The sequence below is a fragment of the Sphingobacterium deserti genome (assembly GCF_000757725.1).
GTDB lineage: Bacteria > Bacteroidota > Bacteroidia > Sphingobacteriales > Sphingobacteriaceae > Sphingobacterium > Sphingobacterium deserti.
Map to the genome: position 1 here is coordinate 1 of NZ_JJMU01000047.1, position 57,671 is coordinate 57,671.

Here is a 57,671-nt window from a genome sequence, read left to right on the forward strand (position 1 = left end):
AATCTATTTTTCATTACTCACTACGCAATACCCACTTCTAAATACTATCTACTACAATCTAAAACCACTGTTCAATAACCAATATACTGGTTTACAGGTATTGCAATTGGAACGATTCCTATATATTTTTATTAAACAATAAACATATATAAATGAACACCTACACCAACATATATCTATTTTTATTCCTTTCATTCTTTTCCTGTGGAAAAGGTAACGACGCTCAAGACAAAGAGAGGAAAGACGAATTTATAACGTTTATGTCTGATAAGCCTTACTTGGGAAGCGCCAAGAGTAGACTGTATCTTCATGGATATGAAGGATTACCATCCGTAGAAGGAACAGGCAGCTTAAGTATAGCCAATGTATCGGGGGACAGCGTTACACTTGCCTTGATCTGTGAGCTGTCTAGTGGTGATGGATTTCGTTTTGGCCTGCCGGGCAAGCAGTTGGGTAAGCAATGGACGGCCGTATCGAGTACGGGTACATTTGCTATCCGTGAAAATTGAAAAATAGTTGGCGACATTCGAACGGCTGATCAGGAAATTTCTTGGGACGGCCAATTATTTTCCGATCGGGTTATGTTAGATATCAAACTGAAATACCTAACCACGCAGGAGAATATCACAGCCGGTTCAATCGTATCGACACATTTTGATTTGTCACGTGTTAGTGATGCATCACAAACAGGAAACACGAACGGCTGTCGAACTATAGTTTGGGAAAACCGGAATGTGTTCAACTTGTACAGTGGGGGTGTGGATTTGATCCGTGTGCCTGTTTGCCATAACTGATAATTATCAGATGAAGCTTAAGCAGACTGCAACGCTTCTTCCTTTTTCTCAAAAATTGATCTTATCATCCGTGTACTAGCCAAACCGTTATCAGGATAGCCGTCCATGATGGTAGGAGGTAAACGGAATAGGGTCGCTGTCGTAAAATTTTTGTGAGGAGTTGTTATGCATCTAAAAAAGTCCGTTATTAGGTCTACTTAACTATTTCCTAAATCATCACGTCAATGAAACAAGCCATCCTCCTTACAATTTTTCTTTCTTTCGGATTTACGTTCGCGTATGCTCAGCGGATTCCGCCAGCGGACAGTGCTATTACGACGAAGCACCAAGTTACGGTAAACGGACAACGGTTTGCCTATACGGCGAAAGTTGGAACACAGCCCGTTTGGGATGCAGCCGGTAAAGTATTAGCCACGGTACAGTACAGCTACTATACACGCGATGATATACGTGACGTTGCTCGTCGACCGCTTGTGATCTCGTTTAATGGAGGTCCCGGATCTGCATCTGTATGGATGGAGCTTGCGTATACGGGACCGAGATTGCTAAATATTGATGACGAAGGCTATCCTGTGCAGCCATACGGCATTAAAGAAAATCCGTATTCTATTTTAGATGTTGCAGATATCGTTTATGTAAACCCTATCAATACAGGATACTCACGTATTTTAGACGAAAAGGCAGATCGCAACTTGTTTTTTGGCACCAATGCCGACATCAAATATCTGGCAGAATGGCTCAATACTTTTGTGACGCGGCATAATCGTTGGACCTCACCCAAATATTTGATTGGAGAAAGCTATGGTACAACACGTGTTTCTGGCTTGGCGCTGGAATTGCAAAATTCGCAATGGATGTATCTGAATGGAGTGATGCTTGTCTCGCCTACGGATTTAGGCATAAAACGCGAAGGCGCATTGGATGCCGCATTGCGTTTACCATACTTTACAGCTACCGCTTGGTATCATAAAAAGCTGGAGGCAGATTTGCAACAGCGTGATTTGGAAGACCTACTAGCTGAGGTAGAGCGGTATACATTGGATATTTTCTTGCCAGCCATTGCTCGAGGATACTCGTTGTCAAAAGCGGAACAAGAGAAAGTGGTGCAACAGGTAGCAAAATATACGTCGCTGCGGAAAGAAACAATTAGTCAAAATAATCTCGACATATCCACAGCTTTGTTTTGGAAGGAACTATTGCGCGAGGATGGGTATACCATAGGGCGGCTCGACTCACGATATTTAGGAATAGATCTACGCGATGCGGGAGACCGACCCGATTACAATGCAGAATTGACCTCTTGGCTCCATACATTCACGCCCGCCGTCAATTATTATTATTGGAATGATCTGAATTACAAAACAGACGTGAAATATAACGTATTCGGTCCAGTACATCCTTGGGATAGAAGTAACGATAATACCGGCCTAAACCTGCGACAAGCCATGGCCGCCAATCCATTTTTGCATCTGATGGTACAATCTGGATACTTTGATGGTGCAACGGATTACTTTAACGCGAAATATAATATGTGGCAAATGGATCCCTCAGGAAAGCTATCTTCTAGAATGAGTTTTAAAGGATATAAAAGCGGGCATATGATGTACCTACGGAAGGATGATCTCATTCAAGCCACAGACGATGTCCGACAATTTATCAAAAAGACAGCCGTCCAAGTTAACCAATCAGCGAAATACGAGAAATGACCCGAGTTCAATAAAACCCCAGCCATATCCGAGCTGGAGTTTTTTATGATCATGTAAAAAGGATTAATTTAGTACGCCAAAGCTGATGCTGCTAGGGCTTTCCTTTGAAAAATATAGACGGTGTTCGTTCTTTATAAAGTCTTTTTCTTCCGCTTTGTAGATATCCATAAACTGGTTTGGATTTCGGTCTACGAGAGGAAACCAAGAATGTTGAATTTGTATCATCAGCTTATGTCCTTTTTTGAAAGTGTGTGCCACATCCGGAAGCTGCACATTTACCGGTGTTTTCTGATTTGGAACAAAAGCTTTCGGCTCACTGAAGCTCTCTCGGAATTTTCCGCGAAGCACCTCGCCGCGTACAAGCATTTGATAATTTTGCATCACCGTTTTGTCATCGCGAGGTGATGTAGCGCTGCTGCTATCTGGATATACATCAATCAATTTAACGACGAAATCTGCATCTGTACCCGTCATGGAGACGGTTAGATTTGCACGGACAGGTCCAACCACCGTGAGATCTTCCGTCAAGGCGTCAGTCTCAAAAACTAACACGTCTGGTCGGTTTGCAACAAAACGCTGATCAGCCAACATGTATTCGCGTGTTCTGTCGGTTATAATTCCTTCCTGAAAAGGAACAGGTTTGTTTGGGTCACTGCTATACTGCACATGGTTATCAGTCGACGCATTGGCTTCCGTAGTGAGCTTACCGTCTGATGTCAAGAAAAACGTTTTTTCTTTATTGTCCGCAGGGGGCCATTGTTGAAACTTCTTCCACGTATTAGCGCCTGTCAAGTATACCGTAGCTTCGGCGGGCTTGAAATTTCCTTTACCTTTCAAGTGATATTCAAAAAATGGGAGTTCGATTTCCTTTCGGTAATAAAGACTTGTCTTCTCGCCAAAGCGAATATCACCAAAAGAGTCACCTTCCGCCCGCACCCAGCCGCCGTGATACCAAGGGCCGGCAACGAGCACACTATTGTTTTTAGGACTGCGTTTTTCAATTTGTTTGTAAGTCTCAAAGGCGCCGTAGGTATCTTCTGCATCAAACAATCCGCCAACGACTAGCACTGCAGGTTTAACCGTCCCCAAATGTTCCGTCACCGTTCTGCTGGTCCAGAATGTATCTCTAGCGCTATGTTTCGCCAGATCATCCCAAAATTTCACGGTATGATTCAGGTATTTTGCCTTTAGCCCAGAAAGTGTAGGATTAGCTAAAAAAAACTGATAGTAGTCTTTTGAGCTCAATTGGAAGCCTTTGGGACCGTCGGCGTTGGTGATAGGTTTTGGACGCGGCGCGTCAAAACTATACATAAAGCGAAAGGCATCCATCAGAAATAAAGCACCGCCGTGATGAAAATCATCACCAATAAACCAATCGGTGACAGGTGCCTGAGGTGACACTGCTTTCAAAGCAGGATGACTGCCGATAAGAGCTGCTGTAGAATAAAAGCCGGGGTATGATATGCCATACATGCCTACTTTTCCGTTGTTGTTCTTTACATTTTTGACAAGCCAGTCTATAGTATCATAGGTGTCTGTGCTTTCATCAATCTTATGGCCATTCTCTTTGTTGCGCGTTGGTCTTATATTTTCATAAGTTCCTTCACTCATCCAACGCCCACGTACATCCTGGTATACGAAAATATAGCCAGCTTTTGTCATTTCTGGGAAATTGCCATGATAGGCTTTGACCTCGTCGGCTCCATAAGGGGCTACGGTATAAGGCGTACGGTTGAGCATAATAGGGTACTTCTGACCCTGATCTTTTGGAATGTAAATGGAGGTGAACAGCCGAACCCCGTCCCGCATAGTAATATATTCTTCAATCTTTGTGTAATTGTCTTTTACATACCTTTGATCAACTTCCTGACCATAGGTTACAAGTAGAAAAATAGAAAAAAGTGTAGTGATAATTAGTCTTTTCATATCGGTAAATTTGCCCTGTTCTAAACAACTATGAAAATAAGTAATTTGTTTGGAAGCGCCGTGGCGATTTTTTGTAAAAAAAAGAGAAATTGGATGTAATATTTGCGCAGCCACAGTTGTCTACCTATTAAATGAGCCAAATGAATCAAGAAACTTTTAAAGAAACGGTGTTTGTCCTGAAGGACAAGATGTATCGCTTTGCAAAAAGTATTCTCACAGATGAAGATGAAGCTCATGACTTGGTACAAGAACTCCTGATGAAGTTTTGGCAAAAGCGCGATGAACTTATTTCTGTCGGCAATTTGGAAGCATTTGCAATGCGTTGTGTTCGCAATGATGCTATGAATAAACTGAAACATACGAAAGTCGTTCAGCTGTACCACAATAATTTATCGGAAGCTGTTGTGGACGAACGCTACCCATCGCTTACTAAAGAATTGATTCAGCGGCTGATTGCAGCTTTGCCTGAAAAACAAAAGCTAGTGATGCATCTACGCGATATAGAGGATTATGATATCGCAGAAATTGGTGAAACAATAGGAATGGAAGAAAGTGCGGTACGTGTTAACTTAATGCGTGCCAGACAGAAGGTAAAGGGACAATTACAAAAGATTTTTGATTATGAAAAAAGACAAATCAACAAAAATAGAGGATAGATACTGGGAAGGGGTTTCGTCTTTGGAAGAAGAAAAAATACTCAAGAGCCAGAAGGACGAGCCTTATTTTGATGGATTGAACGAGCTATCTAAAGAGAAGATGGATTTGGAGTTTGACAGCTTTATGGATATGCTGGAAGAACCAGCTAAAATTGTTGCAAAAAAGCCAAAGTATCGCAACTTGCTGTTTTTTGCTTATGGTGCGGCGGCCATCGCGCTATTCGTTACAGGATTTTTCTTCCTGCATGACAAAGAGGAGAAAGGAGACAGCTATCAACAGCCGCAGTTTTCATCCGTAAAGATAGCTCCGAAACTGGTAGAACCGCAAGAAAGTGAAAAGCGCGAAGCCCCTTATTATGTGGCGGTCGACACAAAGCACACAAAAGAAAAAAAGCATACAAAACATATTGCTACGCCCGAAACGGTTACCATTCAAGCGGAAGAACCCGCCGATGATTCCTTTGTAATTGTTAACGGCAAGCCAGTGTACGATGAGGAAGAAGCAGAACAAATTGTACTGGCATCCTTGAAAATTATGGCGAGTAATTTTCAAGAAGGAAAACACGCTCTAGAGAAAGTTAAATACATAAATGTTGAATTGTAAAATTAAAGAAGATGAAAACGATAATAACCATGTTTTTGTTGCTGTGTGCAACATGGACCCATGCACAGGTGTCCAAGCTCGATAAGATATTTGATAAGTATCAAGAAGCAAAAGGTGTTACTTCTATAAAAATCGGCAAACCCATGTTCAATATGATCAATAAGCTAAATATTGGCGAAGAGGAGATGGGGCAGATCAAGCCTTTATTAACAAAGATAAATTCGATCAAAATGCTGGTGGTGGAAGATAATGATAGCCTACATATTCAGGATGAGGTGAAACAAGCTTTTTCGAATATTCAATATGAAGAATTAATGGCTATACATAGTGATGGCAGCCGGATAAAGTTTCTTGCAGAAAGCACGAGCGGTGATATCTTAAGTAACTTGTTGCTGGATATAGCTGCGGATGGCAGCACCATTTTCATGATTTTAGACGGCAAAATCAGCTATGAGGATATTAATAAACTAGTTAACGAAAAATAGCCATGGTAAAAATATACCAACTTACATTCTGTGTAGTAGTCGTGTTGATGATTCAATCCTGCTACGTAAAACAAAGCTCGAATATGAGTTTTGTAAATCGCTCGCTAGTCGGGCGGGATGCCGAAATTGTGTCTGTAAAGATGCCGATGTTCTTGGTGAAGCCCTTTCTCCGAAAGGAATTGCAGGAAGAAGACGATGAAATGTTGAGACTCGCTATGAAGAAGATCAAAAGTGTAAAACTTACGACGCTATCAAACGCGCAAAATAGCGATCGGATTCAGGAAAATTTCAAAAGCTTCCTTAGGGATGAAAATATGGAAGAGTACGCCAGTATTGTGAGCGATGGTGATCGGATTTCGATTAACGCCCAGACGAAGCATGATAGGATTAAGAAGCTCATGCTCGGCGTTTCTTCGGACGATGGAGAACACGTGTTTATAGAGGTTAAAGGCAATTTCTCCATGGATGATATCGCGCAAGCGATTAATTCCTATGAAAAGAAAAACAAGGAGTAGGAGGTTGAACCGTCATACCAGCGTATCGGGTAGCGCGCCCAGTTACCTTAATTGTTGAAAAGCAAACTCCTTTTCCCCTGAGATAGACGGATATGAAATAAAAAAGCTCGAAATATAATTCCGAGCTTTTTTTATGATTATAAGAAAGACCTTATTTTGCTAGTTCCTCAGCGATCGCAGCACCGATTTCAGCAGGAGATTCTACTACACGGATTCCACACTCGCGCATGATTTTCATCTTCGCAGCAGCTGTATCATCAGCGCCACCTACGATTGCACCGGCATGCCCCATACGGCGGCCCGGAGGCGCTGTTTGGCCAGCGATAAAACCTACAACAGGTTTTGTGCCAAATTCTTTGATCCAGTTAGCAGCTTCAGCTTCCATACCACCACCGATCTCACCGATCATAATGATACCTTCTGTTTCCGGGTCATTCATAAGTAACTCAACTGCTTCTTTCGTTGTTGTTCCGATGATAGGGTCACCACCGATACCGATAGCTGTAGTAATACCTAAACCAGCTTTAACAGTTTGATCAACGGCTTCGTATGTTAAAGTTCCTGATTTCGATACGATACCTACTTTACCTTTTTTGAAGATGAAACCAGGCATGATACCGATTTTTGCTTCTTCAGCAGTGATGATACCAGGACAGTTAGGGCCGATTAAACGAGAGTTCTTGTCACTCAAGTAAGATTTTACTTGAATCATATCTTTAGTAGGGATACCTTCTGTGATACAAACAATAACCTCAATACCAGCCTGCGCAGCTTCCATGATTGCATCAGCAGCAAATGCCGGTGGAACGAAAATTATTGAAACGTTAGCAGCAGTTGCATCTACGGCATCTTGTACTGAATTGAATACCGGGCGATCCAAGTGTGATTGGCCACCTTTTCCTGGTGTAACACCACCTACAACGTTTGTTCCGTACTCAATCATTTGAGAAGCGTGATAAGTACCTTCATTTCCGGTAAAACCTTGTACGATTACCTTTGAATCTTTATTTACTAATACACTCATTTTTTCTGTTTTTTTGCAAAGCAAATCTACTATTTTGCAACGACTTCTAAAAATTAAGCTTACGCTAAATATGGCATTTTTTAGAAAAGCTTCAACTTTTGAACAAAATGCCAAACGACAATGCCTACCGTTACCGACACATTGAAAGAATGCTTCGTACCAAACTGCGGAATCTCTATACACTTATCTACCTGTTGCATTGCCTCATCGGATACTCCATGTACCTCATTGCCAAACACAAAGGCATATTTCCGGTCTTTCTCAACCTGAGCGTGCTGAAGCGCGATGCTGCCCGTGGCCTGCTCTATAGCAAAGATTTCGTATCCCTCGGCTTTTAAGGCTTGTAGAGCGTCCTGTGTTTCCTTGATATGTTCCCAAACGACAGACTGTGTTGCCCCAAGTGCTGTCTTTTCGATCTCCCGATGAGGGGGAGTAGCGGTAATGCCGCACAATATTATTTTTTCAATAGCAAAGCCATCGGCTGTACGAAAGGTAGAACCTACGTTATGCATGCTGCGGACGTTATCAAGAACAAGCACTATAGGCGTTTTAGTTTGTGTTTTAAATGATTCGACATCAGGCCGATTCAAATCTTCCATTGATAATTTTTGCATCCAATTCTCTGTTAAAACGTCAAAAATAGCGATTTAAATTGCAAGCAGCATAATCTGGAAATGGATAGCTGCATTTTTTTAAAAATAGATTTTGAATATTGATATTATCATGCTATTTTTGCATTCCGAAATTAGTATACAGAAAATAAAAAATTAGCTAAGAGAAATGGCAAATCATAAATCTTCGATTAAAAGAATTAGAGCAAACGCAGCAAAACGCTTAAGAAACCGTTACCAAGCAAAAACGACACGTAACGCAATCAAGAAATTACGTAACTCAACAAGTGCTGAAGAAGCAAAAGCTTTATTGCCAAGAGTTGTTTCTATGTTGGATCGTTTGGCTAAGAAAAATGTTATTCACAAGAAGAAAGCTTCTAACAACAAGTCTAAATTAACAAAGTTTGTTAACAAACTAGCGTAAGCAGTTCTTGTTTTAATGATATATTGGGTGGTATTAATTTACTGCCCTTTTCTCGTTTTAAAAAAAACGCGCTTATCTCACAAGCGCGTTTTGTCGTTTAGAATAGTGGCGATGACCTTTTCCATCTTCGCCTTATCATTTTTGTAAGGTAATAGATCATATAGCTCTACCTTGCGGAAATCGATAGGATGGCTTTCACTTTGTAAATAGATAAAACCGCTATTCAAGATTTTTCCATCAGGTTTTTGTTTGGGATCATAATGCTCTACACTACCGCCTCCAATCTGCGGTTTATTGTATTCCAATACAACTTCCCCTTCCAGTATATGCTGTATGATGGAATCGCCTAACACTAAAAAATCAGCCGTAACCCATTGATCACCGTGGTATGTTTTTGACGTAGAACTTAGGCAATGCGGTGTGAACAGCTTCTCCTTGATGACGACATTAGTACCTGGTGTACATAAATTGGAGGTGGTACGTGCATCCGTTCCGTTGCCACCCAATAGCTGTCCCTCGATGGAGATTGGAAAATCCTGATCTTTCAACATACTTTTAGGATCTTGACCATGCAGCATTGCACCACTATTACGCCAAGCCCAACCTTCGCCACCTTTTGTCTGTTCATCTACAAAACGATATTCGAGACGTAGTAGGTAATAACTAAATGGGCTGTTGTAGGCTAAATGCCCATACTGTTGATTGAACTCGTCGTAACCATCGTAACGCACTTTTAACAGCCCGTCCTCTACACGAAATGTATTCGCATAATTTTCTCCAGCTTCGTGCAGTCTGATTTTTGGCGTCCAATTTTTAATGTCCTTTCCATTGAAAAGTTGAATCGCTTTTGGCTTTTCTTCTGTGGATGTAGCACTGCTTTTTGTCGCGCAAGCAAAGAAGATGGTACTTGCTGCGATCACGGATAGAAATGTGATTTTCATGCGTTGGGTTTAGATGTTAAAATAATAAATTTCTATTCTTTACGTACTCGCTGGGCCTTACACCGATGATTTTATTGAATGTATTGCTAAACGTAGGAAGGCTACTGTATCCTACCCGCATAGCAACCTCATTGACACTTAACTTGTCATCCAGTAATAGTTTTAAAGCAGTGAGCATGCGAAGGATGGTATAGTATTGTATAAAAGACATATTCAGTTCGCGTTGAAAAAGACGAGCCAATGTGCGTTCACTGAGGTCAAACTCCTGCGCTAATTTTTTGAAACTGACGTTTTCATCAATCCGTTGCTCAAGAAAACTAACAATATCTTTTAATTTTTCGTGCTTAGGATAGGGTAGCGCCAGCGGAAGCTCCGTGTTTGATATTTCGGGTAGAATAAGCTTGAATGATTTCGCAATAGAAAATTTGGGCTCTTCCGAGGGGAATATGTTCCCTGTCCAGCGGTTTGTGAACATAATAAATTCAATCAGAAAATCGTTTACCGGGTAAATGTTTACACGGTCAAAAAAAGCGGTGTCGGTATCGAATCTTGGAAAGTACAGGTTGCGCATAACAACTTCCGGACTACTTGGATGTATGCTGTGTCGTACACCTCCCGGTATCCAGATATAATGGCGCGCAGGAAGAAAGTAAGATTTTTCATCAGTTCTCAAAAAAACGATGCCGCCTTCTGTATACAAAAACTGACCTTTCTTGTGGCTGTGTTCGGAAATGTAATTTTCACCCATCATGGCATGATGACAATATATGCTGTCCTCAAATGAATCCACTTCGGTGATATAGTATTTATCCACAAAAAGGTTATCGCTCATAAAGCCTGTGTATTTGATCTGAGTTATAAATCTCTTATTTTTTCACGAGATAACCAAGTCACTACGTGTATGCATACATTTATAATAGAGGGATAATATATGGTGTAAGCGCTTTGATATGTGCTGTTATACATAAGCTATTGACGGTTAGCTTGTTTGAGATATTAGGTTTAAACCTCAGGATATTTTCCATCACTTGGATTATTACATTGTTTTTATGCTTTTTGATAATAACTGGCGAAAATCAATAAAATGGACAGCGGAAATATGCTTATATTGTGTATGTGACTGCAAAAGCATATACAAAGAAATTTACATATTATGGCGTACGAAAGAATAAAATTAGAACGGTTAAAAGATAAAGTAATGTCTGCCGAGGAAGCAGCTCGTTTTTTTGAAAATGATATGGTAGTTGGGGCCAGTGGTTTCACGAAAGCCGGTGATAGTAAAGTGGTATTGCCAGCGTTGGCCGAGCGGGCAAAGTCAGAGCCTATTAAAATTACGCTAATGACTGGAGCTTCATTAGGGCATGATACCGATGGTAAATTAGCCGAAGCGGGAGTTCTAAAGAAGCGTATGCCTTTTCAAGTTGACCGAGTCCTACGTAATAAAATAAATGCAGGCGAAGTACTTTTTATAGATCAACATTTAAGCGAAAGTGTGGAGCTTCTGCATAACAATATTGTTCCGCCCGTCGATATTGCTGTGCTTGAAGTCGCTTACATCGATAGAGATGGCAGCCTAGTTCCGACGACGTCTGTCGGCAACACTGCGACTTTTGCAGAATTGGCAGACAAGGTTATTCTGGAAATCAATACAGCGATTCCCATGGAAGTGTATGGTCTGCATGATATCTATAAAGCAGAGAATTATCCACACCGAAATGTTATTCCAATTGTTGCGCCCTGGAATAAGATAGGCCGAAAAACAATATCGGTAAATCCGGATAAGATTGTAGCTATCGTGTTCACCGATAAAAAAGACAGCCCAGCAGATATCGCAGAGCCCGATGAGAAAACGACCGCAATAGCCAGTCATATTTTGAAGTTTTTTGAAAACGAGGTGCAGCTTGGGCATTTAACCGATAGGTTGCTGCCGCTGCAAGCAGGAATAGGGAAAGTCGCAAACGCTGTATTAACTGGGTTTAAGCATAGCAATTTTTACGATCTCACCATGTTTTCTGAAGTGTTGCAGGATAGCACTTTTGACCTGATCGATTCCGGTGTACTCTCTTTTGCGTCCGCATCATCAATTACCGTTTCTGCGGCTTGTTACGAACGTGTTTTCGGGAATTTACAGAAATACCGTGACAAGATCGTGCTACGTCCCCAAAATATTTCGAATACGCCCGGTTTAATACGAAGGCTAGGTATCATTGCTATTAACACCGCTATTGAATTTGACATTTATGGGAATGTAAATTCGACGCACATCGCTGGCACAAAGATCATGAACGGCATAGGCGGTTCAGGAGACTTTGCGCGCAATGCGTACCTCAGCATCTTCGTCACGCAAGCGGCCTCGAAAAACAACAGCATTTCGCACGTTTTGCCGATGGTCTCGCATGTTGATCATACGGAGCACGATGTGGATATCTTGGTTACGGATATCGGCTTAGCTGACCTCCGCGGATTGGCTCCTCGCGAACGTGCACAAAAGATTATTGATAATTGTGTACATCCCGATTTCAGAGCAGAGTTACAATCGTACTTTGATAGAGCATGTGCCCGCGGTGGCCATACGCCCCATCTACTGGAAGAAGCATTTAGTTGGCACCTTCGTTTGGCAGAAACGGGATCTATGAAGCGCTAATGCGCGTTCATTAAGCTGATAGTTGATGTCTCTACAATTCGGCTAGATTGGATAGAGGTTTGGAATCAACATAAATCTCAGATGATGCCAGTGGCGGTATAAAGAAAAACGCACGTTCCATTACGAAACGTGCGTTTTTCTTTAATTAGTTTTTTACCTATCTCTGTCCTGGAAGGTAGATTTGGAAACCAAGTGAGATACCAAGTCCACTTTGTCCGTTACCAGAGTTAATATTCGCTTTGGAGTAATTGTAACCGCCCATTACTTCCAATGCAACAGTCTGTGTGATAAAGTGTGCGTAACCTGCATTTAGACCAAATGCAAAGGCAACATCACTGCCTCGGCTACTGCCGGCAATACCGATATCACCTTGGCCGAAGAAACGACCCGTTGCACTAGCGCCACCTGGGAAGTAATAACGCGCGAAAGGAGAAATTCCATAAGTGTAGACATTAGGAACATCCTTAATAGCTTCAAACCCTAAATTTGCTTGTGCACCAATAGCCAAACCATCTGTTACAAAGTAACCTGCACGAGGACTCAAATTGATCCCGAACTTATCGCCTTCAAAGCTATAGCCAATATTTCCGATAGATCCACCCAGCATCCAGTTTCCTTGTTTAATAGGTTCTAGCCCTACGTTAGCAGAAGTTTGAGGCATCGTTTCAACTTTCTGAGCTTCGGCGCTTAGCGCGAAACCACCTAACAAAGCCATTAGAAATGTAAACTTTTTCATATTTAATCAAGTGTTAATGTATACCTACTAACAGGCGAGCGAAGAAATTGTTTTGTTTATTTTGTTCAGTGTACAAAAATTTCTTGGGGCGAATGCTTGGGGTGGCTGTAATAGATTGCTTAAGTCGAAAAATAGTTCTTTATATCAGCTGATGAGGTTCTATAAATCGTCTTGCAATACGCCTAAGTCACGCATCTGGCATATAAGAATCTTTCGCATATTTCATTTTCGCAGCTGGTTTGTTAGCCGACGATTTGCATAGCATGATCAGGATAAAGCGGTTTCTACGCTTACCCCACGAATCTATATTGAATGACGAGTAGTACAACTGGCACATCCTAAACCGGCAGGAGCATTAATCTAAGACGGCATTTGGTTATGCTGCAAGCTGTGTAGGAGGTATGCGTTTGTCAATTGACGTATGGGGAAGAAAGTCCTCTTTTATTTATATAGTATTTTAGTGCTGCAGCAGCATCCAGTGGTCTATCAGTACTGAGTATATCCGCACCGTTTTCAATAAATTCTGCATATACCTGCTTGCCACGCTCTTCCGCCCGTTTATCCAAATTGCCCATCGTACCGAGAATGCATAAAATACCATGTTGGTGCAATAAATCAATTAAAGGCTTATCTGCTTCCGCAGTTCCTATAAAGGCAACGATACGCGTGTCGGGCACGTCTGCGTCGCTAAGTCGCAAAAGGTCGTCAGCGGTCTTTATACTCGCTGAAATCATGAGGTCGGGTGCTAAGTTATTAACGGTAGCCGCTTGATCAGCACTATAGGTGATAACGACACAGTAAGCTTCGGCTTTAGCTTTACGAATCGCATCAACCACCATCCGGTAGGGGACATCACGTTTCACATCAAGCGTGAAGATTACTTTGCCAACGCCCCACATCAGCGTTTCTTCGAGTGTAGGTATCTGGTAGTTTGTAATCCTTCCATTCGGATCTTTCAATCGCAGGTCTTTCAGCTCGCTAAGTGTTTTATGATTTACCTTACCCGTTCCTGTGGTCGTTCTTTCCAGAAATTGATCATGCATCAGGACAGGCACAGAATCTTTTGATAGTGCGATGTCACACTCGATGATGACAGGTGTTTTATAGGCGAGCCGTTGAAATGTTTCAATGGCATTTTCAGGATAGTCGGCATCTGGCCCACCTCGGTGTGCACTAACCATGGGTAATCTTTTTTCCGAGTAGGTGAGTAATTGATAGAGATCTTCTACGCCCGAAAAGTTGAAAACCTGGTTGTGGTTGCTTACATTGGCCAGATTTGAAGCCCTTTCCTGCCGGAAACATCCTGTCGAAGCAACCAGGATTATCCATACCGCCAAGAGTTTAATCGGCTGTCGCATATTTCTGTAAGGCTTTAGAGAGTGTCTCCACCGAAGTATTTAATTGATCGATATGCAGGTGCGCACGTGTATAGAAAGGTTCTCGCTCGGCGAGTTTTTCTTCAATAAACTGCAGCAGTTCTTCGCCTGATAGCCCTTTTAGCGCAGGGCGGTTACTAATTTTCGACTGTTGCAAACGGGCATGTAGCGCTTTTGCTGTGAGATGCAAGTAAACAGCAGTACCATGTCTTAAAATCCATTCCATATTGTCGAAATAGCATGGGCTACCACCACCTGTCGATATGACGACATTAGCCGCTGTTTGCTCTTTCAGAATTTGGCTTTCCAGAATTCGAAATTGATGTTCGCCATTTCTTTCGAAGTATTCAGGGATTGACATGCCCACGCGCTGTACGATGAGCTGGTCAAGGTCAATAAATTCTTTTTGTAGATGGTTTGCCAGTTTGCGGCCTAATGTTGTTTTGCCGCTTCCCATAAATCCAATAAGGAAGATTGGTCGATTCATTTTATTTTGCGAGATATTGCTTTTCAAGTTCTTCCTTGGATGGGAAGGTTATTTTTGACCATTTCTTAATGACGACACCATTTTGCAACAGCAAGACACCCGGATTTGAGCGCACCATGCTTTTTAAAGGAACTGCATCAGCGTAAAACATTTCCAGCATCAGATCCATTTCTTCATTCAAACTATTGGCTACCTGTGCTGAGCTAGCGGTCAAAAGTACAGCCCGTATATTAAAATCGGTCGATAAGTCGCGGATTGTGGTATTAATTCGGTCCAGGGCTATAATATCTGCCGTCGAAAGTTTATCAGCATATGTGCTGACTACGATGAAATTATAGTATGGATTGGTGATAATCTCTTGCGTTACGTCGTTACCATCGGCATCAGAAATTAGCAAATCAGGGATTGGAATTTGATACCCCTTTTGTACAAGCCGAGAAGATGGTTCCCCTACAACTTCCCAGTTTTCGTCTTCCCAAATTCCGGCCATGTATTCTTTATCGGTCACTTTTTTTGCCTCGCCGGTACGCTTGTTTTTGATTTCATAAATGTATTCATAAACATCGCCCTGTTTGCCCTCAGGTAATACCATAAGCGCTGGGATGTTGTTTCCTTCTTTGTACGGTAGAAAGTCTATGAAAGGTAGGAAGTAATAGGTGTAAACACCGATGCCAAAGGCAAATAACACGATAATGGTAGCCACGATGCTGCGTAGAGCTCCTTTCCGTAATAGGGGTGTGATTCGGTTTCTATTGCTAAATATGATCAGGATAAATACAAAGAGTATAAGATCTTTGATAAACGACTGCCAGGGGGTAAGCGGGATCGCGTCGCCAAAACAGCCACAAGAGGTTACAACCTCAAAAAATGCAGAGTAAAAGGTTAAAAACGTAAAGAAGATAATCAGCAAAAGAAGACTCCAAGCAACTGTTTTTTTGTAAAGACCGAGTAGTAAAAATGCACCCGCCATTATTTCAAACCCACAGATTAGGATGGCTATCCAAGTGCTGTAATCGTTCAAAGAATCCAGATGAAAAACATGGAAATACTCCTGCAACTTATAGCCGAATCCTGTAGGATCATTTGCTTTTATAAATCCCGAGAAAATAAACAAAACACCGACGAATAGGCGGCTGAAGGTCAGCAAAACATTTGCTACGTTAGTCTTTCTCTTTCGAGTGGGATTAAAGTTCGTTTCCATATGTATTTTTTATGCGGCTAGTCCTAATTTGATCAAAGCGAAAACCGCGTAGTTGAGCATATCTTGGTAGTTTGCTTTTAAGCCTTCAGACACCAAAGTTTGACCGTTGTTATCTTCAATTTGCTTTACACGATGCAACTTCATCAGGATTAAATCTGTTAATGAAGAAATGCGCATATCGCGCCAGGCTTCACCATAGTCATGGTTCTTAGCAAACATTAAATCACGCGTTTCGTTTACTTTTTCTGTATATTTTTCTTCCACGAAAAGGTAATCCAGATCGTCTGAAGCCGCTGCTGGCAGCTCGAGCTGAATCATGGCAATAACACAATAGTTCACAATGCCTACATACTCATCTGCAATTCCTTCGCCCACTTTGGAAACCTTTTTTATTTCTAAGGTGCGAATACGTTGTGCCTTAATAAATAGCTGATCAGTTATCGAAGAGGGCCGCATAATTCGCCACGCCGTGCCGTAATCCTTTGTTTTTTTTAGAAATAGATCTTTACAATATGTGATTATCGTATTGTATTCGGTGGTCGTGTCCATCGTGGATGTTGTTTTTTCCATATCTCGTGTTGTACAAATATAGGGAGAATATGTTATTTGCATAAGGTGTATAGGCTTTGAATTTAATGATTAAGAAAAATAAGTGCTATTTTTGACTATGCAGGAATCAGATCGGGATAGATTCGATAATATCCATTATTTGCGAAGGGGTACCGCTTTACAACGCAGGATATATGGCCTGTTAGAACGTGAAGCACTGTTGGCTAAGCTGCAGGCATTTCAGCCCTTTCTTGCCGGCACGATACCGCTGGACATTAGTATCCCATCAAGTGATATCGATATTTTGTGCTGCGCAAATGATTTAGAAAGGTTTCAAAAATTTGTAGGAGATACTTTCGGGGATCAACATCTTTTCGCTTGCTCCAGCCTTTTGGTCAATGGTGAACCAACAGTCTTGGCTACGTTTAAATTAGACGGCTTTGCTGTTGAAATATTTGCGCAGCGTAAACCTGTCAAACAGCAAAATGGATACCTGCATCTTGTTAAAGAATGGGAAATTCTGACAGCGCAGGGACAGGAGTTTAAACAAAAAATAATAGCTTTAAAGCGTGCAGGAATGAAGACCGAACCGGCCTTTGCCCATTTACTTAATATAGAAGGAGATCCTTATGAAGGATTGCTAAACTATACCGTTGTATGAAGATATTTAAACCAGAAATACGGGATGTGCAGATCACGAGATACATCCAGCCCTTTCGCGAGGGAGGCTCATTACCGGCCTTAGTCGATGCTGATGACGGATTTAGTTATGTAATTAAATTTAGAGGTGCCGGGCAAGGTAGAAAAGCCTTGGTGGCCGAATTAATAGGTGGCGAACTTGCGCGCTTTCTTGGGTTAAAGATGCCGGAAATGGTGTTTGCTGAACTTGATGAGTCTTTTGCACGTACCGAACCTGACGAAGAAATTCAGGATCTGCTTCGTTTTTCCGTAGGAAAAAATCTTGGTGTACATTTCCTGAATGGCGCAATTACCTTTGATGCCAATGCGGACAAGGTCGATGCTTTGGAAGCATCAAAGATTGTGTGGCTGGATGCGCTTTTGATGAATGTCGACCGCACTGTACGGAATACGAATATGCTCGTGTGGCATAATGAGCTTTGGCTAATAGATCATGGGGCTTCTTTATATTTTCATCATGCATGGGACAATTGGGAAGAGCAGTTAGCGAAGCCTTTTGTACAGATAAAAGATCATGTATTGTTGCAGTATGCATCAAAAGTGCCGGAGGTGAACGCTGAATATCGTGCTGTTTTCAACGAGGAAAATATTCGGAATGTGTTGGATTTGATTCCAGACGAGTGGCTGGCTGATGATTCCCAAGAGCTGACCGCGCAGGAGGCGCGTAACGTATACCTCTCTTTTCTATTGGGCAGACTAGCGCATGCAGATAACTTTATTAAACAGATAGCTGATGAGCGAAAGAACCGTATATGAGTATGCCGTGGTGCGCGTCGTTCCGCGCGTCGAGCGAGAAGAGTTTATCAACGTAGGTGTGGCACTGTACTGCAAAAAGCAACGTTACGCTGCTGTAAAGATGTTTGTTGACGCATCGAAGTGTAAATCTCTTTTCGCAGACGTAGATTTGGCTTTAATTGGCAAACATTTAGATTCTTTTGAGCGCATTTGCGCAGGCGATAAGACTGCTGGTAAATTGGCTGAGCTCGATCAAGCTGAACGTTTCCGTTGGTTGACCGCTAAACGAAGCACACTTATACAGTGTTCCGCATTGCATCCGGGCCTGTGCATCTCTGCAGAAGAAACCCATCAAGCTTTATTTGAAAAATTAATCCTATAGAAATAGTAGGATTTTTTAAAATGAATCTTACATTTGACCTGCTATCATGGAAAAGATCAACGACTTTTATCAGCATATATTTCAAAAGCAACTGGAGGTGCAGGATATGCCCAGCAATACGCGCATTGCGGATTGGGCTAAGCATGTTTTACATCTGCTGTTTCCAGAGAAGCATGCCGCTACCTTTCTAAATGTAGAAGATGTTCGGAAAGCCTTTGGGGAAGCCGAGGAAGAGCTGCTCGCCTTATTACAGAAAACAAAAGCCTGTTCGCATTGCGATAATAGATTGATTGCCCGGGAATTCTTCGAATCACTTCCAGATATTTATCAAATTATGCTTACGGATGCACAGGCTATTATGGAAGGTGATCCTGCAGCAAAAAGCATACGTGAAGTGATTCGTGTCTATCCGGGATTTACGGCTATTTGTATGTATCGTATTGCCCATCAGCTATGGTTAGCGGATGTTCCCCTCATTCCACGGATATTAACGGAACACGCACATTCGAAAACGGGTATCGATATTCATCCGGGAGCACGTATCGGAACGTATCTGTATATTGACCATGGTACAGGTTTGGTGATCGGTGAAACATCTATTATCGGTGACCACGTTAAACTTTATCAGGGCGTGACCTTAGGCGCATTAAGCGTGGAAAAAAGTATGGCAAATACGCAGCGGCATCCTATTATTGAGGATTATGTTATTATTTATGCTGGTGCAACAATATTAGGCGGACAAACGGTTATAGGCCACCATTCCGTCATCGGGGGAAACGTTTGGCTAACGTCCAGCATAGATCCATATACGACGGTATATCATCAGCCTAACTCTAAATTTATTGATTCAAAACCTCTTGCGTAATGGCACAGTTAATAGATACGATTGGTAACACACCTCTTGTCGAGGTGAAGTCTTTTCACAATAATCCTAAGGTAAAAGTCTTTGCCAAGATGGAAGGGAATAATCCTGCTGGATCCGTCAAAGACCGCGCTGCGCTGAATATGATTCGTTCGGCTCTAGAGCGTGGTGAAATAAAGAAGGATACTAAACTTATTGAGGCGACTTCAGGCAATACGGGTATCGCGTTAGCCATGATCGCTTGTTTATATGATCTAGAATTGGAACTGGTGATGCCTTCCACATCAACTCGGGAACGCACGCTAACCATGGAAGCCTACGGTGCAAAAGTCACGCTGCTAGAATCTATGGAGGTGTGCCGAGATTATGCAGAAGAAAAAGCCGCCAATGCTGGTTATTTTATTTTAAATCAGTTTGCAAATCCTGATAATTATCTGGCGCACATTAAAACTACAGGACCAGAAATATGGCGTGATACGGCAGGTGGCATTACCCACTTTGTAAGTGCTATGGGCACAACGGGCACCATCATGGGTTGCTCAAGGTATTTTAAAGAACAGAATCCAGCTATACAGATCGTAGGCTGCCAGCCGACGGAAGAATCGTCCATTCCCGGCATACGCCGCTGGCCAGCCGCCTACCTCCCGAAGATTTTTGATGCCTCCCGCGTGGATCGCGTAATCGACATTGCCCAGTCTGATGCTACCAGGCGAACCCGGGAGTTAGTAAAAAAGGAAGGTATATTCGCCGGGATGAGTAGTGGCGGAGCGTTGCATGCCGCACTGACTGTAGCCAACGAGATTGAAGAAGGCGTTATCGTATTTATAGCCTGTGATCGTGGTGATAGATACCTCAGCTCTGATCTATTTGTCTGAAAAAAGCGTGCCTTACTTTTCGTTATCCCGGCTCCATATTTCATGGATAGGATCACCTTTGGAACTTAATCCGCTATGGTGCCATTTCCCCTCTTTGAGCGAGCCGTCAAACGATAATTCCGCGCCTACCCGTCCATTGTCTCTTGAGAAAAATAGAATATGTTCTTTGTATTTTCCGTCCTGAAAAGTATAATGACCGCCGCCAGTTCCATAAAAGCCTTTGTTAGCAGGATTGATAGCTATCCACTGAAAGTAACCATCAACCAATAGTTTTATGGTTTTTCTATCCCCTCGTTGGATACTGCTCATTTTATTGTCTTGCATCCGTCCGGTGATCCGCCACAGCCCATCCAGTTCTTGCTTCTTGGCAGCTTGTTTTTTCCATACAATTCCATCTTGTTCTTGAAATCCATGCGCACTCATTGTCAATTGCGAAGTCTTGCTGCTTCCTACCATATCTGGATGTGCATCGCTGTATTCAATTTTTACCTCCAGCTTAGTTCCATTAATCGTGTATGGCCCGCCCCATGTAGACAGGTACTCATTATTTTTGTAGTGGGTTTGCGAGCAGTAATCGTCCACGAATAGCCAAATAATTTTTTCGTCGCCTTTCGTTGCGGTAAAAACGCCGCGAAGTGCTCCTTGTTGAGCAAAAGAAAGCATAAGTATGCTTGCAAAGATGCAGGATAAAAGGAATCTTTTCATGTCTATAATCTGTTGGTACGATTTAAAATTAGGAAATTATATGCGATGTTCCTGCTTTAATTTTTATCTTGTCTTTCGTCATACAAATTGAAAGGAAGTACCATGATTCGTACGATTGTTATTGCTGCGTTGTTTTTGTGCCATTTTTTCGGGATAGCGCAGGAACAGAAATTATATCTTTTCATAAGTGCAGATAGCTTGAAGCAGGGCGTCAAAGACCAAAATGGGCGTGTCATCATCCCAGATGATCATCCTGCGGCGGGCTATTGGTCGGACGGTGAGCTCATTGCTGATACTATCATCGATTTCTATGGCATGCCTGTCAATCAACACTTCGCATTCGACTCCCTACAGGCCGCTTACACGGGCAATACGACATTCGATCGAAAGGGTAATGTGTTGTATCACCCTTTTCTATTCGATAATGGTGCTGATTATATTCGGGAGGGAGCCCGCCGATTTGTAGATATCAAAAGCAGAAAGATGGGATTGGTTCATCCCTATGGAAAGATACTGATTCCTGCCCAGTACGATTTTATTAGCCCTGTAGAAAGTGGGTATGTGCGCGTTTATAACGGCGTCAAGCGGAAGATAGAAGCCGGGGGAGAGCATTGGTCTATCATACCTGATCCATTGAAGAAATACGAAACCTTTGTGCTAAATAAAGATGGTAAACGAGTTGATGGAAGGGAGACGAGTACGCCGGATGCTCCTGTTAGCTTGTGGCAAGATTCGCTTTACTACCCATCGTATTATGCTGCGGCAGATGAAAAAGAGCAAAAGTTGCTGTTGAGGATTGCGCAAGACCCAGATGTACAGGAATTGTTTGCTGAAGATAATGCTGCGTATAGTATTATCGAGCGTCCAAGCCGCGAATTTCCGTACTATGTTATTGGCTGTGCGAAGCAATTTGCACCAAGCTACATTTTGATTGATAGGGAAGGGGCACTCTATCATTTCGATTATTACAAACCCAAAATGCCGTTGAAAGCATACTTGGCATCAAATAAAGGAATTTAAGCCCTTTATGAAAGGGTCGTCGGTTGTATTGCCGATGTTGAAGTATTGCGCGAAATTTAAGGCAAGAAAACGAAATTAGATGTGATATTGTAAATGGAACATCTCTTTTCCAAAAATGCTTTTTTGACCATGTTCCCGGAATCCTAATTGCAAATACAATTTCTTTGCATTCGGGTTATCTCGATCTACAAGAAGACCTAGTATCCTATTTTGACGCTTACAATACAGATCGATTGCATAGAGCAGCAACATCTTGCCGATCCCCCGCCCGCGAGCCAAAGGCGACACCGCTAAGCTATCTATGTATACTTCCCCCGCTTGTGTCTCCAATTCTAAATCAATCTTGCGCCCATAATTTTGGGCGAGTTCAGCAAGTATCGGTGTGCGTAGTTGGGAAACCTGTTCGCCCGGATAACAACATATCTGGCCGATAAGGATACCATCATGCTCCGCTACAACAATATTTTCAAAAGAATATTGGTTTCCTTTTTTACTGATCAACGTCTGCAAAAATCTGATGGCTCTCTGTTCGTCTTCTTCGCCGATAAAGTGATATACGATGTCTCGCATGGCAAGCAACATCAGTTTTGCAATCTCTGTAGCTTCGGTTGATTGTGCTTTTCGGATCTGTATCATCGCTTTTTTAAAACTAAAAAGGCTACCAAAAAGGTAGCCCTACTATTTTATAATTACTAAAACCTACTTTTCTAACTTCTCGAAATCTGCGTATGGAATATCTTCTGTATTCAAGGTAACGTTTTCTTTCAAGTATTCGAAAACTTTAAGCGCTTTTGCTTCTTCGAAAAGACGATTGGCCTGCTCTCTATCTTGCAACAGTTGCATAGCGAATTGATTCAACTGCTCATCGCTAGGCTCCTCGTTGATGTTATACATCTTGATTTGCGCATAAATACGCTCTTTTGCCAAGTTGATCACCTCATCATATTTTACTTCCAGATTATTGGCCGTAACGATGCGGTTCTCGATGATCGTCCATTTCAAGTTTCTCAAGAAATCTTCAAATCCTTCTTCCAATTCAGCATCGGTGATATTAGGATTTGTGGCTTTCAACCATTTTTTAAGGAATGGCTCAGGAAATTTAACGTCAACTTTATCCATACCGTAAGTATAGATGTCATTGCGTAATTTTTGATCGGAGTTTTGTTTAAATAAGTTCTCTACTTCTTCTTTAACCTTCGCTTGAAACTCCTCTTCCTTGGTTACTTCACCTGCTGGGAATAGCTTGTCAAAGAATGCCTGATCTAAATCTGATTCTTCAAGGCGGTTGATGTTTTGTACGCTTAGCTCAAATTTAGTAACATCTAAATTTTCAACTTCTTCTTCAGATATTCCTAAAATACGTGCTGCATCAACGGTTTTAAATGCTTTTTTGAAATCGATTTTCACGCTGTCGTCTTTTTTCAAGCCTACCAGCGATTTTTTTATTTTCGCATCTTCGATTACATCCGTACGCACAGAGCTGGTTTTCTCAATGCCTTCCTCTTTATCCTGTTTTAGGGTCGCATACAATACGTCGCCTTCCTCAGAAACTTCAGGGTTCGTCATTTTTCCGTAGCTGCGGCGTAAGTTTTTGACACGTTCAGCAAGTGTTGCTTCATCTGCTTTGATATCGTATGCAGTAAATGCAGTTTCTTTAGCAAACGGCGTTTCAAATTCCGGAGCGAGACCAATCTCATAGTTGAACGAAAATGTATCTTTAAAATCCCAGTTGTAGTTCGCATCAGCATCGCTTTCTGAAGGAAGGGGTTGGCCTAACACTTCAAGCTTATTTTCACCGATATATTCTGCGATTTTATCGTTTACCAATTTGTTGATTTCATCAAAAAGGATTGATTTTCCGTATGTGCGTCTGATATGACCTGTAGGAACCATGCCCGGACGGAAGCCGGGTAGTTTTGCTTTTTTTGCTTGCTCTTTGATCGCTTTATCTACTGATGGATTGTAATCCTCAGGTGCTAATTCAACAATGATGTTTGCGTTGACGTCGTCAACTTTTTGGTGTGAAATATTCATACTCTCGTTTAGCTTTTACGCATTTTTCAAAAAAAAATCCTCCCGAGTTTATTAAGTTCGGGAGGACATCCAAGTGCGGAAGAAGGGACTCGAACCCCCACGCCTTGCGGCGCCAGATCCTAAGTCTGGTGCGGCTACCAATTACGCCACTTCCGCAGTTATTAGGACTCTTATTGTGGCACAAAGATAGGAACGGAAACTATATCCTGCAAGTCTTTTTTAAATTTTTTTTAAAAAAAATGTGAAAGGCAAAATTGTATTTGCATAAGTGTTTTAAATTCATTTACTTTGAATAACAAAGTTCTTTGTATGGATCAGAAAGATTTGATTAAAGAAATAGGCCACATTCGGTCGATGATGGAGAAATCGTCAAAATTCCTCTCCATTTCAGGTTTATCAGGTGTGCTTATTGGCATGTTTGCATTGATTGGAGCAGGGCTAGCTTATTTAAAAGTTTACGGCATGGGTAAGTTGGCTTACCGAAATCATTATGTCAACGATGAAGGTGTGCTGTACTATCTTGTTATAGTTGCAGTTGTCGTTCTGCTAGCTTCGTTGGCGACGGGGATTTTAATGGCAAGGCGGAAAGCAAATCGCGCGAAGCAGGCTATCTGGAACCCGGCAAGTAAATCTATGCTTTTTGCTATGGCCGTTCCGCTGGTCACAGGTGGTGTAGTGGCTATTATACTAATCGCTAAAGGATACTTAGCGTTGATTGCATCGACATTGCTTGTATTCTATGGTCTTGCGTTAGTGAGCGGCAGCATATACACGTTTAAAGAAGTACGTTGGTTGGGGATAATGGAAATTAGCTTAGGTTTGTTAGCTTTGCTTTTTCCTGGCTACGGTTTATGGTTATGGGTTGTGGGATTTGGATGCCTGCATATCATTTATGGTTTTATAGTCTATAAAAAATACGAATAATAGTGGGGTTGGATCTCTCTCTTTACAATAAGATTTTCGAAAATCGCTTACGTTTGCAAATCATGAGCGTACTTTTAGCGAATGAGTTTTATGATTTTACTTCGCTGAAAGAGCTATTAGACGCCACGGATGGTAACCTGGCGTCTAATTTGAAGACCCTAGAAAAGGAGGGATACCTAACGGTAGAAAAAAGCTTCGTCGATCGGAAGCCGAATACACGCTACATCAAGACTGAGAAGGGAAGAAAGGCGTTCGAGGATCATCTAGTAGCGTTGGAAAATTTAATCAAACAACAATACAAATAATTTTTTTGCTTATCAACTTTGAAACACAAAGTACTTTATTTTAATTACCAATGAAAGATATTCGATTACAAATTATGCTGTGGCTTTATGAGGGATCATCTAGCCTATACGCCACGATTTTCAAGTTTCGTAAGAAAGCTTGGGGAATCACCAAAGAAGAATTTATGACCTATGGTTCGGGGACGCTTGGCGAAGCTCTCGGCCACTTTTACTTCAAAAACGGGTTTGATGTGATGCCCAAATTAGAAAATCACGATGTGTTTCATGTGCTGACACACACGGGCACAACTATTCAGGAAGAGATTGCCATGCAATACTTGCTATTGGGAAACGGGAAAATCAGTCTTTATTTACTGGGAATGATTACGATAGGCACCTTTTTCTACCCTGAATGTTACCGCCTTTTCAAAGACGCTTTTGTAAAAGGGAAGAATAGCCAAAGCTTCCACCGTTTTGAATTTCAGAATCTATTAGAACAACCACTAGACCTGTTGCAATCCGTGCTCATTAACAACAAAATTTCAATCATTTATAAATAAAAGTAACCATGGGAAATGAACAACAACAAACCACACCGCCTCTTCCTAGTCAGAGACTTTCGGTTTTCGAAAAGCTTGCTCGTTCTGCGGCTGCAAAGCTAATGACAATATTTTTTCTTGTGATCTTACTGCTGATACCTATGGAATGGCTGCACAGTTTGATTGGGGAAAGACGAGATCGCGAGCGCCAGGTCAGTCAAGAAATCGCGAGTAAATGGGGACAGTCGCAAGTTATTTCAGGGCCGATATTGGGTGTTCCCTACACGCGCAAGCAAGTTGAAAAAAAGGTAGACGATGCAGGGAAAGCAAAAACAGCAGAATTTATCGAAAAAGACTATGTTTTTCTAACCGCTAATAAGACTGCATTTTCCGCGGAGGTAAGTCCCCAATATCTTAAGCGGGGAATTTATCAAACCGTAACTTACAACGCGCAGCTTAAGTTGAAAGGTAATTTTGATGAAATCGATTTCTCAAAATTAGATGTTCATCCGGAAGATCTCGATTGGGACCACGCCAAGCTCTTTATTGGAGTGAGCGACTTAAAAGGTTTGACAAGTAGTCCACATCTGGAATGGGGAAGCGAAAAAAAGCAATTTGAAATGGGGAATGGAGAAGTTGCTTTGTTTGAACGAACGATGGTGAGCGAAATAGCTTTACCCGATAAATCTACAATGGGTGAATTTGCTATAGACTTGGCTGTGCGCGGCTCGCGATCGCTTACTTTTTTCCCGACAGCGCGGGAGTCAGTGATCGACGTATCCGGAGCATGGAGTTCGCCGAGCTTTAATGGAGGATTCCTCCCCGAGAAAAGAACGGTAAATGCAGATAGTTTTGCGGCAAATTGGAGCATCCCAAGTTTCGGACGTAAGATCCCGCAGCAATGGATGGCTGCTAGAGAGATCCTGTATCAAGCGCCGGTTGGTACAGCATCGGATTATACCGATGCCGTTTCTGCTGATTATATAGCCTACTCTGATGGAACGACCGAAATGGTTTCCGCACCCGCAGTAACGGGATCTTCGCTTCAGAAGTCCAGTATGCAGGATATGGTGCAGATCAATTTCTTGGAATCTGTCAACAATTATCAAAAGACCACACGGGTTGCGAAATATGGAATCTTGGTGATTCTGCTGACATTTACTGCCTTGTTTTTTACGGAGATTATTAAAAAGCAGCGCGTACACATTGTGCAGTACATTCTTATTGGTGCGGCAATGGTTTTATTTTACTCGCTTTTGTTAGCCATTGGCGAGCATCTAGGCTTCAACTGGAGCTATCTTATCTCTTCCGTCGCTACTATTGCGTTGATCGCTTCATTTATTTATGCGATTACTAAAGCGCGCACCATCAGTGTTGTTTTTTCGATGATCCTTGCTCTTTTCTACGCGTTTATATACTTGCTTATGCAATTGCAGGATTTCTCGCTGATTGTAGGCACGATAGGCGTGTTCATTATACTGGCCATTCTGATGCGCCTATCTACGCGAGTCAATTGGAATAATTTCGGGAATTCATAACGTACATATGTCTGTAATTTTAAAATCTGTTTTAAAGTATGTTGAGGTAATAGACAGCGCTAGCTTTTGGCGATTCCGTGCGTACTTCACTTTTGTCAACATGATTAAGAAAAGGAAGAACGTTTAAGATTTTAATTTAAAAACGATGAAACAACTTACAAATGGATCACCGCTGATTTCGGGAAAGGCGTATCATTTAGTAAATTGCACGGCACTAATAAAATATTATGGATAAAATTTCTGCTTTAGCCTGTGCCTTATTGTTCAGTTCGAGCTTGCTGGCTCAACATACGCCGGCAAAAAGGGTGAATAGGACATTGGTAACAAATAAAATTTATAACGTGAGAAATGATGTGATGACGCCGGAAAAACTATGGGAACTGGGACGGGTGAATGCCGAAGGCCTATCCTTTGATGGGAAGCACTTAATATACGGCGTATCAAACTATAGCTTCGGGGAAAATAAATCCGAGAAAAATTTATTTATCGTACCGGTAGAGGGTGGTGAAGCTGTGCCGTTTACAACGGAAGCGGGTGCAGAATCTGTCGTGCAAGTGACGAAGGATGGCAATGTGATCTATCTATATAAAGGACAGCTCTGGCTAAAGTCGCTAAGTGGCGGCGACGCCCAGCAGCTTACATCAGTTGAGGAAGGCCTAGAAAATGTAAAGATTTCGCCGGATGGCAAACATATATTGTTTAGTCGTGCTGTATTGGTGAAAAAATACCACAGCCCAGATAAATATCCAGACCTTGCAAAGTCAAACGTCTATATATATGATAATCTCGATTACCGGCATTGGGACAGCTTCAACGATGGACGCTTCAACCACCCATTTGTAGCCAGCTATGACAACGGTAAGATCGGCGAGCCGATCGATTTGCTTGCAGACCAACCGTTTTATAGTCCACAGGCGCCATTTGGTGGGGCAGAGGATTTGGCTTGGACGCCAGATAGTAAGGCCGTTCTTTATGTGAGTAAGAAAAAGTTCGGAAAAGAGTATGCGGTCAGCACGAATACAGATATTTTCCGGTATGAGCTGGCGAGTAAGACGACTACCAATCTTACAGAGGGTATGGTGGGCTATGATACCCATCCGCTTTACAGCCCCGATGGGCAAAAGCTGGCTTGGCTAAGCATGAAAACGGATGGCTACGAAGCTGATAAAACGGACCTTATCGTCTTTGATCGGAAATCCACACAACGGGTGAATCTCACTGCCGCATGGGACGGAACGGTCAACTCATTCATTTGGAGCAAAGACGGTAGAAAACTGTATTTCACGGCACCCACAAGAGGCACTGTGCAATTGTTTGAGCTGGAAGTAGGGCAACCAAAAAAAGCTGCTGGACAAGTGAAACAGATTAGCGAGGGTCAATTCGATATCGGTGATATCGTAGGAGAGGTAGATGGAGCACTGGTCGTCTCGTCGACAACATTGACGAGGGCTGTGGAAATTTACCTGTACGACCTGAAAAAGAAGTCGTTGCGAGCTATTACGAAAGTAAACGACGCTGCGTTTTCAAAGATTGCTGAAACAAAGGTCGAAGGACGTTTCACAAAAGCCAGCGACGGGGCGGACTTGTTTTCATGGGTTATCTATCCTCCGAACTTCGATCCGAATAAAAAATATCCTACATTGTTATTCTGTCAGGGTGGACCGCAATCGGCTACTACATTGGGTTACTCCTTTCGCTGGAACTTCCAGTTGATGGCTTCTCAGGGTTATATTGTGATTTTGCCAAATAGGCGCGGAATGCCGGGCTGGGGTGTTAAATGGAACCAAGATATCAGCAAAGATTGGGGTGGGCAGCCTATCCGCGATTACCTTTCCGCAGTAGATGATTTAGCAAAAGAACCGTATGTGGATAAGGCGCGTATTGGTGCAGTTGGAGCCAGCTATGGTGGTTATTCGGTATTTATGTTGGCTGCTGTGCATGACGGCCGCTTTAAATCGCTTATCTCGCATTGCGGATTGTTTGACATGACCTCTTGGTATGGTACCACCGAGGAGCTGTTTTTCGCAAATTACGACCTTGGTGGCCCATATTGGGATAAGGCTAACGAAAAAACATATACGGATTTCAATCCGATCAAACATGTTGACAAATGGAATACGCCGATCTTAATCTTCCAAGGCGGAAAAGACTTTCGCGTGCCTATTGGTCAGGGCTTGGAAGCCTTCCAAGCGGCCCAGCTTAAAAATATTAAAAGCCGTTTGGTATACTTGCCGGAAGAAAACCACTGGGTACTTTCTGGACACAACGCCCAAGTGTGGCAGCGTGAATTCTTCGGCTGGCTGAAGGAAACTTTGTAAGCGAAATCGCTAATTGTACTTATGCGATTGAGATAAGATTCTCTGTTCGCTGGTTATTCCAAATAATCGATTTGAACTTTATCATATTTAAAGTGTATGGACAGCCATAACTATGGAACAATACATACTTATGACTGAATATAAAAATTAAGAAAAGGTGAAACTGTAACGTCAGTGTTATGGCTAAACAAGCTCGTCATGACAAACAATATTTGCCTAAATGCGAAGTTGAATAAGGTTATCTATAATCTTTACCAGATAGTATAAGGTTGATCTATGTTTAAGCTGGATCAAAGTTTTCTCCCTACAAAAAATAAGCCCTGCCAAGGCAGGGTAGTGGCGTATTAAAAAAGTTGCCCAAATGATGTGCATGTCATTTGGGCAATTTGTTATGGATAAATAAACGCGTTGCGGTTAAGTAGCGCGTCGCGTGTAAGTTATTTGCTGCTAGTCCGTGTCTTTCTTTCCAAAGATGCTAAGTCGGATATATTTCCCAGGACGTTCTTTAACGTCTTTGATAAGGCCATCAAGCTCCGCCGTAGCGCTGTTTAAGTTATTGTAGAGCTTATCATCATTCAATAATAATCCTATCGAACCCTCACCATTATTTATTTTTGTCGTGATTGCCTGCACGTCTTTCATTGCTTGATTGGCATTATCTATTGTGGCTTTAATCTCGGTTTTGGAAAGATCATCAGACAGGTGATCTAAATTTGCAAGGATCTTATTGATCTTGTCGTTATTGTTTTTAAAATTACTAGTAATAGATTCCAGATTTTGCATGATACGCGCCAATCGCGCTTTTTCGGTGCCCATTAAGCCCTCTACATCACTCGTTATACGTTCCATATTATTGAGTGATACAGAAATGCTTCGCAAACTACCCTTAAAGTCCCGTTGAAATTCGTCGTCCAATGCCGTGTTGACGGCGGACAATACAGAATCCAGTTTAACCACTAAATTTTCAACCTTTTTTTGCAACGGTTCCACTTTCTCGAGCAAGTTGGCTTGCACATCTGACAATAAAGGGTCCCCATCTTTGGCCATAGTTGTGCTATTGCCTAGTTCAAAAACGATCGCTTTACTACCAAGTAGATCCGCACTCACAATACGAGCAACGGAATTGGAAGGGATCTGGTAATTATTTTTAATCTTGAAATGCGTCCGTATCTTCCCATTTTCCAACAGCTCCATTTTAGAGACCCGACCGATTTGATAGCCATTGACTACGACAGGTTTGGAAGCTGTTAATCCGTCTACATTATCGTAATCCGTGTAAAATTCATTTTCGGAGCTAAACACGTCATTTCCTTTTAAGAAGTTGTAGCCTATAAATAATAGAGCAAGTGCAGCTATGGTGATGATACCAACTTTCGTTTCGTTCGATACTTTCAAAATACGGTCTAAATATTAATTCACTTTGCAATAACAACAAACTAATGTACTAATTGTTTAGCGTTCTGTAGCTGTTTTGTATGTTTTTATTGCGTTAAATAAATTTGCTACGATTTCGCTTTGTCCATTTGATGAAAGCATGTAAGCTTCTTCATCTGGTGAGCTAATAAAGCCTATTTCCGTTAGAACGGATGGCATACCTGCAGTAGCTAAAACAGCCAGCGACAGTTCTTGTACACCACGGTTGACACGCGATGACCGTACAAATTCATCTTGCATATTTGATGCTAACTTTATACTTTCTCTACGGTATTGGTTTTTCATTAGCTGAAACACAATCATACTGGATGGATCTTTCGGATCGAATCCACCATAATTTTCCTTGTAGTTTTCCTCCAAAAGTATGGATGCATTTTCGCGGATGGCGACATCTTGGCTACCCAAACGGTTGAAGCCGCATACAAAAGTCTCCGTGCCTCGCACTGACGGTTTGCGGACAGTTGTCGTGACATAGCGCCCCCGGCTGTTTTTTACACGTCTATCGCTGTCTGCAGAGTTGCAATGTATAGATATAAATAAGTCTGCTTTATTTTTATTTGCCACAGCAGGCCGCTCGTACAAAGGAATGAATACGTCCGTCTTTCGGGTGAACACCACCTGTACACCAGGCAACTCATCCTCTATCTTTTTGCCTAACTTAAGTGCTACACTTAGCGCAATATCTTTCTCGTTAGATTGTCTGCCTCTTGCGCCAGCATCGTGCCCGCCGTGTCCAGCGTCAAGTACTATTGTACGTAATTTTTGTCCGGGTGCTTGTGGTTGTTGGTTGTCTTGAGGAGGAGGGGTAGCCGAGGTGGCTAGCGTTAACGTAAAAATCGTTGCAACAAATAAACTCAATCTTTTTACATTTAAATTTTTCGTCATATGTATAATATCCTAGTATATCTCCGTTTTAATAGTGTGCAAAAATAGCGTAAAATTTTATTTTCCTTATTCGTGTTCACGGGTCACGCTTTCTAAATCTTTTTTGACTATTTTTGCCCGAAGTAAGTTTAAATTCAAACAAAAATAACATTCGTAATTTACATTGAAGGCGTTAACTTGTTTTTTCTGCACCACCTTGTTCCTGTTTGCGTTTACCTTGGGCACCTTTGCTCAGGTGCCGGATACGTCCAAAACTAACAGTTCTAACGTGCAGGATACCACAATAATTGCCTCCGATACGACAAAAAATCAATTCAAAGAGACCAGCGGTACAGACACTGTTGTTATGAAGAGCGAAGGTGGTCTCGAAACGATGGTAACCATTGTTGCAAACGACTCAGCATGGAACGAAGTAAGCAAAAACATTCTTCACCTCTATAATGGTGCCAAAGTTAAGTATGAAGAGTTTGAGCTGTCTGCGGATTACATCCGTCTCGACAGAAATACTAATCAGCTTTTCGCTAGCGGCATCACCGATCATAACGGTAAATACGTTGGACGCCCAGTCGTCATTTTTCCTGGTGACACACCCAAATCTGTCGATTCTTTGGTTTATGACTATAAATCTAAAGAAGGAAATACCTATGGTATTATGACTGAGCAGGATGGGGCGTATATTCAAGCGAAGATAGTTCGTAAAAATCTCTATGACGAACTTTCATTGCGTACAGGGATGTATAGCACCTGTAATTTGCCGTTCCCCCATACACATTTTGGTATACAGTTTACAAAAGGCTTACTAGCCGGAAACCACATCATCGTAGGCCCGGCCTATTTGGTGGTGGAAAACATACCGATAAAGTTTGCCGCCATTCCCTTCGGGTTTTTTCCGCGGCAAAACAAGCGAGCTTCCGGCTTTCTATTTCCCTCATTTGGCGAAGACGCCACGCGCGGATTAGCGATGCGGGACCTCGGATGGTACCTCGCCTTTAATGATTATTGGGATTCGGAAATTCGCGGTAGCGTTTATTCAAATGGCGCCTGGGAAAGTAGCGTGCGAACCAACTATCTGGTTAACTACAAGTACAGCGGTGGATTTAATATTCGATATGCTTCTACCCCTACGGGCGTGGAGGGTACACCCACGTTCCGGAACAACAGAGATTTTAACGTTACCTGGAACCACACACAACGGCAGGAGGCCAATCCCGGGACATCTTTTTCGGCCTCTGTAAATTTCGGTACCGGTACCTATTTCCAAAATACGGGTTTCAATCAAATGAATAGTATTGAGGATATCACGAGAAACAATATGTCTTCATCGATTTCTTATGGGCGTGTATTTGCGGATGGGAAGGTCAACTTTACGTCCAGCATGAGCCATAGGCAAGAGATGTCGTCCGGGCGAGTGGATTTGGAGTTGCCAACTTTTAGTTTGAACGTTTCTACTTTCAATCCTTTCGATTCCAAAAATAGAGTAGGTGAACAAAAATGGTATCAGCGGATAACCGTGGGATATAGCCTTCAGGGACGAAATTCTATATCTACGGGAGATTCTGTGCTCTTCAAAAAAGAGGCGCTGAGCAATTTTACGAATGGCTTTCAGCACAATATTCCTGTCTCGCTAAATCTGAATGTGCTCAAGTACTTCCAGTTTAACACCTCTGTTAATTATACGGAGCGCTGGTACCTACAAACTATTCGCAAAAGTTTGGTCAATGAAGTGAATGGTTTCTCTGAATTACGGGATACAGTGCAGGGATTCCAACGGGCTTACGATTATTCGATGACCTCCGGATTGTCAACCAAGATATACGGTATGTATCCGAAGATGGGCAAGATTGAAGCCATTCGACATGTGATAACGCCTTCCGTAAACTTAAACTACCGCCCAGATTTTTCCGATCCACGCTATGGTTTTTATCGAGACTTTATTAATCAAAATGGATTAGAAGAACGCTATTCTATTTTTGAAAACGGGATATATGGTGGACCGCAAGCGGGTAGATCTATGGGTATTGGCTTCTCTGTCGATAATAATATCGAGGCTAAAATTCGTACGGAGAATGATACAACAGGCAAGGGTTTTAGAAAAATCAAGATTCTGCAAGGTTTGACATTTAGCGGGAATTATAACTTCATGGCAGATTCGTTAAAACTGTCAATAATCAACTTCTCTGGCCGTACTTCGTTGTTTAAAGAAAAAATCAATGTAAACTTCAACGGTTCCTTAGATCCTTACGCATTGGATGGAAATGGTGTTCGTGTGAATCGCTTTGCAATTCAAGAAGGGTCGCTCGCCCGGCTGACAAACTTCGGTCTTTCATTTGACTATAGCCTTAATCCGAAAGCTAATAAAAGCCGGAACAACAATATTGACTCTCTTCGAAGCCAAATGCCTAACCTGACCCAAGATCAAGCAAACGCATTAGCACGTGTCAGTACCGACCCAAATGCATTTGTGGATTTTAATATTCCTTGGAACTTGAATGGGTCATTCAGTATGAACTATTCAAAATCTTTTGATCAGACAGTGCGCCGTGTGCGTAACAACGTGACAGCAACTGTAAATCTTAACGGTGATTTTAATGTCACGCCAAACTGGAAGGTGCAATTCAATACGGGGTATGACTTTCGCCAGCAAGCATTATCGTTGACACGTTTCAGTATTTACCGAGATCTACACTGTTGGGACATGTCTGTGGGGTGGACACCATTTGGACAGTATAAAAGTTATAATATAACCATCCGAGCTAAAGCTTCCGTATTGCAGGATTTGAAACTGACAAAAAGGGAAAGCCATTATGTATATTAGCACTTCATCTTTCAACAGTTTATGAAAGCAGAAATTATTACCATAGGCGATGAGATCCTAAATGGTCAAATTGTCGATACGAATTCTGCGTGGATAGCACAGCAGTTTGCACCCATGCATATTTCTGTCAAGCAGATCAGCTCCATAGCCGATACCGGCCCCGCCATTGCAGATGCGCTGAAACAAGCAGAGGAGCGCGCTGATATAATAGTTGTCACAGGTGGCTTAGGGCCAACAAAAGATGATGTCACAAAACTTACCGCTGCAGCCTATTTCAACACCAGTTTAGTACGCGATCCGCAAGTCTTGTTGCATGTGCAAGAGATCTTCTCAAGATTACGGACGGGGGATATGCCTGAGATCAATAAACAGCAAGCGGACGTATTGGCTAACGCCCAGGTGTTATTCAATGATGTAGGAACTGCGCCAGGTATGTTTGTTCAGCAGAACAGCAAGTTTTACTTCTTTCTACCCGGGGTGCCCTATGAGATGAAGTACCTTATTGAGCATCGTGTTTTGCCTGTTCTACGAGATTTATCACCGAATACTTTCGTTTATAATGCACATTTACTGACTGTTGGTATTGGTGAATCCCATTTGGCTAGGCAGATTGAAGATATCGAAGCCGCTATGCCGCCTTACATAAAGCTTGCCTATTTGCCTAAATTAGGCCTGGTACGATTACGGTTTACCGCAGTAGGTAGTGATTATCATATGTTAAGGGAGGAAACTGATCGACACGCTTCCTTGGTAGCGGCACGATTGGGATCGTTTGTCGTAGCAAATGAGGATATCTCTTTCCCAGCGCTTATTGTGCGACGTTTTACTGAAAAGAGCTTGCGTTTGGCCACCGCAGAAAGCTGTACAGGTGGTACTGTCGCCGCGGAACTTACGGCAGTTGCTGGAGCGAGCCAGATGTTTCAAGGTGGGGTAGTGGCCTACGCAAACCAAGTAAAGGTAGATTTCTTGCGCGTAGATTTTGATACACTCCAAGCATTCGGCGCCGTGAGCGAGCAGGTGGTCAAGCAGATGGCTGAGGGCGCTAAACAGGCGTTTGGCACCGATTATGCTATTGCTACAAGTGGTGTCGCCGGCCCGGGTGGAGGTTCTCCTGAAAAGCCTGTTGGCATGGTATGTATCGCGGTATGCGGAAAATCGGAAACAATGGTTAAAACCTATCATTTTAAGAATGATCGAACGATCAATATTCAGCGGGCCACGATGGCGGCACTCACGATGCTATGGAATTTGTTCCAAAAAGAAGGTTTAGATTCAATAGAATAATATTTCGTGTTTGAGGTGTTATAAATTATTATATTTTGTTTATATAAAATCAATAGATTAAATCTTAATTTAGTAATTCGTTCAACGAACTTAGATCTTATGGCTATATATAAATTATTGCTTCCAAAAATGGGAGAAAGTGTTTCTGAGGCGACCATCACCAAATGGGTGAAATCTGTGGGAGACACGATAGAGGAAGATGAAGCCGTTGTTGAAATAGCAACAGATAAAGTAGACTCCGATGTACCTTCGCCCGTTTCCGGAACATTAACGAAAGTACTATTCGAAGAAAACCAGGTAGTACAGGTGGGGGATGCGATAGCGCTGATCGAAACAGATGGGGATGATATTTTGCGCGACGATGATCAGCACACACCTGCGTTTACCAATCCATCAACTGTCGCTGATGAAGAGATAATTGACCAACAAGCTGAAACTACTGGACATCATGATCAGTCCAAGGAAGAAGTGATTCCGGGTGTTGATTTGTTGCCTAGAGAGGAGCAAACGCAAAATGTAGTTAGTTCTGGCAACCGCTTCTATTCTCCGCTCGTTAAAAACATAGCACAGGAAGAGGGCATGAGTCAGGAAGAATTGGATGAAATTCCTGGAAGTGGCTCAGATGGTCGTGTTACGAAGCAAGACGTTTTAGATCATTTACAAAATCGGAACAAAGTAGATCATACTAAAGCGGCTGCACAAGTTGCCGTGCAAAAGCAATCGCCAGATTCGACAAAGGAGCCTACCCAAACTGCTCCGAAAAGCGTCACATCGGGAAATGATGAGATCATTGAAATGGATAGGATGCGGAAGCTGATTGCCGATCACATGGTGCATAGTGTTAAAACATCGCCACATGTTGCATCATTTGTGGAAGCGGACGTCACGCATTTAGTAAATTGGCGAAACAAAGTAAAAGACAGCTACAAGCAGCGAGAAGGTGAAAATATTACGTTCACACCGATTTTTATCGAAGCTATAAGTAAGGCGATCAAGGACTTTCCTATGATCAATGTTTCTGTGGATGGCCATAATATCATCAAACGAAAGAACATCAATATTGGTATGGCCGCTGCACTGCCTTCCGGCAATCTTATCGTGCCCGTGATAAAGAATGCAGATCAATTGAGTTTGGTGGGGCTCAGCAAGGCGGTTAATGATTTAGCTAATCGCTCGCGCAGTAACAAGCTAAAGCCCGACGACACACAAGGTGGAACATTTACATTCTCTAATATCGGTGCATTTGGGAATATTATGGGCTTTCCTATTATCAACCAGCCGCAGGCAGCTATACTGGCCGTCGGAACCATAAAAAAACGCCCTGCCGTGCTCGAGACAGCAGATGGCGACGTGATTGCCATTCGGCACATGATGTACCTATCCATGTCTTATGACCATCGGGTGATTGATGGTGCACTTGGCGGCACATTCCTGAAGCGTGTAGCCGATTATTTGGAAAATTGGGACACGAACCGTGAAATATAATACGCTGCCTGTTAGGTTTATTGAAACAGAGCCTAACAGGCAGATCCTGTAAAGTAGTATCGTCAGTAACACCCCTATACCGCGGACGGATTTACGGGAATTTCATTCAGGTTGTTGCTTACGCTAAGCTGTCGCAATTTCATAATCTTGCGGTAACGCCAGAATAGCATTGCCGAGGACGACAAAAGTCCCAAAGTCAAGCCATACCATACGCCTTGGATTCCAATATTTAAATAGATCCCGAATAAGTACGCACTTGGAATGCCCACAATCCAGTATGCAATAAAAGTTATTAACGTAGGAATATTTACATCACCCATTCCACGAAGTATGCCCAGACCTACCACTTGTGTGCCATCAAACAGTTGAAATAGTCCAGCAATGATGATAAGCTGCGCAGAGATACGGATTACCGCCTGGTCATCACTAATTAGCCATGGTAAATACTGATTGAATACTGTAAAAATTAATGCGCATATAATCATAAAAACGAGGACGAGGTGGTACGAAACCGTAGCAAATTTTTGTACACGATCCATATTCATCTTGCCATAGTTGTGACCGGTTTTTATGGTTGCCGCTGAGGCTATACCGCTAGCCATCATGTAAGTCATCGCTGCTAAAGTAATAGCAACTTGATGGCTAGCTTGCTCAATCGCGCCGATTTTACCAGCAATGATAGAGGCTGCCGCAAAAGCACCAACCTCAAAGACATATTGAAGCGCCACGGGTGCACCGATTTTAAAGATGTCCTTGATCTTGTTAATCTGTAGGTGTAATGCGCGGAAGTGCGATATATATGTTTTAAATAATTTCGATTTGAGAACGTAAGCCGACATCGCTACCATCATCAATATCCGGTCGATCAGCGTTGCATAGCCGACACCTACTATGCCTAAAGGCTTAATCCCAAAAAGTCCTTTGACAAAAACAATGGCCAAAATAATATTCAGTACATTTCCCCAGATTGTGATATTCATCGCCTGTTTGGTGAATCCTAAACCTTCAGCAAATTGTTTAAACGTATTAAACACCATCAATGGTAGAATGGAAAGCATCAAGATAAACAAATAAGGCTTTGCCGTATCAACTACCCGTGGATCTTGATCCATATGCTGCATGGCATACATCGACCCGAAGTTTACAACAGCGAAAAGTACCACTGCGGTAATCACATTTAGCCAAAGACTATTGGACAATAGTTTAGCGCAGGTCTCTTTATTCCCTTTACCATTAGCTTGCGCGATAAGCGGTGTGAGGCCGTAAGAAATGCCCAATCCAATAACCATCACCACGATAAAGACTGAATGTACTAACGAAACGGCAGCCAAGGGGATAGTTCCTGCAAATTTCCCCACCACAACAGTATCCGCAGTATGAACTAATGTTTGGCCAAGTTGAGATATGACAACGGGGCCAGCAAGAGCAAACGCACTCCAATAGAAATGCTTATTTTTTCTGTAGTAATTTAATAACATAGTATGTCGGCAAAGATAGGAAATGATTAATTTTGCATCGTCATCGTTTTGCATAGTTAACGAACTTTTCCACGAACAAAAGGACGTCCTGATTATGTTACTAAATAATTACATCAAAATTTTGAGGATAAATAAATTAAAAGTTACCTTAGCTAGCATTAGAAATTTAATATAATTGTAATGACTTTAGGATTCTTGAATATTGGTACGCAGGAGATGGTGCTCATCGTCATCGTGATTTTGTTGTTGTTCGGTGGGAAAAAGCTTCCAGAGCTGGCGCGAGGTTTAGGTAAAGGGATTCGTGAATTTAAAGATGCCTCCGAGGGTATAAAGCGTGAAATTTCAGATCAAATTAATAGTTTTGATAAGGATTTAGACGTTACTGTAGACGAAAAGGTAGCGGATACGTCTGTGCCGGTAGCTGAGGATGTAAAGGAGACCGTGGAGAAAATTGAAAAGGAGGAAGAATCTCAGCTAGCAAAGAAAGAGGAAAAGAAGCCTTTGCCGACATTCAGTGCGCCGGAGAATACGTATGAACATAATCCCGGTCAGCAACCTAGTGCTGGCGACCAACACTATACTTACGGATACAATGATCATTTTGCTCCAGAAACACCCACTACAGATAGCGAAGCATTAATTAAAACAGACGCAGAAGAGCAAACAAAAAAAGCATAATACCTGAATTTGTGCCGACAGTGCAGAGGGCTGGCGGAACACAATGATAATAATTTAGATAGGAGATAATGTAAAAGAGGCAATTTACGAGAATACGTAGGTTGCTTCTTCGCTAATGCCTAAATTACGTATTACAAACTCACCATTCTGATATACTTCATACAACTTTCCATCGCATATTAAAATACATATGGCATACGAGATTATTATTTCGCAGGAACTTGGTATTACGAATCGCCAGGTTTTGACAACGATTAACCTTTTGGACGAAGGTGCGACCATTCCATTTATAGCGCGCTATCGAAAAGAGATGACTGGCAGCCTGGACGAGGTTCAGATCACGTCGATACGCGATCGTGTTCAACAATTGCGTGATCTTGACAAACGTAAAGACGCGGTTTTAAAATCAATCGGCGAACAAGGAAAGTTGTCGGCAGAGATTGAGCATTTAGTTAAGGCGGCAGAAACGATGGCTATTTTGGAAGATATCTATCTTCCTTTCAAACCGAAGCGTAAGACACGGGCGTCCGTAGCGCGAGAGAAAGGGCTTCAACCGTTGGCTGACGTATTACTGCAACAAGAAAGTACGAACACCATCGCTCTTGCTGAGACTTACGTAGATAGTAGTAAGGGGGTCGAGAAATTGGAGGATGCGTTAGCGGGCGCTCGTGACATTATTGCAGAGCAAATTGCAGAAGACGTTGAGGTGAGGACCAAAACGAGGAAGGTTTTTCTGGACAAAGGACAATTTGTGTCGCGTGTGGTACCAGGGAAAGAAGAAGCGGCTCTGAAATATAAAGATTATTTCGAATGGTCTGAATCTTTAAAAGATGCACCTTCGCATCGGATCTTGGCTATGCGGAGAGGAGAGAAGGAGGAACTGCTTTATTTAGATGTCGCGGTCGAAGAGCAAGACATTTTACCATCTTTAGACAAGCTATACGTTAAAAATAACAGCGAAGCAGCTACGCAGGTTAAACTGGCGTTACAAGATAGCTATAAGCGCTTATTGAGGCCATCTATGGAAACGGAGATTCGTGTATTGACGCGTCAACGTGCTGATGAAGAAGCTATCAAAGTATTTGCCGATAATGTTCGTCAGTTACTGTTAGCTGCACCTCTCGGACAAAAACGATTGTTAGCAATAGACCCTGGTTTCCGGACAGGTTGTAAAACCGTTGTGCTGGATGCGCAAGGCGCATTATTGGAGAATACGACAATATTTCCGCACACGGGCGCAGGCGGAGCGGCAGAAGCAATGAAAACTGTCAAGCATCTGGTTGAAAAATATGCAATAGAAGCCATAGCCGTAGGGAATGGTACAGCGGGCCGAGAAACTGAAGATTTTGTCAGAAAACTGGGTTTACAAGGTATTACCCTTGTTATGGTCAACGAGTCTGGCGCTTCTATATATTCGGCCTCCGATGTTGCTCGTGAAGAGTTTCCGGATTATGATGTTACTGTACGTGGCGCGGTATCCATTGGGCGAAGACTGATGGATCCTTTGGCAGAACTCGTAAAGATAGATCCTAAATCCATAGGTGTTGGCCAATATCAACATGATGTGGATCAAAATAAGCTGCAAACAGCCTTGGACGACACCGTCATTTCCTGTGTAAACGCTGTTGGAGTGGAGCTTAACACGGCTTCTAAACAGATACTAGCTTATGTTTCTGGTCTCGGTCCTTCCTTGGCTCAGCAGATTGTGAACTATCGTATCGCTAATGGGCCATTTCGCTCCCGAAAAGAACTCAAAAAGGTTCCTCGCTTAGGAGAGAAAGCGTTTGAGCAAGCCGCTGGCTTTTTGCGCATTCGCCAAGCCGAACACCCCTTAGATGCGTCTGCTGTCCATCCGGAACGCTACGCTTTGGTAGAACGCATGGCGCATGATGTCAATGCAAAGGTGGAAGATTTGCTTACCAACGACGCATTGAGAAAACAAATTGACCTAAAAAGATACATCTCAGAGAATGTGGGACTGCCAACGTTGAATGATATTATAAGCGAGTTATCAAAACCTGGACGGGACCCGCGTGAACAGTTTGAAGAATTTAATTTCACCGATGGGGTGAACGCTGTTGCTGACCTACGCGTAGGAATGAAGCTTCCTGGTATCGTTACGAATATCACCAATTTTGGTGCTTTTGTTGACATTGGTGTACATCAAGATGGTCTAGTGCACCTCAGCCAATTAGCAAACCGTTACGTCTCTGATCCGCATGAAGTTGTTAAGGTGCAACAAAAGGTGATGGTGACCGTTACAGAAATTGATGAGCGCCGAAACAGGATAGGGTTAACGATGAAAACAGAAGAGAAAAGTAGCTCGACACCGCGCCGTGATAGAAATCAGGAAAATGATAGAGGAGGAAAAGGAAACCGTCGGCACCAGCAGCCGGAAACGGATATGGCATCTAAGCTGGCGGCACTGGCCAGTAAATTTAAATAAAACAAGAAACGGGAGCGAAGGCTCCCGTTTCTTGTTTTATTTATGATCTTTAATTATACCCCGGATTCTGTACAAGTCCGCCATTAAGACTTAATTGTGCAGCCGGTATAGGATAAACGAAATATTGTTCACTTCTTAGCGTGCTATACTTCTCAAGTGCTAAGCCAGTTCGACAAAAGTCGAACCAGGTTTCTCCTTCAAAAAGCATTTCTCTTTCTTTCTCCTCCTGCACGAATCGCACGAAGCTATCAACACTAGTAAATTCGCTCATATCACGGCTAACACTTGCACGAGTCAACACAGCATTTAAAGAGGCGAAAGCAGATGCGGTTACTGCGCCACTTGCACGTGCTTCAGCTTCAGCATGAATCAAGTAAAGTTCAGCTAAGCGAATAATTGGCAAGTTTTGACTGGCCGGATTAAAATTGGGAAATTTCCCCATAAAATCGAGGGAAGTCGTATCCCCACTTGAACTTACTCTTATGCCAGGCACGACGGAGAAGCTACGCCTGATGTCAGTGGTATCAAATAACTGACCAATGGTTGTATCCCGAATGTAAAATAACATACTTGGATTGTTATTGCTGACAGAGGCAAGCGTGTTTGGCAATTGATTATCAAATTGCAATTCGAAAATAGATTCCGCTGTGTTTTCAGTTCGCCAGATACTGCCATAGTCAGTCACCAATTGGAAAGCATCTGAATCAATGATCAGTTTCGCTGCTGCGGCAGCTTTGGCGTAATCATTTGTATACTTTGCTTGGTATAAATAAACCTTTGCCAGTAGCGCTTGTGCTGCAGCTTTGGTGGCTCGACCTTTTGTCGCTTCTGTATTTGCATGTGCTTCTGGTAGCGCTTCTGCAGCCTCGGTAAGATCAAGAACGATCTGCTCATAAATTGCTTGCGGCTCAGATTGCGGTATGGCTTGATTTTCGTCTTCTGTGGTTGCCGTGAGTTTTAAGGGCACACGTCCGAAGGCACGAACCATAAAAAAGTAGCTTAGCGCTCTTATGAATTTCCCTTCACCGATAAATTGGTTTCTTTTTCCTGCGGAAATAGCATCTTCGGGAATATTAGGAACCCGAGCAATAATATTATTTGCAGCGTTTATCGTGGTATACATACTGTTCCACACGTTCGATGTCCAAGGGTTGATGACGGTTACGTTATGCGTCGCGAAGTTCTCGTACTCTGGGAACGACGAAATATGGGCAATGTGCCTCGCCGAAAATTCGGGTAATGTGATAACAGTTTGTCCCCACCCGAATGAAGGGGTCATTGTTCGGTACATTCCCGTAACAGCAGCGTTGGCATTCGTTTCAGAATTAAAGTAGCTGTCTGTAGTTACCTGAGCCAATGGTTGGCGATCCAGAAAACTGTTACAAGAACTCAGGCTTGCTCCGGTAAGGACTAAGGCAATAAATTTATATAGTGTATTCATGTTGTTTAGGCACTAATGTTAAAAAGATAAGTTGATACCAGCCGTGAAAATTCGTGGTTGAGGATAACTTCCGTAGTCATATCCATAGATCAACCCGGTATTGGCGCCTCCATGGCTCGACCCAACCTCTGGATCATATCCGTTGTATTTCGTAAATACATAGGCATTTTGTACGGTTACATATGCACGAAGCTTACTCACTTTGATTTTATCCGTTAAGTCCTTTGGCAAAGAATAGCCGAAAGTTATATTTCTCAAACGGAAGAATGAGCCATCTTGTATAAACCGGTCGGAAATAGCAGAGTTATCAAAATTCCCTGGTGTCGGACGAGGAACATTTGTCTGGTCACCCGGTTGACGCCATCTATCTACCCAGTCTACTAGCCCGTTAGAGCTCAAGTTAGAACCACCTAGACCGGTAGCAAGGTTGTAGTTGAATAGGTCATTTCCGTAGGAGAATTGCCCCATGATACTCAAATCGAAATTTTTATACTGGAATGTATTGGTGATACCTCCAAAGAAATCTGGATTGGGGTCTCCGATAATCTGGCGATCATCCGGTCTGCTTGGCGTGGTTGGTTGCCCATCAGCCCCTGCATATTCAACTAATCCGGTCTGTGGATTTACGCCCAACATTTTCCAGCCATAAAATGCACCTAATGGGAGGCCTGGCTGTGCGATGTTTAACTCACCAACACCACCTAACATTCTTGGAACTCCCGGAGGAAGCGACAATACCTTGTTTCTATTGAATGTCATGTTTAGAGCGGTCGTCCATTTAAACTCGCCCACGAAATTCTGTGTGGTTAACTCAAATTCAAAACCTTTGTTTTCGATATCTCCCGAGTTCGTAAACTGGTTCGCATAACCTGAGCTTGTCAGGATAGGAACAGCTATCAATAGATCGGAAGTCCGTTTGTGATAATAATCGGCTAAAATCGAAATGCGGTTGTTAAACAATCCTAAATCAATACCAATATCTGTTTGCCTTGTTGTTTCCCACTTTAAATTTATATCGCCCAAAACGGAAGGAACAAAGCCAGGGGATCCTAAATAGTTGTTACCGCTTGAGTACAATGAGTAACTGGCATAATTCCCAATATTTTGGTTACCTGTAATACCCCAGCTACCTCTTAATTTCAAATTGCTGATAGCAGGTACCTCTTTCATAAAACTTTCTTCAGATACGCGCCATGCTGCAGCAACGGATGGAAACGTTGCCCACCGATTCTCCCTACCAAAGCGTGATGAACCATCTGTCCGTAAGTTAGCGGTTACGATATATTTCTTCTGAAAGTCGTAGTTCACGCGGGCAAAGCCTGATGCAATGGCCCACTCTTCAGGGAAAGAGTTTGCTTGGGTAACAACACCGCCGGCGCTAATGTATTCTATATCATTTGAAGGGAAATTGTTGCGCTGCGCATGTACAAACTCTAGACGTGATTCCTGCACAGAAAATCCACCCAATGCGTTGATGTGATGGTCACCATACGTTTTATCAAATGTTAGGGTTGTCTCGTTGATCCAAAGTTGGTCCCGTGTGTTTCGACGTGCACCTATTCCGCCTTGGCTTACGTACGAGCGTAGTCCATTCGGCGGCATAAAAAATGTCTCGTCAATAAAGCTCACATCGGTACCAAAGTTTGTTTTTAAAGCTAACGAAGGTACGATTTTGTATTCTGCACTTACGTTTGCAAGAATACGCCACGTTTGCGCATTATTAACGGGAAGCTCCAAGATAGCCAGCGGATTCTCTCTCGAAGCGCTCACTTGATCATATGCATAGTTTCCATTTGCATCGAAAACAGGAATGTTTGGCGGCGCAAAAATACCATTTTTCGTTGCCCCTTCCTTCGAGTTTTCCTCCTGCACACGGTCGTTTTCCGCACGCGTGATATTAATGGCTGTCGAAAAGTTCAGTTTTTCACTATGCTGATGGTTTAAGTTTATGCGTCCGCTAATACGGCTAAAGTCAGATCCATGTAGAATACCGCCTTGTTTCATATAACCAAACGAAGTATAATACTGCGTCTTATCGCTTCCGCCACTCGCCGCCAATTCATAGCTCCGCGTCGCAGCTTTTCTAAAGATGGCATCTTGCCAATCTGTTGTAAGATCTGGGTTAGCCAATACCTGCTGCGGTATAGTAGTACGTGGTGTCTCTTGTTGTGCGATAGCATAAAAGTCGCGCATATAATCCTGGTATTGCGCAGTATTCATCATCTTATACTTGCGTTCGGAAGGCATCTCCGAAAAACCTTCGTACATATTGAAATGAAACTGACTCGTACCAGCATCGCCTTTTTTCGTTGTAATCAATACCACACCATTAGCCGCCCTCGATCCATAGATAGATGAAGAAGCCGCGTCTTTAAGAATTTCGACCGACTGCACATCTGCGGGATTGAGTGAGGATAGTACGTTGATACCTTGCGTTCCACCACCGAAATCAAAGGTTGATCCGCCCGTGAAATTCGTTGTGCTATTCACGGGGATTCCGTCAATAACATATAAGGGATCCGAGCTGGCATTAATCGAGGTTGTACCACGCACACGGATACTCAAACCGCCACCTGGAGAGCCTGATTTCTGCGATACTTGCACTCCTCCTGCCTTACCCTGTATAGCTTGTGAAATACTTGGCAATACCTCGTTTTCGATTTGGTCTGAACCGATACTCGACACGGAACTGGCTAACGTTGCTCGTTCCATCGTACCATATCCTACAGCGACAACTTCTACCGATTGAATAGTGGTTGCCTCTTGGACCATTGTTATATCTACAGCTTTCCTATTATTCAGCAACTCTTCATGTTCTTTATATCCTACTGCGCTAAAAATAAGCGCTGGACTGCTTCCTGCGGCAATGCTAAACTTACCTTGATCGTCGGTGGCTGCTGTGACTGCTAGGCCCTTCACAGAAACCGTTGCACCCACTACAGGGCCATTTGCATCCCTCACTGTTCCTTGCACGAGGTCTTGCGTGTTTTGCGGCGTGCTGGTTGAATCTGTTTGTGTCTGGGCTGTTGCCGCTGTTGTTTTTGTGGAATCACTCTGCACAGGGACAATTCCTGTAACCTTAGTCGCCGTAGAATCTGTTCTGGTAGAATCTACCGTGGCGGCAGCTACTGCGGTAGAGTCCGCTTTAACAGAATCCGGTGGAGCGACCTTTAGCACGACATTGATTTCGCTTCTGTTGTTGATAGGTTCTTCATGCCGTGCAAAATCTGTTTTATTAAACATTAACGTGGCATCCGGCTTGGCCTCTAGTTGGAATGCTCCTTGACCGTCGGAAACAGCATTTACCGATTCGCCCTTGACAGTAACGATAACCCCTTGTAGCGGTGCACCCTTCTCGTCTTTGATGGAGCCTTTCACTGCATTTAGCGTATCGATAGATAGGGGTGAAGCCGACCAATAATCACGCACCGCATGGTTATTGTTAAACGAGACGGTATAAGGAATACTTGTTTTTTGCTGTACGACATTTGTCGTTTCGGGGTTGGAAAATGATGAAAATACGGGGGTAGGTCCGAACAAGAGGAGCGGAATAGCGTAAATAGAATGTTTCATTCGTGACTGTTAGTTATTAAATTTAATACCATTATCTACAGTTCTAACAAAAATCCTCCATGCACGTTCACTCAATCTATTATAATATTTTTGTTACAAACCTTATTTCTAACGTTCTCTTTACAATAAATAGTATGCTGATTCGAATAAAATTGTATATTTCTGCATCTGCCGACAGTAAATTCGACAGATTATTAGATATTTTCCCATGAATTTTGACGAGTTTTTACAAAGTATAGACCTGGATAAATCGGCTCCGAAGGAATTGAATATCCAGCTTAGGGCCTTATGGTACGATGGAAAAGGTGATTGGAAAAGTGCACACGATCTGATTGATCACTTGGAAGACCGAACATCGGCGCATGTCCATGCTTACCTACATCGTGTGGAAGGCGATCTGTGGAATGCGAAGTACTGGTATGGACGCGCCAAGCAACCTGTCTTTGAAGGAGACCTCGCCGACGAGTGGCAACAGCTTGTAAAAATGTTACTGGGTTAGTTTGAACTTACGCTATCAGGAACAGTGTATTGATCAAGGCGTTGTTTTCTCTCGTTCCATATCCATAGCTTTTTCCAAAATTCAGAAAGGGTGTTGAATTCCTGCCTGTAAACTACCCCCACGGCACTGATATAGTCACTGTATGGAGTGAAGAGGAAATTTCTTGTATTAAGACGGTTGTAGGCTCTTAAAACAAGATTTCCATCTTGTCGGAGTCGGAATGTGATCTCCGCGTCGGTCGCGATCTGATCTGAAAACACGGTAAGATCATTCAGTTGACTGCGGCTTCGATCGCTGACACCTCCAGTTAGAATCAAGCGATCGTCGAAAAAGCGCAGTGACGCGGAAGCGTCATTAAATGAGCGTATATTGAGATCGAGAAAGTTCATATTTAAAGACTGGGAAATGATGCTATTCAACTGGTTAAAAGCAATTTCCGTTCCGGCCGATAACAACGTGTTGTTTACCTCGCGTCCAAATTCTTGTGTGGATGCTGGTGTGAAACTTCGGCGTACAATTAGGCTGATGGCCTGCTGGTTAATGTTGTTTCCATCACTTAAGTAGCCCTGCAGCTCATCTTTTACGTATGGATCCTGCGGAAAGTTTAGATCGAACGAGATTTCAGGTTGTGATAGCGTGCCTTTCAAGATCATGTCTGCCTGCGCTAAAATTCGATCGTTGTTTTCTGTTCTACCGGCGGCATTATACAGCGGTGCTACGGATGTACGTTGTTGGTAAGTGGCACTTAAATTCACCGTTGCTTCGCCCGGGTTTCCCGCCCAGCGAATCGTGCCCCCTTCTTTTAAATCAAAGAATTTATTAAAAAAATCTTGCGCCGTAAAATGGAATTTCCCCGATAAAATTAAATAATCGCCAAACATTTCAAAGTCGCCAAGGCTTGCGATACGTAGCGAAATGCTACCGGTACCGACTCCTTTTAGGGATCCGATATTATTTTCCAGATTTATTTCGGCATCTCTTGTTAAATTGAGATCCATGTTCATCGTGATGCCTTCAAATAATCGCCTGGAAAGTGGTCTTTCTGCACTGGCAGAGTCAGGAGTCGTGAAGTAAAAGAAATCATTATCACTGACTTTTAATGAGGAATTGAAAGGAATCGTGATAACGGTATTGGGGTTTGATGTAGCGTTTATATCAATATTAACGGCATTCACTGGACCTTTGAAGCTGAAACTGCCTGAAGCATATGCTGTTCCAAAAAACATCTCATTGTCTTTCCGTCCAGTATTCAAGATTTGAAAATTTGTTGCGAGGGCATCAATATCTAAAGTAGGATTTGAGAGGTTGTTTAGGTCGATCTGGCCCTTTGCGCTAGCTATACTACCGTTCACATCGGCAAACCGAAAGGCGTTTAATAGCAACCGGTTATCCTGAATGAGGCAATTCTGATTAGCTAAATGATACCTAGTTTGAAGGTAATCGACTAAAAAAGATGCCTCCCGAATAGTTGATACACCGTTGATAGTTGGCTGGCTCAAGGTTCCTCCAATCGTCAAGTCGCCACTCATCTTCCCGTATAAATTCGATACCAAGTTTTTAAGGAAAGGTTGTAAAATTCCAAGGTCTATATCGTTTACCTTACCTCGTAACTGTAAAGCGTTCTCAGAAGATTTCACGTCGTATGTTCCGGCTAGGTCAACACCTCTGCCATCAATGTCAAGCAATTTAGAATTTAGCCGCATCAACCCACTTTCTGGATCGAAATCCGCACGGATATTTAAGTTTCCTATAGGAAGGTTGTTAAATATAATAGGTGTTGTGTGGATATCGGTTGACAAGGTCGGCTTGTTGAATACAGAATGAACATGCACATCACCACTTAAATTTCCTTGTAATTGTATACCCATCGGCTTTGTAATTCCTGCTAGTGACGAGAGACTAAAATCCTTGAACGCTATTTCCAGATCGTCTGTTTCGTCGTCAGAAAGTACACCGTTTAAACTTACCTGTTGTTTTTCACGCGTGATAAGCAGGTCGTTTAAAAAAAACTTGCCCTTAGAGACGCGCAAATCGGCATTATCGTTTATTTGCCATGGTTCGCTATTTAATATGATTTCTGATTTGTCAAATTTTATATAGGCAGGCTTATTGTGCGCGAAGTGGATGTTCCCATTTAAATTCAAGTAGTTCGCACGATTATTTTCAGCAAGCATGACCTTAAAATGCAAACTATCATTTGCCAAGGTATTTTGAATGTTGATGTGCTCTATATAGGCCGAGTCTGAGAGGTTGAGCCGATCCGCATAGACGGAAAGTGAAAATGCTTTATCATCGGCTTGCTCTGTAAGCGCGAGGTTGGTGATTTTCATTCCCTTATAGGAGACCACTGGACTAAAGGCTTTAAAATTCGCGGTAAAATCATCCGATGAAAAAGTAGCTTTTAAATTTGCCCCATCTTCCAAACGTAGGTTTGGGTCAAAAAGGGCGGACACGGCATCAAAGGATTTTATGGTTACTTGAAGATCGAAGTTTTGCGCATTGTATGGCGCTGCGTCGATGTTGATGGCCGGCGCATACCGCATGGCGAGCGAACGAAAATATGGCACTATGGTGTTTAAGTCTATCTGACCACCTAATATGCCATCAACAACGTCAGATTTTAAGGTCAACAGTTTAGATTGTTCATCGCCTTCTGAGTTAAAATCCAAATAATCCATAACAAAGTCTCCTCGAGAGGATTGAAATTGTATATGATCTGAATAGATATGGCCGTTTAATGAATTTAAGGAATTGCCACTGAGCGTTGCGCTTACATTGGACCTCTTTACAATGATGCTATCTTTTGCAAATAGCTGGAGGGCTTTGAGGTTAAGTAGGTCTATACTCGATGAAAAGGTATAGACAGGCGTTTCTGCAGCCCAACCAATCTCGCCGTTAAATTCAAGTCTTGCCTGCTCGTCTTGAACGCTGCCATTTGCCGTAACACGTTGGTTTTCGATTTCTCCTTCGAAAAGAATCTGTTCGTATTTATAATCTTTGAGGTAAAGATCATGAAATTTTCCCTGTGCGGCGATTTGGAGCGAAAGCGCATCAGATCCCATACCGTCAAACTCAATATCGAAGCCAGTCGTTGCTAGACTTTTCGTGTTTAAAAACTCACCTACGTTGAATGTTGAACTGCTAATTTGTCCCTGATACTGGAGGGTAGGCTGGATGGCAACTGTAGCATTTGTTTTTAAAGATCCGAGCTTGCTGTCGGCTTGTCCGTCAATGCTGAAATGATGGTAAAACCCTTCTAAGTTTCCAACATAGCTAATACTGCCCAATTTGTGCAGCTGCGCGGGCAGCTTAAACCCACGCATATCAGCAAAATCCGGGATTAACCTTTCCAGGTCTTGGGCGGAGGTAACAAGACGATCGATGTCAAATGTGAATTTTGTTTTATCGATATAGGGAAGCCCCACGATCCTTAGGTTTCCCTGAAAAGCTGTGTGCGTTCCGGTTTTTACCTTGACGGCTTGTGCCTTTATATTCGCCACCGTTCCCGAAAGATTAGCTTGTTCAATAGTGGTGATAAATCGAACATGCGACATCTCTGGAGCGAAAAATGCGATGTCGCGCGAATCGAGGAATGCGTCGTTCAAAGTCGCTGTAACGCGTACACTGTCAATGAAGTTTTCAAAATTGGCAAAATTGTCATACTCGAATACTAAATTGTTTCCAAGTTTTGAGCGGTTGGTCCGTAAGGTAAACTCCTTGAAGGTCATTTTGCTAGCGGATATATAAGATTCCGCCGAAAGTTCCCGCACGTGTAGACCGCTTTTCTCCCTGAAGGTCAACTGTTCTATGTTTGCATATAGATCCTGGTCTTCGAAGCGAATTGCGTCGAACAGGCCGCTGATACCCTGAATATCAAGGTCATTAAAGTTGACGCCCTTGTGCTTCTTAGTCCACCGGTGATCTACCAGCTTGAATTGACTGTCGTGAAGTTTTACTTGTTTTAGGTTGACTGAAAGTTTCGACTTGTCCTTTTTAGGGCCCTTATTTTTCGGTGCAAAGTAGTCCAGTAAAAAGCTGACGTTTGTGCTGTCCTTGTAAATCTCGTAATGGAAATACGCGCTCTCCAACGTAAGTTTTCGTATTTCAAATTCATTTTCAAAAAGCCTCGCCAAAGATAATGTTGCTGTTATACTTTTTGCGTATACCATTCTTTCACCTTTTCTGTCGTCGATGCTTAAACCTTTTATATCTATGGAACGGAAGGGATTTATATATACATTTCCAACCGATATTTTCGCCCCTAGCTGTTTGCTTAAATAATTAGCGGTTTTTTTGCTGACATAGGTTTGAACGGTGGGGTAGCGCAACGCAAAAATAATCCCAACTGTTAGCAAGGTTATGCTAAGCAGCGTGATGAGCGTTATTTTCAGTATTTTTTTGATATTTTTGTGTTCTGTTTTAATACTTCGCGCAATGGCTATAATCCTCGGTATCGAGTCTTCTTGTGATGAAACTTCGGCCTCTATTTGTATAGACGGTGAAATTAAGTCAAATATTATTGCTAGTCAAGCAATCCATGCAAAATACGGGGGTGTCGTTCCCGAGCTTGCATCACGTGCACATCAGCAAAATATTATTCCAACCGTCGATCAAGCAATTACGCAGGCAAAAATACATAAAAATGATATTGATGCGGTAGCTTTTACGCGTGGCCCCGGACTTTTGGGCGCGTTACTTGTAGGAACTTCTTTTGCGAAGTCGTTTGCTTTGGCAAGAAATATCCCTTTAATAGAGGTCAACCACATGCAGGCGCATATTTTAGCACATTTTATTGAGCGTCCAAAACCCCAATTCCCGTTTCTATGTTTGACCGTTTCCGGTGGCCATACGCAGATCGTGCTGGTGAAGGACTATTTTGATATGGAGCTGCTCGGACAAACACTGGATGATGCCGCGGGCGAGGCGTTTGATAAGACCGCTAAGATATTAAACCTTCCCTATCCCGGCGGGCCTTTAATAGACAAATATGCGAAAGATGGCAACGCCAATGCATTTAAACTTCCTGAACCGCAAATCGAAAACTTGGACTTTAGCTTTTCTGGACTTAAGACCGCTATCCTATACATGGTTCAGGCTCAAGAGAAGTTAAACCCTAATTTCCTCGAAGACCATATAGCCGACGTCTGCGCGTCGGTGCAATCCCGGATTGTATCTATCTTAATTAACAAACTGAAGAAGGCGGCGAGGCAGACGGGGATAAAAGAGATTGCTATCGCGGGAGGCGTTTCTGCTAATTCAGGATTGCGTAGCTCCTTGATAGAAACTGGTGATCATCTGGGATGGAATGTTTTTATTCCAAAATTTGAGTATTGCACAGATAATGCGGCAATGATAGCCATTGCGGGTTATCAGAAATACCTTCAGAAATCTTTTGTGTCGCAAGATATCACTCCCTTGGCGCGTATGCACGTCTAATTGCCATAAATACAACGTAAACCCTGAAATTTATCTATCATGTGGACAAACAAGTTAAATATCTACGGAAGAGAATGGCTGGATGCGCTAAAGCGACTTAATAAGTTTGTTCAACCAAAGCTTGATTATGGCGGAAATTTCGTACTGTTCCTCATTCGCAAACTTTATCATAATATTTTCCACGTTGGCAAGCATATCGATGTATTCGGGAAAGCATCCTTCGATGTCCCGGTAGTCAGATAGCACATCGATGAGATAACAATGTACATCGTACTCCCTAAACTTCTGTTCATGATGCTCAGTAGCATCCATCCATTCTAACTCTGAGGAAAAGCCTGAAAAAATATGCTTGTCACATATTTGTTTATAGCTCTGCCTGGATTGTACAAGTTCATCGCGGATAAGTTCCTTTTGGTCCATGAGCTCCTCAAAGATGGTTGATAGTTTATCCTGAATTTCGACTTCTCTAGATATTATTGTCATGACGAATAATGATTAAAGATTCTACTTTGCACGGTCTAGCGCGAGTTGTTATAACAATACAAAGATTCAAATAGTTTTGTTTTTATCAAAATAACTTATTGATCTATTGGTTGTTATCATGTTTCAATAAAAACTGCACGCTGTATATGACGCATGGCTAAGGAAAAATGGCAATTTTGCTTTATGAATGCAACCGAAAAAGAAATAAATGGGATAAAATTGGAGATTTGTTCCAATTCCTCTTACTCCGCACTACAGGCGCAATTAGGCGGCGCTAGTCGCGTCGAGTTTTGCCAAAATTTGGAGAATGGAGGAATCACGCCTTCCTATGCACAGATCATGCGCGCGCGGCAGTTGTTACATATTGGAATGCACGTATTGATAAGACCTCGGGGGGGCGATTTTGTTTATTCTGATGATGAGTTTGAGGAGATGAAAATGGATATCAGTTTTTGCAAGGATGCCGGTTGTGACGGGGTGGTAATAGGCATTCTTTCCCCAGATGGAAGCGTGGATCGCGCGCGAAATGCAACTCTTGTCGCGCTGGCTAAACCGATGACGGTTGTATTCCATCGTGCGTTTGACCGTACTAAAAATCCAAGTGTGGCCTTACAAGATGTTATCGAGTTAGGTTTTGATCGGATTCTTACTTCGGGGTTAAAAAATACAGCTGAGGCGGGACAGGATGTATTGCGGGACTTGGTGCAGCAAGCTGACGGACGTATAGAGATTATGCCTGGCGCTGGCGTTAATGCCCAAAATATGATCGAGATAATCCGAAGTACTGGAGCAAAGTCCATCCATAGTTCCGCAAAAATTTCCGTGAACTCGAAAATGACTTATACCTCGGATGCGCTGGAGGGGATGAATGAACCCACCTTACAAACCTCGCGTGAGCTGGTGGAAGAGCTTAAAGGCCTTTTAGAAACCCGTTAACGAAAAAAGGAGAACGATCTCGTTCTCCTTTTAAATACTGTGTCTTGAATGAACTATTTAGCTTCAGTAGCTACCGCATTCAAGATCTCATTGTTCTTTGTGATTTGGCTTTTCTTAGGCATTTGGCTTTTTGAACCTAATTCAATGTTGCGGCCTAATTTCAAAAACTGAACTTCCACACGTGAAACAGTTTTATTTCTTCTATCTTTTCTTTTTAAACGTGTAACTCCCATTGTTGTATCTTTTTATTGTCAATAAAACGAGGTCGGAAGCGGATTCGAACCGCTGTAGGAGGTTTTGCAGACCTCAGCCTAGCCACTCGGCCATCCGACCCTTTATCCCCTAAGGGAATGCAAAAATAAACTTTAGTTTTGATATATACAACGCTTCTTTCAAAAGTTTCCACAAATATTTTCCGTCAGCGATTGGGAAGGCGATATAAGCGTAATCATTCAAGGTAGGATAGACGTTTTCTGGATATTTAAGTTGCTTGTAATCAAATGTATAAATACTATTTTTGGACCTCTTTCTGTTTTTGGTCTGAATGTTGCAATACACCATTTGTAAAACAAAAACAAAGAGTATGAAAAAGATTTTACTTTCTTTAGGAGCAGCTTTACTATTAGCTGCAGGCGCGCAGGCTCAAACGAGCTGGGGTCTAAAAGCAGGTGTTAACTTAGGCAAGTACAGCAATTTGGGTGACGACCAAAATAATAATACGTCTTTTCATGTAACTGGTTTTGCTGATCTTCCAGTTGCAGCAAATTTTTCCATCCAACCGGGGGTATCATTGCAAGGTAAGGGAACACGTTTCTTCGATGATTTTAATGGTGTCGCCAATACCGAGTATTCTCGAAATGTAATGTCTATCGAAGTTCCTGTAAACGCTGTTTATTGGATTCCGGCAGGATCTGGTAACGTATTTTTAGGTGCAGGTCCTTACATTGGCTTTAATGTTAGTGGTAAAGATAAGCTAAGAGGAGACGTAGGAAATGTTTCGGGCGATACCGAGTGGGATTTAGATTTTTCAGGTGATGACCGGGATATGAATGTGATTGATGCAGGGGCTAATTTTATGGCAGGTTACAAGCTGGCAAATGGCTTTCTTATTAACGCAGGCTACAATCTAGGTTTGTCACAATTAGTTCCTAATGCCAGCGATAGAGTATCCAACCGCGTTTGGTCTTTTGGAGTTGGTTTCCAGTTCTAGGGCTATCCATTACGGCAAACAAAAAGAGGCTACCGATTGGAAGCCTCTTTTATTTTTTCAGTACTTGAAATCTATCACACTTTGATTTCTACTTCAACACCTGAAGGCAATTCAAGTTTCATCAAGGCGTCAACAGTTTTAGAGTTTGAAGAATAAATATCCAACAATCTCTTGTAAGCACATAATTGGAATTGCTCACGTGCTTTCTTGTTAACGTGTGGTGAACGTAAAACCGTGTAGATTTTTTTCTCAGTAGGCAATGGAATAGGACCACTAACAACTGCACCTGTAGGTTTTACTGTTTTTACGATTTTCTCAGCTGACTTGTCAACCAAATTGTAATCGTAAGATTTCAATTTAATTCTGATTCTTTGGCTCATTTTATTTTGTTTTTAAGATGACCTCCCATTAGAGCTATTCACAACAGGAGGTCGGTTTATTTTTAAAAAGGATTATTCTACAGATCCTTTGATTCTGCCTTTTGATTTTGCGATTACATCATCAGCAACGTTACGAGGTGCTTCTTCATAGTGATCAAACTCCATTGTTGATGTAGCACGGCCAGACGTGATCGTACGTAATTGTGTTACGTAACCAAACATTTCTGAAAGTGGTACTAATGCTTTGATTACTTGTGCTCCGTTACGTGAGTCAAGACCTTGCATCTGACCACGACGACGGTTTAAGTCTCCCATTACATCACCCATGTTCTCTTCTGGTGTAAGAACCTCAATTTTCATAATTGGCTCCATCAATACTGGAGAACATTTTGGTAATGCCTCGCGGTATGCCTGACGGCCAGCTAATTCGAAAGATAAAGAATCTGAATCGACTGCGTGGAATGAACCATCAATCAAACGTACTTTCATTCCAGATAAAGGATATCCAGCAAGGATACCGTTTTTCATAGATGTTTCGAAACCTTTTTGAACAGATGGGATAAACTCTTTAGGAATTTTACCACCCACGATTTCGTTCACGAATTGAAGCGGTGATTTGCTCAAATCGTGATCCTCGTCTGCTGGAGAAACAACAACTTTGATATCGGCAAATTTACCACGACCACCAGATTGCTTTTTGAATACCTCACGGTGCTCAGTAGTACCGTTGATAGACTCTTTATAAGATACCTGTGGCGCACCTTGGTTAACCTCTACTTTGAATTCACGTTTCAAACGGTCGATCAAGATCTCTAAGTGAAGCTCGCCCATACCAGAGATAACTGTTTGTCCAGTTTCTTCATCCGTTTTAACTACAAATGTAGGATCCTCTTCAGCTAATTTACCAAGACCAATACCTAATCTATCGATGTCCGCTTGAGTTTTAGGCTCAATCGCTAAACCGATAACTGGCTCCGGGAAGTTCATTGATTCCAATACGATAGGGTGTTTTTCGTCACATAATGTGTCACCCGTTTTGATGTCTTTAAAACCAACAACAGCTCCGATATCACCAGCCTCGATGAAAGGGATAGGATTTTGTTTGTTCGCGTGCATTTGGAAGATACGCGAGATGCGCTCTTTATTTCCTGAACGCGTGTTCAATACATAAGAGCCTGCATCCAACTTACCGGAGTATGCGCGGATAAAACATAAACGACCTACGAAAGGATCCGTTGCGATTTTGAAACCTAGCGCAGCGAAAGGCTCGTTTACAGTTGGTTTACGTAGCAATTCTTCACCAGTCTCCGGATTTGTACCTTTTACACCTTCGGAATCCAAAGGAGAAGGCAATAATTCCATTACAAGATCCAACATGGTTTGTACACCTTTGTTTTTGAAAGATGAACCACATACCATTGGTACGATGGAGTTATCCAAAACAGCAGCACGAAGTGCGTTTAAGATTTCGCGTTCTGTCAACGAGTTTGGATCTTCGAAGAATTTCTCCATCAAAGTCTCATCATATCCAGCAACAGCTTCTAGTAATTTCTCACGGTATTCAGCAACCTCATCCAACATATCTTCCGGGATAGGCACTTCCGTAAAGGTCAT

At 42.4% G+C, this 57,671-nt stretch carries 52 protein-coding genes and 2 tRNA genes (1 of these 54 running past the window's edge); 29 read left to right on the forward strand and 25 right to left on the reverse strand.

What is annotated here, in order from left to right; translation table 11 throughout:
* Positions 1-152 precede the first annotated feature (152 nt).
* The 3 genes from DI53_RS12405 (at position 153) to DI53_RS12415 (ending at position 2,500) form a co-directional block, all read left to right on the forward strand.
* The gene (locus DI53_RS12405) at positions 153-509 is read left to right on the forward strand and encodes a hypothetical protein (protein ID WP_037499897.1); all 357 of its coding nucleotides are present in this window, start codon (positions 153-155) and stop codon (positions 507-509) included.
* A gap of 72 nt (positions 510-581) precedes the next feature.
* Positions 582-794 (forward strand): hypothetical protein, encoded by a 213-nt coding sequence (locus DI53_RS12410; protein ID WP_037499900.1) that lies wholly within the window; start codon positions 582-584, stop codon positions 792-794.
* Between the two features lie 224 nt (positions 795-1,018).
* Positions 1,019-2,500 carry a S10 family peptidase gene (locus DI53_RS12415; protein ID WP_037499903.1) on the forward strand — a complete coding sequence of 494 codons (1,482 nt, stop codon included), beginning with the start codon at positions 1,019-1,021 and terminating at the stop codon, positions 2,498-2,500.
* A 63-nt stretch (positions 2,501-2,563) separates the two neighbouring features.
* Here the strand turns inward: DI53_RS12415 and DI53_RS12420 are convergent, their stop codons facing one another.
* Positions 2,564-4,426 carry a CocE/NonD family hydrolase gene (locus DI53_RS12420; protein ID WP_037500042.1) on the reverse strand — a complete coding sequence of 621 codons (1,863 nt, stop codon included), beginning with the start codon at positions 4,424-4,426 and terminating at the stop codon, positions 2,564-2,566.
* Between the two features lie 140 nt (positions 4,427-4,566).
* Here DI53_RS12420 and DI53_RS12425 point away from each other — a divergent pair, with 140 nt between their 5' ends.
* The 4 genes from DI53_RS12425 (at position 4,567) to DI53_RS12440 (ending at position 6,686) form a co-directional block, all read left to right on the forward strand.
* Positions 4,567-5,082, forward strand: a complete 516-nt coding sequence (locus DI53_RS12425; RefSeq protein WP_037499906.1) for an RNA polymerase sigma factor — start codon at positions 4,567-4,569, stop codon at positions 5,080-5,082.
* Positions 5,048-5,686, forward strand: a complete 639-nt coding sequence (locus DI53_RS12430) for a hypothetical protein (protein ID WP_037499909.1) — start codon at positions 5,048-5,050, stop codon at positions 5,684-5,686. Before DI53_RS12425 ends, DI53_RS12430 begins: the two co-directional genes overlap by 35 nt.
* An 11-nt stretch (positions 5,687-5,697) precedes the next feature.
* Complete coding sequence (locus DI53_RS12435) at positions 5,698-6,171, forward strand: DUF4252 domain-containing protein (RefSeq protein ID WP_037499912.1); 474 nt, start codon at positions 5,698-5,700, stop codon at positions 6,169-6,171.
* An 83-nt stretch (positions 6,172-6,254) separates the two neighbouring features.
* The gene (locus DI53_RS12440) at positions 6,255-6,686 is read left to right on the forward strand and encodes a DUF4252 domain-containing protein (RefSeq protein WP_037500045.1); all 432 of its coding nucleotides are present in this window, start codon (positions 6,255-6,257) and stop codon (positions 6,684-6,686) included.
* Positions 6,687-6,837: 151 nt separating this feature from the next.
* On the opposite strand, the gene sucD is transcribed toward DI53_RS12440, so the two are convergent.
* A complete protein-coding gene (sucD, locus tag DI53_RS12445) occupies positions 6,838-7,710 on the reverse strand; it encodes a succinate--CoA ligase subunit alpha (RefSeq protein WP_037499917.1) in 873 nt (290 codons plus the stop codon).
* 80 nt (positions 7,711-7,790) lie between these two features.
* Complete coding sequence (locus DI53_RS12450) at positions 7,791-8,324, reverse strand: RNA methyltransferase (RefSeq protein ID WP_037499923.1); 534 nt, start codon at positions 8,322-8,324, stop codon at positions 7,791-7,793.
* Positions 8,325-8,490: 166 nt separating this feature from the next.
* On the opposite strand from DI53_RS12450, the gene rpsT reads away from it, so the two are divergent.
* Complete coding sequence (gene rpsT, locus DI53_RS12455) at positions 8,491-8,745, forward strand: 30S ribosomal protein S20 (RefSeq protein WP_037499930.1); 255 nt, start codon at positions 8,491-8,493, stop codon at positions 8,743-8,745.
* 77 nt (positions 8,746-8,822) lie between these two features.
* Here rpsT and DI53_RS12460 read toward each other — a convergent pair whose 3' ends face one another.
* Both DI53_RS12460 and DI53_RS12465 read right to left on the reverse strand, forming a co-directional pair.
* Positions 8,823-9,686 (reverse strand): 3-keto-disaccharide hydrolase, encoded by an 864-nt coding sequence (locus DI53_RS12460; RefSeq protein WP_037499932.1) that lies wholly within the window; start codon positions 9,684-9,686, stop codon positions 8,823-8,825.
* Between the two features lie 16 nt (positions 9,687-9,702).
* Positions 9,703-10,518 carry an AraC family transcriptional regulator gene (locus DI53_RS12465; protein ID WP_037499937.1) on the reverse strand — a complete coding sequence of 272 codons (816 nt, stop codon included), beginning with the start codon at positions 10,516-10,518 and terminating at the stop codon, positions 9,703-9,705.
* Positions 10,519-10,839: 321 nt separating this feature from the next.
* Here DI53_RS12465 and DI53_RS12470 point away from each other — a divergent pair, with 321 nt between their 5' ends.
* Entirely contained in the window at positions 10,840-12,330 is a 1,491-nt protein-coding gene (locus DI53_RS12470) for an acetyl-CoA hydrolase/transferase family protein (RefSeq protein WP_037499942.1), read from the forward strand.
* A 157-nt stretch (positions 12,331-12,487) separates the two neighbouring features.
* Here DI53_RS12470 and DI53_RS12475 read toward each other — a convergent pair whose 3' ends face one another.
* From DI53_RS12475 to DI53_RS12495, 5 genes are all read right to left on the reverse strand, one after another.
* Positions 12,488-13,066, reverse strand: coding sequence for a hypothetical protein (locus tag DI53_RS12475; protein WP_037499947.1), 579 nt, complete (start codon positions 13,064-13,066; stop codon positions 12,488-12,490).
* A 410-nt stretch (positions 13,067-13,476) separates the two neighbouring features.
* A complete protein-coding gene (locus tag DI53_RS12480) occupies positions 13,477-14,424 on the reverse strand; it encodes a glycerophosphodiester phosphodiesterase family protein (RefSeq protein ID WP_037499953.1) in 948 nt (315 codons plus the stop codon).
* Entirely contained in the window at positions 14,408-14,929 is a 522-nt protein-coding gene (locus tag DI53_RS12485; RefSeq protein ID WP_037499956.1) for a shikimate kinase, read from the reverse strand. The genes DI53_RS12480 and DI53_RS12485 overlap by 17 nt, the downstream gene beginning before the upstream one ends.
* Position 14,930: 1 nt before the next feature.
* Positions 14,931-16,130 (reverse strand): BT_3928 family protein, encoded by a 1,200-nt coding sequence (locus DI53_RS12490; RefSeq protein ID WP_037499959.1) that lies wholly within the window; start codon positions 16,128-16,130, stop codon positions 14,931-14,933.
* Between the two features lie 9 nt (positions 16,131-16,139).
* Positions 16,140-16,679, reverse strand: a complete 540-nt coding sequence (locus DI53_RS12495) for a DUF1599 domain-containing protein (protein WP_037500049.1) — start codon at positions 16,677-16,679, stop codon at positions 16,140-16,142.
* A gap of 118 nt (positions 16,680-16,797) precedes the next feature.
* Between DI53_RS12495 and DI53_RS12500 the strand changes: the two genes are divergently transcribed.
* Genes DI53_RS12500 through cysM form a run of 5 tightly spaced genes read left to right on the forward strand, consistent with a single transcriptional unit; the run spans position 16,798 to position 20,232 of the window.
* A complete protein-coding gene (locus tag DI53_RS12500; RefSeq protein WP_037499962.1) occupies positions 16,798-17,340 on the forward strand; it encodes a DUF4269 domain-containing protein in 543 nt (180 codons plus the stop codon).
* On the forward strand, positions 17,337-18,134 hold the full coding sequence (locus DI53_RS12505) for a HipA family kinase (protein WP_037499964.1): 798 nt from the start codon (positions 17,337-17,339) through the stop codon (positions 18,132-18,134). Before DI53_RS12500 ends, DI53_RS12505 begins: the two co-directional genes overlap by 4 nt.
* Positions 18,112-18,495 (forward strand): DUF3037 domain-containing protein, encoded by a 384-nt coding sequence (locus DI53_RS12510; protein WP_037499967.1) that lies wholly within the window; start codon positions 18,112-18,114, stop codon positions 18,493-18,495. The genes DI53_RS12505 and DI53_RS12510 overlap by 23 nt, the downstream gene beginning before the upstream one ends.
* Before the next feature lie 46 nt (positions 18,496-18,541).
* Positions 18,542-19,360, forward strand: a complete 819-nt coding sequence (epsC, locus tag DI53_RS12515) for a serine O-acetyltransferase EpsC (protein WP_037499970.1) — start codon at positions 18,542-18,544, stop codon at positions 19,358-19,360.
* On the forward strand, positions 19,360-20,232 hold the full coding sequence (cysM, locus tag DI53_RS12520) for a cysteine synthase CysM (protein WP_037499972.1): 873 nt from the start codon (positions 19,360-19,362) through the stop codon (positions 20,230-20,232). Before epsC ends, cysM begins: the two co-directional genes overlap by 1 nt.
* Before the next feature lie 12 nt (positions 20,233-20,244).
* Here the strand turns inward: cysM and DI53_RS12525 are convergent, their stop codons facing one another.
* The gene (locus tag DI53_RS12525) at positions 20,245-20,937 is read right to left on the reverse strand and encodes a hypothetical protein (RefSeq protein WP_037499974.1); all 693 of its coding nucleotides are present in this window, start codon (positions 20,935-20,937) and stop codon (positions 20,245-20,247) included.
* A gap of 102 nt (positions 20,938-21,039) precedes the next feature.
* On the opposite strand from DI53_RS12525, the gene DI53_RS19655 reads away from it, so the two are divergent.
* Complete coding sequence (locus DI53_RS19655) at positions 21,040-21,957, forward strand: WG repeat-containing protein (protein ID WP_052072388.1); 918 nt, start codon at positions 21,040-21,042, stop codon at positions 21,955-21,957.
* A 75-nt stretch (positions 21,958-22,032) separates the two neighbouring features.
* Here the strand turns inward: DI53_RS19655 and DI53_RS12535 are convergent, their stop codons facing one another.
* The 3 genes from DI53_RS12535 to DI53_RS12545 form a co-directional block, all read right to left on the reverse strand.
* Positions 22,033-22,593, reverse strand: a complete 561-nt coding sequence (locus tag DI53_RS12535; protein WP_052072389.1) for a GNAT family N-acetyltransferase — start codon at positions 22,591-22,593, stop codon at positions 22,033-22,035.
* 63 nt (positions 22,594-22,656) lie between these two features.
* Complete coding sequence (locus tag DI53_RS12540; RefSeq protein ID WP_037499976.1) at positions 22,657-23,991, reverse strand: trigger factor; 1,335 nt, start codon at positions 23,989-23,991, stop codon at positions 22,657-22,659.
* Positions 23,992-24,065: 74 nt separating this feature from the next.
* Positions 24,066-24,147 (reverse strand) — tRNA-Leu (locus DI53_RS12545).
* Between the two features lie 153 nt (positions 24,148-24,300).
* Here DI53_RS12545 and DI53_RS12550 point away from each other — a divergent pair.
* From DI53_RS12550 to DI53_RS12570, 5 genes are all read left to right on the forward strand, one after another.
* Positions 24,301-24,915 carry a hypothetical protein gene (locus DI53_RS12550; protein WP_037499979.1) on the forward strand — a complete coding sequence of 205 codons (615 nt, stop codon included), beginning with the start codon at positions 24,301-24,303 and terminating at the stop codon, positions 24,913-24,915.
* A 2-nt stretch (positions 24,916-24,917) separates the two neighbouring features.
* Positions 24,918-25,220, forward strand: a complete 303-nt coding sequence (locus DI53_RS12555) for a winged helix-turn-helix domain-containing protein (protein WP_037499981.1) — start codon at positions 24,918-24,920, stop codon at positions 25,218-25,220.
* 50 nt (positions 25,221-25,270) lie between these two features.
* On the forward strand, positions 25,271-25,759 hold the full coding sequence (locus DI53_RS12560) for a Coq4 family protein (RefSeq protein ID WP_037499984.1): 489 nt from the start codon (positions 25,271-25,273) through the stop codon (positions 25,757-25,759).
* An 8-nt stretch (positions 25,760-25,767) separates the two neighbouring features.
* Complete coding sequence (gene creD, locus DI53_RS12565) at positions 25,768-27,276, forward strand: cell envelope integrity protein CreD (protein ID WP_037499987.1); 1,509 nt, start codon at positions 25,768-25,770, stop codon at positions 27,274-27,276.
* A gap of 227 nt (positions 27,277-27,503) precedes the next feature.
* Entirely contained in the window at positions 27,504-29,594 is a 2,091-nt protein-coding gene (locus DI53_RS12570; protein ID WP_052072390.1) for a S9 family peptidase, read from the forward strand.
* A gap of 447 nt (positions 29,595-30,041) precedes the next feature.
* Here the strand turns inward: DI53_RS12570 and DI53_RS12575 are convergent, their stop codons facing one another.
* Together DI53_RS12575 and DI53_RS12580 are read right to left on the reverse strand one after the other, a co-directional pair.
* Positions 30,042-30,989 (reverse strand): MlaD family protein, encoded by a 948-nt coding sequence (locus DI53_RS12575; RefSeq protein ID WP_037499990.1) that lies wholly within the window; start codon positions 30,987-30,989, stop codon positions 30,042-30,044.
* 57 nt (positions 30,990-31,046) lie between these two features.
* Positions 31,047-31,913: an N-acetylmuramoyl-L-alanine amidase family protein gene (locus tag DI53_RS12580; RefSeq protein ID WP_037499993.1), complete on the reverse strand. Its 867-nt coding sequence runs from the start codon at positions 31,911-31,913 to the stop codon at positions 31,047-31,049.
* A 163-nt stretch (positions 31,914-32,076) separates the two neighbouring features.
* Between DI53_RS12580 and DI53_RS12585 the strand changes: the two genes are divergently transcribed.
* The 3 genes from DI53_RS12585 to DI53_RS12595 all read left to right on the forward strand — a co-directional run bounded on the left by DI53_RS12585 (position 32,077) and on the right by DI53_RS12595 (position 37,497).
* Entirely contained in the window at positions 32,077-34,728 is a 2,652-nt protein-coding gene (locus tag DI53_RS12585) for a putative LPS assembly protein LptD (RefSeq protein WP_241462421.1), read from the forward strand.
* Between the two features lie 21 nt (positions 34,729-34,749).
* Positions 34,750-36,012: a competence/damage-inducible protein A gene (locus DI53_RS12590; protein WP_037499996.1), complete on the forward strand. Its 1,263-nt coding sequence runs from the start codon at positions 34,750-34,752 to the stop codon at positions 36,010-36,012.
* A 99-nt stretch (positions 36,013-36,111) separates the two neighbouring features.
* A complete protein-coding gene (locus tag DI53_RS12595; RefSeq protein WP_037499999.1) occupies positions 36,112-37,497 on the forward strand; it encodes a dihydrolipoamide acetyltransferase family protein in 1,386 nt (461 codons plus the stop codon).
* Positions 37,498-37,571: 74 nt separating this feature from the next.
* Here the strand turns inward: DI53_RS12595 and DI53_RS12600 are convergent, their stop codons facing one another.
* A complete protein-coding gene (locus DI53_RS12600) occupies positions 37,572-39,029 on the reverse strand; it encodes an MATE family efflux transporter (RefSeq protein ID WP_338056449.1) in 1,458 nt (485 codons plus the stop codon).
* Between the two features lie 126 nt (positions 39,030-39,155).
* Between DI53_RS12600 and DI53_RS20695 the strand changes: the two genes are divergently transcribed.
* Positions 39,156-39,653, forward strand: a complete 498-nt coding sequence (locus tag DI53_RS20695; protein ID WP_081939448.1) for a Sec-independent protein translocase subunit TatA/TatB — start codon at positions 39,156-39,158, stop codon at positions 39,651-39,653.
* A 190-nt stretch (positions 39,654-39,843) separates the two neighbouring features.
* Positions 39,844-42,099, forward strand: coding sequence for a Tex family protein (locus DI53_RS12610; protein WP_193790652.1), 2,256 nt, complete (start codon positions 39,844-39,846; stop codon positions 42,097-42,099).
* Positions 42,100-42,148: 49 nt separating this feature from the next.
* Here the strand turns inward: DI53_RS12610 and DI53_RS12615 are convergent, their stop codons facing one another.
* On the reverse strand, positions 42,149-43,540 hold the full coding sequence (locus DI53_RS12615; RefSeq protein ID WP_071790494.1) for a RagB/SusD family nutrient uptake outer membrane protein: 1,392 nt from the start codon (positions 43,538-43,540) through the stop codon (positions 42,149-42,151).
* 18 nt (positions 43,541-43,558) lie between these two features.
* Positions 43,559-47,113, reverse strand: a complete 3,555-nt coding sequence (locus tag DI53_RS12620) for a SusC/RagA family TonB-linked outer membrane protein (RefSeq protein WP_081939449.1) — start codon at positions 47,111-47,113, stop codon at positions 43,559-43,561.
* 208 nt (positions 47,114-47,321) lie between these two features.
* On the opposite strand from DI53_RS12620, the gene DI53_RS12625 reads away from it, so the two are divergent.
* On the forward strand, positions 47,322-47,612 hold the full coding sequence (locus DI53_RS12625; protein ID WP_037500004.1) for a hypothetical protein: 291 nt from the start codon (positions 47,322-47,324) through the stop codon (positions 47,610-47,612).
* Here the strand turns inward: DI53_RS12625 and DI53_RS12630 are convergent.
* Positions 47,609-51,967: a translocation/assembly module TamB domain-containing protein gene (locus tag DI53_RS12630; RefSeq protein WP_476712780.1), complete on the reverse strand. Its 4,359-nt coding sequence runs from the start codon at positions 51,965-51,967 to the stop codon at positions 47,609-47,611. The genes DI53_RS12625 and DI53_RS12630 overlap by 4 nt on opposite strands.
* Positions 51,968-52,046: 79 nt before the next feature.
* On the opposite strand from DI53_RS12630, the gene tsaD reads away from it, so the two are divergent.
* Positions 52,047-53,048, forward strand: coding sequence for a tRNA (adenosine(37)-N6)-threonylcarbamoyltransferase complex transferase subunit TsaD (gene tsaD, locus DI53_RS12635; RefSeq protein WP_037500006.1), 1,002 nt, complete (start codon positions 52,047-52,049; stop codon positions 53,046-53,048).
* 87 nt (positions 53,049-53,135) lie between these two features.
* Here tsaD and DI53_RS12640 read toward each other — a convergent pair whose 3' ends face one another.
* Positions 53,136-53,531 (reverse strand): hypothetical protein, encoded by a 396-nt coding sequence (locus tag DI53_RS12640; protein ID WP_037500008.1) that lies wholly within the window; start codon positions 53,529-53,531, stop codon positions 53,136-53,138.
* Positions 53,532-53,714: 183 nt separating this feature from the next.
* Between DI53_RS12640 and DI53_RS12645 the strand changes: the two genes are divergently transcribed.
* Positions 53,715-54,467 carry a copper homeostasis protein CutC gene (locus tag DI53_RS12645; RefSeq protein WP_037500011.1) on the forward strand — a complete coding sequence of 251 codons (753 nt, stop codon included), beginning with the start codon at positions 53,715-53,717 and terminating at the stop codon, positions 54,465-54,467.
* A gap of 53 nt (positions 54,468-54,520) precedes the next feature.
* On the opposite strand, the gene DI53_RS12650 is transcribed toward DI53_RS12645, so the two are convergent.
* Positions 54,521-54,700: a hypothetical protein gene (locus tag DI53_RS12650; protein WP_037500014.1), complete on the reverse strand. Its 180-nt coding sequence runs from the start codon at positions 54,698-54,700 to the stop codon at positions 54,521-54,523.
* A 29-nt stretch (positions 54,701-54,729) separates the two neighbouring features.
* Positions 54,730-54,800, reverse strand: a tRNA-Cys gene (locus DI53_RS12655).
* Positions 54,801-55,050: 250 nt separating this feature from the next.
* Here DI53_RS12655 and DI53_RS12665 point away from each other — a divergent pair.
* A complete protein-coding gene (locus DI53_RS12665; protein WP_037500020.1) occupies positions 55,051-55,677 on the forward strand; it encodes a porin family protein in 627 nt (208 codons plus the stop codon).
* A 74-nt stretch (positions 55,678-55,751) separates the two neighbouring features.
* Here DI53_RS12665 and rpsJ read toward each other — a convergent pair whose 3' ends face one another.
* On the reverse strand, positions 55,752-56,057 hold the full coding sequence (gene rpsJ / locus DI53_RS12670; RefSeq protein ID WP_002993539.1) for a 30S ribosomal protein S10: 306 nt from the start codon (positions 56,055-56,057) through the stop codon (positions 55,752-55,754).
* Between the two features lie 72 nt (positions 56,058-56,129).
* A protein-coding gene (gene fusA / locus DI53_RS12675; RefSeq protein ID WP_037500023.1) for an elongation factor G crosses the window boundary here: on the reverse strand, positions 56,130-57,671 show its 3' portion. Its footprint extends 582 nt past the window's final position; the window shows 1,542 of its 2,124 coding nt (coding positions 583-2,124); its start codon lies beyond the right edge, outside the window — the gene reads right to left on this strand; it ends in the stop codon at positions 56,130-56,132.

Coding starts and splice junctions, on each gene's coding strand:
- DI53_RS12405 (WP_037499897.1), top strand. CDS start 153: ATGAACACCTACACCAACATATATCTATTTTTATTCCTTTCATTCTTT.
- DI53_RS12410 (WP_037499900.1), top strand. CDS start 582: ATGTTAGATATCAAACTGAAATACCTAACCACGCAGGAGAATATCACA.
- DI53_RS12415 (WP_037499903.1), top strand. CDS start 1,019: ATGAAACAAGCCATCCTCCTTACAATTTTTCTTTCTTTCGGATTTACG.
- DI53_RS12420 (WP_037500042.1), bottom strand. CDS start 4,426: ATGAAAAGACTAATTATCACTACACTTTTTTCTATTTTTCTACTTGTA.
- DI53_RS12425 (WP_037499906.1), top strand. CDS start 4,567: ATGAATCAAGAAACTTTTAAAGAAACGGTGTTTGTCCTGAAGGACAAG.
- DI53_RS12430 (WP_037499909.1), top strand. CDS start 5,048: ATGAAAAAAGACAAATCAACAAAAATAGAGGATAGATACTGGGAAGGG.
- DI53_RS12435 (WP_037499912.1), top strand. CDS start 5,698: ATGAAAACGATAATAACCATGTTTTTGTTGCTGTGTGCAACATGGACC.
- DI53_RS12440 (WP_037500045.1), top strand. CDS start 6,255: ATGAGTTTTGTAAATCGCTCGCTAGTCGGGCGGGATGCCGAAATTGTG.
- sucD (WP_037499917.1), bottom strand. CDS start 7,710: ATGAGTGTATTAGTAAATAAAGATTCAAAGGTAATCGTACAAGGTTTT.
- DI53_RS12450 (WP_037499923.1), bottom strand. CDS start 8,324: ATGCAAAAATTATCAATGGAAGATTTGAATCGGCCTGATGTCGAATCA.
- rpsT (WP_037499930.1), top strand. CDS start 8,491: ATGGCAAATCATAAATCTTCGATTAAAAGAATTAGAGCAAACGCAGCA.
- DI53_RS12460 (WP_037499932.1), bottom strand. CDS start 9,686: ATGAAAATCACATTTCTATCCGTGATCGCAGCAAGTACCATCTTCTTT.
- DI53_RS12465 (WP_037499937.1), bottom strand. CDS start 10,518: ATGAGCGATAACCTTTTTGTGGATAAATACTATATCACCGAAGTGGAT.
- DI53_RS12470 (WP_037499942.1), top strand. CDS start 10,840: ATGGCGTACGAAAGAATAAAATTAGAACGGTTAAAAGATAAAGTAATG.
- DI53_RS12475 (WP_037499947.1), bottom strand. CDS start 13,066: ATGAAAAAGTTTACATTTCTAATGGCTTTGTTAGGTGGTTTCGCGCTA.
- DI53_RS12480 (WP_037499953.1), bottom strand. CDS start 14,424: ATGCGACAGCCGATTAAACTCTTGGCGGTATGGATAATCCTGGTTGCT.
- DI53_RS12485 (WP_037499956.1), bottom strand. CDS start 14,929: ATGAATCGACCAATCTTCCTTATTGGATTTATGGGAAGCGGCAAAACA.
- DI53_RS12490 (WP_037499959.1), bottom strand. CDS start 16,130: ATGGAAACGAACTTTAATCCCACTCGAAAGAGAAAGACTAACGTAGCA.
- DI53_RS12495 (WP_037500049.1), bottom strand. CDS start 16,679: ATGGACACGACCACCGAATACAATACGATAATCACATATTGTAAAGAT.
- DI53_RS12500 (WP_037499962.1), top strand. CDS start 16,798: ATGCAGGAATCAGATCGGGATAGATTCGATAATATCCATTATTTGCGA.
- DI53_RS12505 (WP_037499964.1), top strand. CDS start 17,337: ATGAAGATATTTAAACCAGAAATACGGGATGTGCAGATCACGAGATAC.
- DI53_RS12510 (WP_037499967.1), top strand. CDS start 18,112: ATGAGCGAAAGAACCGTATATGAGTATGCCGTGGTGCGCGTCGTTCCG.
- epsC (WP_037499970.1), top strand. CDS start 18,542: ATGGAAAAGATCAACGACTTTTATCAGCATATATTTCAAAAGCAACTG.
- cysM (WP_037499972.1), top strand. CDS start 19,360: ATGGCACAGTTAATAGATACGATTGGTAACACACCTCTTGTCGAGGTG.
- DI53_RS12525 (WP_037499974.1), bottom strand. CDS start 20,937: ATGAAAAGATTCCTTTTATCCTGCATCTTTGCAAGCATACTTATGCTT.
- DI53_RS19655 (WP_052072388.1), top strand. CDS start 21,040: ATGATTCGTACGATTGTTATTGCTGCGTTGTTTTTGTGCCATTTTTTC.
- DI53_RS12535 (WP_052072389.1), bottom strand. CDS start 22,593: ATGATACAGATCCGAAAAGCACAATCAACCGAAGCTACAGAGATTGCA.
- DI53_RS12540 (WP_037499976.1), bottom strand. CDS start 23,991: ATGAATATTTCACACCAAAAAGTTGACGACGTCAACGCAAACATCATT.
- DI53_RS12550 (WP_037499979.1), top strand. CDS start 24,301: ATGGATCAGAAAGATTTGATTAAAGAAATAGGCCACATTCGGTCGATG.
- DI53_RS12560 (WP_037499984.1), top strand. CDS start 25,271: ATGAAAGATATTCGATTACAAATTATGCTGTGGCTTTATGAGGGATCA.
- creD (WP_037499987.1), top strand. CDS start 25,768: ATGGGAAATGAACAACAACAAACCACACCGCCTCTTCCTAGTCAGAGA.
- DI53_RS12570 (WP_052072390.1), top strand. CDS start 27,504: ATGGATAAAATTTCTGCTTTAGCCTGTGCCTTATTGTTCAGTTCGAGC.
- DI53_RS12580 (WP_037499993.1), bottom strand. CDS start 31,913: ATGACGAAAAATTTAAATGTAAAAAGATTGAGTTTATTTGTTGCAACG.
- DI53_RS12590 (WP_037499996.1), top strand. CDS start 34,750: ATGAAAGCAGAAATTATTACCATAGGCGATGAGATCCTAAATGGTCAA.
- DI53_RS12595 (WP_037499999.1), top strand. CDS start 36,112: ATGGCTATATATAAATTATTGCTTCCAAAAATGGGAGAAAGTGTTTCT.
- DI53_RS12600 (WP_338056449.1), bottom strand. CDS start 39,029: ATGCAAAACGATGACGATGCAAAATTAATCATTTCCTATCTTTGCCGA.
- DI53_RS20695 (WP_081939448.1), top strand. CDS start 39,156: ATGACTTTAGGATTCTTGAATATTGGTACGCAGGAGATGGTGCTCATC.
- DI53_RS12610 (WP_193790652.1), top strand. CDS start 39,844: ATGGCATACGAGATTATTATTTCGCAGGAACTTGGTATTACGAATCGC.
- DI53_RS12615 (WP_071790494.1), bottom strand. CDS start 43,540: ATGAATACACTATATAAATTTATTGCCTTAGTCCTTACCGGAGCAAGC.
- DI53_RS12620 (WP_081939449.1), bottom strand. CDS start 47,113: ATGAAACATTCTATTTACGCTATTCCGCTCCTCTTGTTCGGACCTACC.
- DI53_RS12625 (WP_037500004.1), top strand. CDS start 47,322: ATGAATTTTGACGAGTTTTTACAAAGTATAGACCTGGATAAATCGGCT.
- tsaD (WP_037500006.1), top strand. CDS start 52,047: ATGGCTATAATCCTCGGTATCGAGTCTTCTTGTGATGAAACTTCGGCC.
- DI53_RS12640 (WP_037500008.1), bottom strand. CDS start 53,531: ATGACAATAATATCTAGAGAAGTCGAAATTCAGGATAAACTATCAACC.
- DI53_RS12645 (WP_037500011.1), top strand. CDS start 53,715: ATGAATGCAACCGAAAAAGAAATAAATGGGATAAAATTGGAGATTTGT.
- DI53_RS12650 (WP_037500014.1), bottom strand. CDS start 54,700: ATGGGAGTTACACGTTTAAAAAGAAAAGATAGAAGAAATAAAACTGTT.
- DI53_RS12665 (WP_037500020.1), top strand. CDS start 55,051: ATGAAAAAGATTTTACTTTCTTTAGGAGCAGCTTTACTATTAGCTGCA.
- rpsJ (WP_002993539.1), bottom strand. CDS start 56,057: ATGAGCCAAAGAATCAGAATTAAATTGAAATCTTACGATTACAATTTG.